General features: G+C 69.1%; 45 protein-coding genes (1 of these 45 only partly in view). 16 read left to right on the plus strand and 29 right to left on the minus strand.

Features of this window, described 5'->3' with window-relative positions; all coding sequences use genetic code 11:
• The 6 genes from WDU93_RS02780 to WDU93_RS02805 all read left to right on the plus strand — a co-directional run.
• A protein-coding gene (locus tag WDU93_RS02780; RefSeq protein WP_337317150.1) for an SRPBCC family protein crosses the window boundary here: on the plus strand, positions 1 to 29 show its 3' portion. The gene continues 415 nt to the left of window position 1, outside the view; the window shows 29 of its 444 coding nt (coding positions 416-444); the start codon falls outside the window, past its left edge; it ends in the stop codon at positions 27 to 29.
• A 62-nt stretch (positions 30 to 91) separates the two neighbouring features.
• A complete protein-coding gene (locus tag WDU93_RS02785; RefSeq protein ID WP_337317152.1) occupies positions 92 to 1,657 on the plus strand; it encodes a molybdopterin-dependent oxidoreductase in 1,566 nt (521 codons plus the stop codon).
• A 45-nt stretch (positions 1,658 to 1,702) separates the two neighbouring features.
• Positions 1,703 to 1,924, plus strand: coding sequence for an RNA-binding S4 domain-containing protein (locus WDU93_RS02790; protein WP_337317153.1), 222 nt, complete (start codon positions 1,703 to 1,705; stop codon positions 1,922 to 1,924).
• 90 nt (positions 1,925 to 2,014) lie between these two features.
• Positions 2,015 to 3,055 carry an iron ABC transporter substrate-binding protein gene (locus tag WDU93_RS02795; protein WP_337317155.1) on the plus strand — a complete coding sequence of 347 codons (1,041 nt, stop codon included), beginning with the start codon at positions 2,015 to 2,017 and terminating at the stop codon, positions 3,053 to 3,055.
• Between the two features lie 68 nt (positions 3,056 to 3,123).
• On the plus strand, positions 3,124 to 4,617 hold the full coding sequence (locus tag WDU93_RS02800) for an ABC transporter permease (RefSeq protein WP_337317157.1): 1,494 nt from the start codon (positions 3,124 to 3,126) through the stop codon (positions 4,615 to 4,617).
• Complete coding sequence (locus tag WDU93_RS02805; RefSeq protein WP_337317158.1) at positions 4,614 to 5,654, plus strand: ABC transporter ATP-binding protein; 1,041 nt, start codon at positions 4,614 to 4,616, stop codon at positions 5,652 to 5,654. Before WDU93_RS02800 ends, WDU93_RS02805 begins: the two co-directional genes overlap by 4 nt.
• On the opposite strand, the gene WDU93_RS02810 is transcribed toward WDU93_RS02805, so the two are convergent.
• On the minus strand, positions 5,605 to 8,208 hold the full coding sequence (locus WDU93_RS02810; protein WP_337317161.1) for an AMP-binding protein: 2,604 nt from the start codon (positions 8,206 to 8,208) through the stop codon (positions 5,605 to 5,607). The genes WDU93_RS02805 and WDU93_RS02810 overlap by 50 nt on opposite strands.
• An 87-nt stretch (positions 8,209 to 8,295) precedes the next feature.
• Between WDU93_RS02810 and WDU93_RS02815 the strand changes: the two genes are divergently transcribed.
• Positions 8,296 to 9,588, plus strand: a complete 1,293-nt coding sequence (locus WDU93_RS02815; protein WP_337317163.1) for a hypothetical protein — start codon at positions 8,296 to 8,298, stop codon at positions 9,586 to 9,588.
• Positions 9,589 to 9,616: 28 nt separating this feature from the next.
• On the opposite strand, the gene WDU93_RS02820 is transcribed toward WDU93_RS02815, so the two are convergent.
• The 3 genes from WDU93_RS02820 to dnaB form a co-directional block, all read right to left on the minus strand.
• Positions 9,617 to 10,189, minus strand: coding sequence for a TetR/AcrR family transcriptional regulator (locus tag WDU93_RS02820; RefSeq protein WP_337317165.1), 573 nt, complete (start codon positions 10,187 to 10,189; stop codon positions 9,617 to 9,619).
• A 17-nt stretch (positions 10,190 to 10,206) separates the two neighbouring features.
• On the minus strand, positions 10,207 to 10,962 hold the full coding sequence (locus WDU93_RS02825) for a CPBP family intramembrane glutamic endopeptidase (RefSeq protein ID WP_337317167.1): 756 nt from the start codon (positions 10,960 to 10,962) through the stop codon (positions 10,207 to 10,209).
• Positions 10,963 to 11,033: 71 nt separating this feature from the next.
• The gene (gene dnaB, locus WDU93_RS02830; RefSeq protein ID WP_337317169.1) at positions 11,034 to 12,422 is read right to left on the minus strand and encodes a replicative DNA helicase; all 1,389 of its coding nucleotides are present in this window, start codon (positions 12,420 to 12,422) and stop codon (positions 11,034 to 11,036) included.
• Between the two features lie 519 nt (positions 12,423 to 12,941).
• Between dnaB and WDU93_RS02835 the strand changes: the two genes are divergently transcribed.
• Positions 12,942 to 14,093, plus strand: a complete 1,152-nt coding sequence (locus tag WDU93_RS02835; protein WP_337317171.1) for a hypothetical protein — start codon at positions 12,942 to 12,944, stop codon at positions 14,091 to 14,093.
• A gap of 409 nt (positions 14,094 to 14,502) precedes the next feature.
• Here WDU93_RS02835 and rplI read toward each other — a convergent pair whose 3' ends face one another.
• The 4 genes from rplI to rpsF are packed head-to-tail and all read right to left on the minus strand — an operon-like array spanning position 14,503 to position 16,146.
• Positions 14,503 to 14,964 carry a 50S ribosomal protein L9 gene (rplI, locus tag WDU93_RS02840; RefSeq protein WP_337317173.1) on the minus strand — a complete coding sequence of 154 codons (462 nt, stop codon included), beginning with the start codon at positions 14,962 to 14,964 and terminating at the stop codon, positions 14,503 to 14,505.
• An 11-nt stretch (positions 14,965 to 14,975) separates the two neighbouring features.
• Complete coding sequence (gene rpsR / locus WDU93_RS02845) at positions 14,976 to 15,230, minus strand: 30S ribosomal protein S18 (protein ID WP_337317175.1); 255 nt, start codon at positions 15,228 to 15,230, stop codon at positions 14,976 to 14,978.
• Between the two features lie 47 nt (positions 15,231 to 15,277).
• Positions 15,278 to 15,775, minus strand: coding sequence for a single-stranded DNA-binding protein (locus WDU93_RS02850; protein ID WP_337317177.1), 498 nt, complete (start codon positions 15,773 to 15,775; stop codon positions 15,278 to 15,280).
• Positions 15,776 to 15,780: 5 nt separating this feature from the next.
• Positions 15,781 to 16,146 (minus strand): 30S ribosomal protein S6, encoded by a 366-nt coding sequence (rpsF, locus tag WDU93_RS02855; protein ID WP_337317179.1) that lies wholly within the window; start codon positions 16,144 to 16,146, stop codon positions 15,781 to 15,783.
• A gap of 173 nt (positions 16,147 to 16,319) precedes the next feature.
• Here rpsF and WDU93_RS02860 point away from each other — a divergent pair, with 173 nt between their 5' ends.
• Positions 16,320 to 17,438, plus strand: coding sequence for a hypothetical protein (locus WDU93_RS02860; RefSeq protein WP_337317182.1), 1,119 nt, complete (start codon positions 16,320 to 16,322; stop codon positions 17,436 to 17,438).
• Between the two features lie 63 nt (positions 17,439 to 17,501).
• On the opposite strand, the gene WDU93_RS02865 is transcribed toward WDU93_RS02860, so the two are convergent.
• On the minus strand, positions 17,502 to 18,863 hold the full coding sequence (locus WDU93_RS02865) for an MFS transporter (protein ID WP_337317184.1): 1,362 nt from the start codon (positions 18,861 to 18,863) through the stop codon (positions 17,502 to 17,504).
• Between the two features lie 101 nt (positions 18,864 to 18,964).
• Between WDU93_RS02865 and WDU93_RS02870 the strand changes: the two genes are divergently transcribed.
• Together WDU93_RS02870 and WDU93_RS02875 are read left to right on the plus strand one after the other, a co-directional pair.
• Positions 18,965 to 19,873 carry a LysR family transcriptional regulator gene (locus tag WDU93_RS02870; protein WP_337317187.1) on the plus strand — a complete coding sequence of 303 codons (909 nt, stop codon included), beginning with the start codon at positions 18,965 to 18,967 and terminating at the stop codon, positions 19,871 to 19,873.
• Positions 19,874 to 20,112: 239 nt separating this feature from the next.
• Positions 20,113 to 21,147 (plus strand): NAD(P)-dependent alcohol dehydrogenase, encoded by a 1,035-nt coding sequence (locus WDU93_RS02875; protein WP_337317190.1) that lies wholly within the window; start codon positions 20,113 to 20,115, stop codon positions 21,145 to 21,147.
• A 104-nt stretch (positions 21,148 to 21,251) separates the two neighbouring features.
• Here WDU93_RS02875 and WDU93_RS02880 read toward each other — a convergent pair whose 3' ends face one another.
• From WDU93_RS02880 to WDU93_RS02900, 5 genes are all read right to left on the minus strand, one after another.
• Positions 21,252 to 21,644 (minus strand): DUF779 domain-containing protein, encoded by a 393-nt coding sequence (locus WDU93_RS02880; protein ID WP_337317193.1) that lies wholly within the window; start codon positions 21,642 to 21,644, stop codon positions 21,252 to 21,254.
• Positions 21,645 to 21,730: 86 nt separating this feature from the next.
• Complete coding sequence (exaC, locus tag WDU93_RS02885; protein ID WP_337317195.1) at positions 21,731 to 23,278, minus strand: acetaldehyde dehydrogenase ExaC; 1,548 nt, start codon at positions 23,276 to 23,278, stop codon at positions 21,731 to 21,733.
• A 306-nt stretch (positions 23,279 to 23,584) separates the two neighbouring features.
• A complete protein-coding gene (locus WDU93_RS02890) occupies positions 23,585 to 24,916 on the minus strand; it encodes a GAF domain-containing protein (RefSeq protein ID WP_420064038.1) in 1,332 nt (443 codons plus the stop codon).
• Between the two features lie 199 nt (positions 24,917 to 25,115).
• On the minus strand, positions 25,116 to 25,793 hold the full coding sequence (locus WDU93_RS02895; protein WP_337317200.1) for a response regulator transcription factor: 678 nt from the start codon (positions 25,791 to 25,793) through the stop codon (positions 25,116 to 25,118).
• On the minus strand, positions 25,790 to 26,935 hold the full coding sequence (locus tag WDU93_RS02900) for a sensor histidine kinase (protein ID WP_337317202.1): 1,146 nt from the start codon (positions 26,933 to 26,935) through the stop codon (positions 25,790 to 25,792). Before WDU93_RS02900 ends, WDU93_RS02895 begins: the two co-directional genes overlap by 4 nt.
• A 193-nt stretch (positions 26,936 to 27,128) precedes the next feature.
• On the opposite strand from WDU93_RS02900, the gene WDU93_RS02905 reads away from it, so the two are divergent.
• Positions 27,129 to 27,563, plus strand: a complete 435-nt coding sequence (locus WDU93_RS02905; RefSeq protein WP_337317205.1) for a DUF6326 family protein — start codon at positions 27,129 to 27,131, stop codon at positions 27,561 to 27,563.
• A gap of 218 nt (positions 27,564 to 27,781) precedes the next feature.
• Here WDU93_RS02905 and WDU93_RS02910 read toward each other — a convergent pair whose 3' ends face one another.
• From WDU93_RS02910 to WDU93_RS02945, 8 genes are all read right to left on the minus strand, one after another.
• Complete coding sequence (locus WDU93_RS02910) at positions 27,782 to 29,488, minus strand: ABC transporter ATP-binding protein (protein ID WP_337317208.1); 1,707 nt, start codon at positions 29,486 to 29,488, stop codon at positions 27,782 to 27,784.
• The gene (locus WDU93_RS02915) at positions 29,485 to 30,477 is read right to left on the minus strand and encodes an ABC transporter permease (protein ID WP_337317211.1); all 993 of its coding nucleotides are present in this window, start codon (positions 30,475 to 30,477) and stop codon (positions 29,485 to 29,487) included. Before WDU93_RS02915 ends, WDU93_RS02910 begins: the two co-directional genes overlap by 4 nt.
• A 1-nt stretch (position 30,478) precedes the next feature.
• A complete protein-coding gene (locus WDU93_RS02920) occupies positions 30,479 to 31,564 on the minus strand; it encodes an ABC transporter permease (RefSeq protein WP_337317215.1) in 1,086 nt (361 codons plus the stop codon).
• 93 nt (positions 31,565 to 31,657) lie between these two features.
• The gene (locus WDU93_RS02925) at positions 31,658 to 33,289 is read right to left on the minus strand and encodes an ABC transporter substrate-binding protein (RefSeq protein WP_337317219.1); all 1,632 of its coding nucleotides are present in this window, start codon (positions 33,287 to 33,289) and stop codon (positions 31,658 to 31,660) included.
• 253 nt (positions 33,290 to 33,542) lie between these two features.
• Entirely contained in the window at positions 33,543 to 35,417 is a 1,875-nt protein-coding gene (locus WDU93_RS02930) for a glycogen debranching N-terminal domain-containing protein (RefSeq protein WP_337317222.1), read from the minus strand.
• Entirely contained in the window at positions 35,414 to 36,253 is an 840-nt protein-coding gene (locus tag WDU93_RS02935; protein WP_337317225.1) for a carbohydrate ABC transporter permease, read from the minus strand. Before WDU93_RS02935 ends, WDU93_RS02930 begins: the two co-directional genes overlap by 4 nt.
• Positions 36,250 to 37,350, minus strand: coding sequence for a carbohydrate ABC transporter permease (locus WDU93_RS02940; protein WP_337317228.1), 1,101 nt, complete (start codon positions 37,348 to 37,350; stop codon positions 36,250 to 36,252). Before WDU93_RS02940 ends, WDU93_RS02935 begins: the two co-directional genes overlap by 4 nt.
• 2 nt (positions 37,351 to 37,352) lie before the next feature.
• Positions 37,353 to 38,609 (minus strand): sugar ABC transporter substrate-binding protein, encoded by a 1,257-nt coding sequence (locus WDU93_RS02945; RefSeq protein ID WP_337317231.1) that lies wholly within the window; start codon positions 38,607 to 38,609, stop codon positions 37,353 to 37,355.
• Between the two features lie 172 nt (positions 38,610 to 38,781).
• On the opposite strand from WDU93_RS02945, the gene WDU93_RS02950 reads away from it, so the two are divergent.
• Positions 38,782 to 39,777, plus strand: a complete 996-nt coding sequence (locus WDU93_RS02950) for a LacI family DNA-binding transcriptional regulator (RefSeq protein ID WP_337317234.1) — start codon at positions 38,782 to 38,784, stop codon at positions 39,775 to 39,777.
• 124 nt (positions 39,778 to 39,901) lie between these two features.
• Here the strand turns inward: WDU93_RS02950 and WDU93_RS02955 are convergent, their stop codons facing one another.
• The 3 genes from WDU93_RS02955 to WDU93_RS02965 form a co-directional block, all read right to left on the minus strand.
• Positions 39,902 to 41,332, minus strand: coding sequence for a CCA tRNA nucleotidyltransferase (locus WDU93_RS02955; RefSeq protein ID WP_337317237.1), 1,431 nt, complete (start codon positions 41,330 to 41,332; stop codon positions 39,902 to 39,904).
• 210 nt (positions 41,333 to 41,542) lie between these two features.
• On the minus strand, positions 41,543 to 42,598 hold the full coding sequence (locus WDU93_RS02960) for an LLM class flavin-dependent oxidoreductase (RefSeq protein WP_337317238.1): 1,056 nt from the start codon (positions 42,596 to 42,598) through the stop codon (positions 41,543 to 41,545).
• A gap of 29 nt (positions 42,599 to 42,627) precedes the next feature.
• The gene (locus WDU93_RS02965; RefSeq protein ID WP_337317240.1) at positions 42,628 to 44,151 is read right to left on the minus strand and encodes a DUF7059 domain-containing protein; all 1,524 of its coding nucleotides are present in this window, start codon (positions 44,149 to 44,151) and stop codon (positions 42,628 to 42,630) included.
• A gap of 86 nt (positions 44,152 to 44,237) precedes the next feature.
• Here WDU93_RS02965 and WDU93_RS02970 point away from each other — a divergent pair, with 86 nt between their 5' ends.
• From WDU93_RS02970 to trxA, 3 genes are all read left to right on the plus strand, one after another.
• On the plus strand, positions 44,238 to 46,331 hold the full coding sequence (locus tag WDU93_RS02970; protein WP_337317243.1) for a DUF6049 family protein: 2,094 nt from the start codon (positions 44,238 to 44,240) through the stop codon (positions 46,329 to 46,331).
• 61 nt (positions 46,332 to 46,392) lie between these two features.
• Positions 46,393 to 47,367 carry a thioredoxin-disulfide reductase gene (trxB, locus tag WDU93_RS02975; protein ID WP_337317245.1) on the plus strand — a complete coding sequence of 325 codons (975 nt, stop codon included), beginning with the start codon at positions 46,393 to 46,395 and terminating at the stop codon, positions 47,365 to 47,367.
• Positions 47,368 to 47,437: 70 nt separating this feature from the next.
• The gene (gene trxA / locus WDU93_RS02980; protein ID WP_337317247.1) at positions 47,438 to 47,761 is read left to right on the plus strand and encodes a thioredoxin; all 324 of its coding nucleotides are present in this window, start codon (positions 47,438 to 47,440) and stop codon (positions 47,759 to 47,761) included.
• 222 nt (positions 47,762 to 47,983) lie between these two features.
• Here the strand turns inward: trxA and WDU93_RS02985 are convergent, their stop codons facing one another.
• From WDU93_RS02985 to WDU93_RS03000, 4 genes are all read right to left on the minus strand, one after another.
• Positions 47,984 to 48,316, minus strand: a complete 333-nt coding sequence (locus tag WDU93_RS02985) for a tryptophan synthase subunit alpha (RefSeq protein ID WP_337317249.1) — start codon at positions 48,314 to 48,316, stop codon at positions 47,984 to 47,986.
• Positions 48,317 to 48,325: 9 nt separating this feature from the next.
• On the minus strand, positions 48,326 to 49,768 hold the full coding sequence (locus tag WDU93_RS02990; protein WP_337317251.1) for a sugar porter family MFS transporter: 1,443 nt from the start codon (positions 49,766 to 49,768) through the stop codon (positions 48,326 to 48,328).
• A 77-nt stretch (positions 49,769 to 49,845) separates the two neighbouring features.
• Positions 49,846 to 50,814, minus strand: coding sequence for a ParB/RepB/Spo0J family partition protein (locus WDU93_RS02995; protein WP_337317253.1), 969 nt, complete (start codon positions 50,812 to 50,814; stop codon positions 49,846 to 49,848).
• On the minus strand, positions 50,814 to 51,710 hold the full coding sequence (locus WDU93_RS03000) for a ParA family protein (RefSeq protein WP_337317255.1): 897 nt from the start codon (positions 51,708 to 51,710) through the stop codon (positions 50,814 to 50,816). The genes WDU93_RS02995 and WDU93_RS03000 overlap by 1 nt, the downstream gene beginning before the upstream one ends.
• Between the last annotated feature and the right edge of the window lie 970 nt (positions 51,711 to 52,680).

The raw sequence follows: 52,680 nt of genomic DNA on the forward strand, positions 1-52,680 counted from the left end.
CCGCGCTGGTCGAAGCCATCACCCGGTGAGGGAGTCTTACAGACCTGTCAGATTCTCTGGATTCTGACGCGGCGCTGATTACGCTGAGCAGATGACCACCCGCGCGGCGCAGCCGCGGCATGCGAGGCCCGCCGGCCGCGCCTCGGCGGCCCTCGCCGGGGTGGCCGCCGTGCTGCTCGGCATCGGGCTCGGCACCCTCACGGCGGCGTTGTTCGTGCCCGCATCCTCTCCCCTGCCCGTCGTCGGGGGCGCGATGATCGATCTGGCGCCGCCGTGGGCGAAGGACACGATGATCGCCCTGTTCGGCACCGGCGACAAGCTGGCGCTCATCATCGGCATCCTCGTCGCGATGCTCGCCCTCGGCGCTCTCGCCGGAGTCTGGGAGTGGCGGCGCGCGTGGTCGGGGGCGGCAGTCGCGCTGGCGCTCGGCGCCGCGGCGGCGATCGTGGCGATCACCCGTGAGGACGCCGGCATGTGGGCGTGGCTGCCCTCGGTGCTGGCCGGCGTGGCGGCGGCGATGGCGATGCGGATGCTCGTGCGCTGGATCCCCGTCGATGCGGCGGCGACCGTGCGGGCCGACGGCACAGCGACCACGCGACGCAGGTTCCTCACCCTCGCCGGAGTGACGGCGGCTGTCGGCATCCTCACCGCGGTAGGCGGGTCGATGGTGCGCGCGGGATCGCAGGCGGTGTCGACGATCCGCGCCGCGCTGAAGCTGCCCGCCGCGGCATCCACCGCGGTCACGATTCCCGACGGCGCCGACCTCGAGATCCCGGGCCTGAGCCCGCTGGTGACCCCTAACGCCGACTTCTACCGGATCGACACGGCCCTCGTGGTGCCGAACCTCGACCCGGCCGAGTGGGAGCTGCGCGTGCACGGCCTGGTCGAGCAAGAAGTGCGGCTGACCTGGAACGACCTGCTCGCCCTGCCGCTGCGCGAGGCCCCCGTCACCCTGTCGTGCGTGTCGAACCAGGTGGGCGGCGGGCTGGTCGGCAATGCCGTGTGGCTCGGGTATCCGATCCGCGAGCTGCTCGCGCGGGCGCGCCCGCTCGCCGAGGCCGACATGGTGCTCTCCCGCTCATCGGACGGCTTCACGGCATCCACCCCGCTCGGCGCCCTCACCGACGATCGCGACGCCCTGCTCGCGATCGGGATGAACGGGGAGCCGCTACCGCTCGCGCACGGATTCCCGGTGCGGATGGTGGTGCCCGGCCTGTACGGTTACGTGTCGGCGACGAAGTGGGTCGTCGAGCTCGAGGTCACCCGTTTCGACCGTGACCGCGCGTACTGGACCGACCGCGGATGGTCGGAGAAGGGGCCGATCAAACTGCAGTCGCGGGTGGACGTGCCGCGGTCGCAGTCGACGTGGGCGGCGGGTCCGGTCACGGTGGCGGGAGTGGCCTGGATGCCGCACACCGGCGTCTCCGGCGTGCAGGTGCAGATCGACGACGACCCCTGGCAGGACGCGGAGCTGGGGTGGGATGCCTCGACCGACACGTGGGTGCAGTGGCGGTGGACGTGGGACGCGACGCCAGGCCCGCACCGGGTGACCTGCCGGGCGATCGACGCCGACGGCAACATGCAGGTCTTCGAGCGCCGACCCGTGGCGCCGGACGGCGCGACCGGCTGGCACACGGTCACCGTCGACATCACCTGAGCGTCTGGGTCCCTGAGCCTGTCGAAGGGCGTCTAGCATTCAGGGGTGACTGATCCGATCGACGACGTCTCCATCGGGGGCGAGATGATCCGCCTGGGCTCCTTCCTCAAGTACGCGGGGCTGCTCGACTCGGGCGGGGACGCCAAGGAGATGATCATCGACGGCCTCGTGACCGTGAACGGCGACGTCGAGCGGCGGCGCGGACGCCAGCTGCACGACGGCGATGTGGTGGAGATCGACGGACGCCGGGTGCGCGTGCGCCCCTGACCGCCGCGGCGCGGCATCCGTTCTTCGGCGATCTGGCCCCCGGTGGTAGGTTAGGTTTGCCTTATTTCCGCCGAGATGGAAGCTTCCCCCATGCCTCGCCGCCTCCACCGCCGTCTGTCCGCCCTCGCACTGTCGGTCGTCGCCACCGTCGCTCTCTCCGCCTGCAGCTCTGCCTCCCCCGGCGGCGCAGGTGACGAAGACGCCGACGCCCTGGTCATCTACAACGCCCAGCACGAGAAGCTCACCGAAGAGTGGGCCGACGCCTTCACCGAAGAGACCGGCATCGCAGTCGTGCTGCGCAACGGCGGCGATAGCGAGCTCGGCAACCAGCTGGTCGCGGAGGGCGATGCCTCCACCGCTGATGTCTTCCTGACCGAGAACTCCCCCGCCATGTCGCTGGTGGAGAACGCCGGACTGCTCGCGCCCGTCGACTCGGCGACCCTGCAGACCGTGCCGGAGGCCTACCGCCCCGCCTCGGGCGACTGGACCGGCATCGCGGCGCGCTCGACCGTGCTGGTGTACAACCCGTCGCTGATCGACGAGGCCGACCTGCCCGCGTCGCTGATGGACCTGCAGGACCCGGAGTGGAAGGGCCGCTGGGGTGCGGCGCCGAGCGGAGCCGACTTCCAGGCGATCATCTCAGCGATGCTGCAGACGCAGGGTTCCGAGGCCACCGCGACCTGGCTGGACGCGATGGACGCGAACGCCGAGATCTACAACAACAACATCGCCACCATGAAGGCCGTGAATGCCGGCGATGTGCCCGTGGGTGTGATCTACCACTACTACTGGTACCGCGATCAGGACGGCACGAAGGAGAACTCGGGCAACACCGAGCTGCACTACTTCGGCAACCAGGATCCCGGCGCGTTCGTCAGCGTCTCCGGCGGTGCCGTGCTGAAGAACGCCGCGCACCCGGAAGAGGCGCAGAAGTTCCTCGCGTTCCTCACCGGAACCGAGGGGCAGAGGATCCTCGGCGAGGGATACAGCTTCGAGTACCCCGTCGCATCCGACGTGCCGGCGAACCCGGCGCTGCCGGCCCTGGACACGCTCGACGCCCCGGCCATCGATCCGAGCACCCTCAACGGCCCCGATGTCATCCAGCTGATGATCGACGCGGGGCTGCTCTGAAAACCACCCCCCTGGCCGGTCGTGCAGCGGCCCGCATCCCGCACCGGCGACGCCCGAGCGTCGGTCTCGTGGTGCTGGTCTGCCTGCTGTGCGCCGGCGCGCTGATCCCGGTCGGCTATGTCGTGGCCTCCGGAGTCGCGATCGGTGTCGACGAACTGCGCGCCCTGCTGTGGCGCCCCCGCGCGGGCGAGCTGCTGAGCAACACGGTGCTGCTGGTCGTGCTCGGCGTGCCGCTGACCATGGCCATCGGCACCGGCTGCGCGTGGCTCGTCGAGCGGGTGCAGCTGCCGTTCCGGCGCACCCTTGCCGTGCTGTGCGCCGCACCCCTGGCCATTCCCGCGTTCGTCAGCAGCTATGCCTGGGGCAGCGTCGCGCCCGGGGTGTCCGGCCTCGCCGGCGCCCTGCTGGTCTCGGTGCTCGCCTACTCCCCCCTCGTGTTCCTGCCCATCCTCGCCGCGCTCCGCGGCCTCGACAAGGCATGGGAAGAGGCGGCCCGCTCGCTCGGCCTCGGGCCCTGGCGCGTGTTCTTCCGCGTGGTGCTGCCCCAGCTGCGTCTGGCCATGCTCGGGGGCGGCCTCGTCGTGGGGCTGCATCTGCTCGCCGAGTACGGTGCGTTCGCGTTCATCCGTTTCGACACGTTCACCACCGCGATCGTCGTCGCCTACCAGTCCACCTTCGCGGGCCCCGCGGCGGCATCGCTGGGCATCGTGCTCACGTCACTGTGCGCGCTGCTGCTGCTCGGCGACACCCTGCTGCAGGGGCATGGGCGCTACGCGCGAGTGGGCAGCGGAGCCCCCCGGCGGGCAGAACCTCTCCGCCTGCGGCCCCTCCCCACGGCGGCGATGCTGCTCCTGCCCGTCGGCTATGTCATCGCGGCGGCCGGCGTGCCGATGACGATCGTGATCCGGTGGCTGTTTCATGGCACCGCGATCGACGTCGAGACGCTGGTGAGCACGGTCCTGACGACCCTGGCGCTGGGCACCGCGGGCGCCCTGGCCACGGTGGTCGTCGCCCTGCCGATCGCCTGGCTGTCTGCCCGCTACCCCGGGCGGCTCTCGCGCACGCTCGCCGGGGCGGCGTACCTCGCGAGCAGCCTGCCGGCCATCATCGTCGCGCTCGCCCTCGTCACCGTCACCGTGCGGGTGGCGCCGGCGATCTATCAATCCGCGGGGCTCGTCGTCGCCGCGTACGCGATCATCTTCCTGCCCCGTGCGATCGTCACCCTGCGGGCGGGGATCGCCCAGACCCCGGTCGGTCTCGAGGAGGCCGCCCGCGCGCTGGGCGTCTCGCCGCTGGTCGCGCGCCTGCGCGTGACCCTTCCGCTGCTGCTGCCGACGCTGGCCGCAGCGACCTCACTCGTCGCCCTTGGCGCGGCCGGCGAACTGACCGCGACCCTGCTGCTGGCTCCCACCGGCACCCGCACCGTCGCCACACAGTTCTGGGCTGCGGCATCCTCCATCGACTACGCCGCTGCAGCCCCCTACGCGCTGTTGCTGGTGGCGCTGTCGGCGCCTGCCGTCGCCATCATGTTCACCCACGCCACCCGAGGAAGAAGCCGATGACGCTGACCGTGAGCCACGTGCGCAAGAGCTTCGGCGCCGATGACGTGCTCGATGACGTCTCGTTCCGCGTCCCACGCGGGTCACGGCTCGCCCTGGTCGGCCCGTCCGGTGGGGGCAAGAGCACCCTGCTGCGCGTGATCGGCGGGTTCGAGACGCCCGATGCGGGCACGGTCGAGCTCGATGACCGGCGCCTGGTCGGCGACGGCGTGAACGTGCCCGCGCACCGCAGGCGCATCGGCTACGTGCCGCAGGACGGCGCACTCTTCCCGCATCTGAGCGTGGCGGGCAACATCGGCTTCGGTCTGCCGCGTGCGGCGCGGCAGCGCACCCGGATCGCGGAGCTCATGGAGCTCTGCTCGTTGGCATCCGACCTCGCCGATCGACTGCCTCATGAGCTCTCCGGCGGGCAGCAGCAGCGCGTGGCCCTCGCTCGCACCCTCGCGACGTCGCCGGATGTCGTGCTGCTCGACGAGCCGTTCAGCGCGCTGGATGCCGAATTGCGCGAAGCCACCCGCACCGCGGTCGCCGAGATCATCGATCGCACCGGCGTGACCGCCGTGCTCGTGACGCATGATCACACCGAGGCGCTGACCTTCGGCGACCTCGTCGGGGTGCTGATCGACGGCTCGCTCGTGCAGTACGGCGCCCCCGAGGCGGTCTACGGCGAGCCGGTCGATCTGCGCGTGGCGCGGCTGCTGGGCGACACGGTCGTGCTGCCGGCGCGGCGTCAGGGCGCACAGGCGCTGACCCCGCTCGGCGTGATCGACGTCGGTCGCGACCTCGCCGGCGAGGCATCCGCTGTCGTGGCGCTCCTGCGTCCGGATCAGCTGCGGGTGCGACCCGAGCCTCAGGGCATGGCGACCGTGGCGCACGTGCGCCACGGCGGCGCAACCACCGCGGTGACCCTCGCGATCGGCGAGGATACCGTGACGGTGATGGTGCCGCGGCGTGATGCCGATGCGCTGGCGGTCGGGGTCCCGGCGCACGTCACGGTCGACGGCGCAGCGGTGCTGTATCCCGCGGCGCTGCCGCGCTGAGCAGGCCGCGCAGGCGCCGCTCGGCGAGCTGATACGCCCGCCAGGCGGCGAAGCCGACCGCGAACGAGAGCACCACGCCCAGCAGCGGGGAGGTGTGCTCCCACATCGGGAACACGGTCCAGTGCGTCAGGTAGACGAACAGCGACGAGCCGGCCAGCAGCACGAGCACCGGCACCACCTGTCGCGGCAGTCGCACGGTCGGCAGCCAGAGCAGCACGAGTCCCCCGACGATCACGATGACCTCGCGCATCGGGGTGCCGAAGAAGCCGATCATCCCGGCGATGAGGACGCCGCTGAGCAGCAATCTCTGCCACCAGCGGTCAGCCCGCGCCGCGGCCCAGCCGAGCGCGACCAGCCACCCGGCCGCGGGGAGTGTGTAGCGCTCGACGAGCCCGGTTTCGACACCGGTGACGGCGTAGCGCAGCGCCAGCAGGGCCACCAGCAGAGTCAGCGCGAAGACGAAGGGGCGCGCGCGCTCCCAGCGGTCCACGACGCGCAGCGCGAACAGGGCGGCGAGCGCCAGCATCCCCCACACGGCGAGCTCGATGAACCAGTACGCCCACTGGCTGTCCCAGCTGCCATCGGCGTCGGGCAGGAACCCGTGCACGAGGAGCACTGTGCTCGGTGGGTACTGGGCGGTGAGCAGCGATACGAAGCCGATCCACAGCACAGCGGGGATCGCGATACGCGCCGCGGCCCGCAGCAGCCGACGAGAGCGGATGCCCGGGGGCGCCTCCGTCAGCTGGAAGCGGGCGATACCGAATCCGAGCAGGATCAGCAGCACGTGCGCGCCCCCGCGCGCGAAGAGCAGGTCGGCGTGGGTGGCGACGACGAGCAGGATGGCCACCGCACGCAAGACGGTCACGGTCTCGACGCGCGGCCAGCGCCGCCAGCCGCGGTCAGGCGCCGGTGCTTCGGTGCCCTCGACCGCGGCGGAGGCGTCGGCGAGGGTGCTCAGTTCAGCGATCGTCAGGCGTGGCCATTCGCGGGGCAGGGTGCCGAGGTGCTGCTCCAGGCGGACCGAGAGCTCGACGAAGCTCAGCGAATCCCCGCCGAGCGAGGTGAACGAGTCGTCGGCGGTCGCGTCGGGGCGGGCGAGGAGCTGGGCGTAGAGGTCGCGCAGCTGCTCCACACTGCGCCCGCCGTCGGTGTCGCTGTGTGCGCGTTCGGCATCCGCCGCGTGGGCACGGAGGGCGACGGAGTCGATCTTTCCGCTCGGGGTGCGCGGGTAGGCGTCGACGGCGAAGCCGGCGACGGCATGCGCAGGGATGCCGGTCGCGGCGACGACGAGGGCGGTGGCGCGGCGGATGTGCCGCGCGGCGCCGACGAAGACCAGTAGCCGGCGGTCGTCATCCGACACGATGCGGGCGTCGATCCCCTCGGCGGCGAGCGTGCGCTCGAGCTGGTCGAGGTCTGCGCGGATGCCGTAGAGCTTGGAGAACCGGTTCAGGCGGCCGACGATCTCGAACAGGCCATCCGGGCGACGGCGGCCGAGATCTCCCGTGCGCAGCTCGGTGAGAGTGGCACCGCGGGCCAGGTCGGCGGGGCTCTCGGCGTAGCCCATCATGACGTTCGGGCCCTGGTAGACGAGCTCGCCGACGGCATCCGGCTCGGTGGCCGCGTCGTCGAGTGGGTCGACGCGCAGTGAGCCGCCCGGGATGGCGCGTCCGATCGCGCCGATAGCGGAGGCGGCGAGCGCGGGAGGAACGTACGCCATCCGCGCAGTCGCCTCGGTCTGGCCGTACATCGTGAAGAAGTCGTAGCCGCGGCGGGTGGCCAGGTCGAGGTGGCGGCGGGCGGTGTCGACATCGAGCCGACCGCCGGCCTGCGTGACGTAGCGCAGGGTGGGCAGCTCGCGGTGCGCGAAGCCGCTCGCGTCGAGCAGTTCGAAGGTGTACGGGACGCCGGCGAACGAGGTGGCGCCGGCATCGGCGAACTCCGCCCAGAAGAGCTCGTCGGTGACGCTGCGCTCGGTGAGGAGCACGCTGGCGCCCGCCAGCAGGTGGCTGTTGAGCACCGAGAGGCCGTAGCAGTACTGCAGCGGCAGCGTGGTCGCGGCGCGGTCGGCGCTCGTGAGGCGCAGATACTCGGCGATCGCCTCGGCGTTGCTCAGGAGGTTCTCGAGCGAGAGTCGCACGAGCTTCGGTGAACCGGTCGAGCCGGACGTGCTGGCGAGCATGGCGAGGTCAGGATGCAGCGTGTGACGCGTACCCGGACGCCGCTCGATGATGGCGCCGTCGTCGGCCTGCCCCTGGGCGATGACATCGGGGTCGAACGTGTCGATGAGGGTGGTGTGGGAGTGCGGGCCGTCGGCGACGAGAAGCACGACGTGGCCCCCGCTGAGCGCGGCGAGATAGGTGACGACGGGGTCGAGGGTGTTGGCCATGACGACCATCACGAGACGGCGGGTGGTGCCGAGCTGCCGCCGGCGGGCCGTGACGAGGTCGTCGAGCTCGCCGTAGGTGACGGTGCGGTCGCCTACGACCAGGGCCGGGTCACTCGCGCGGCCGGCCAGCAGGCGCGCCTGTGTGGCGTATTCACTCGCTGCGGTCACCTAGTTAGCTTAGCCTAAGCTACTTTTCCCACCTGCCCAGGATTCTGCCTCTGGCGCCGCCGCACCCCGCGGGTCTAATGTGCGCTCATGAATCGAGAATGTGGTCTGCGCCGCACGGTCTCCCTGCTCGCCGGCATCCCGGTGGCGGCACTCGCCGCCGCGGTGCTTGTCGCACCGGCAGCCTCGGCTGCCACGCCTGTTCTTCCGCCGCGAACGACGAGTGTCGTGGAGCGGACGGAGGTCGACGCGGACGGCGACGGCGCGACCGATCACATCATCCTCACCGAGTCGACGTATGACGCCGGCGGAACGCTGCTGACCCAGCAGAGCCGTGACGACTTCGATGCCGACGGTGCGTGGGACCTCACGATTCTGACGACCCTGATCTACGACGACGACGGGCGGCTCTCGCTCGCCACCACGACCACCGATGGGGACGGCGACGGCGCCGTCGATGCGACCGAATGGCAGGAGCTCAGCTACGACGCACGCGGCCTCGTGACCAGCGTGATCATCACGAGGGACGACAACGGCGACGGCATCATCGACTCGACGACGTCGTCGACCGATACCAGTGACAAGGCGGGGCGCACGTTCCGCTCGGTCATCGAGGACGATGTCGACGGTGATGGTGTCACGGACTGGCGATTGACCCTCGTGGATACGCTCGACAAGAAGGGGCGATCGATCCATTCGGAGTCGGAGTTCTTCGACGCCGCGACGGGTGTCACCGAAGTCAGTGCGATCGAGACCACCTACGGCAAACGGAACAACGTGCTCAGCGTGACCGAGACCTACACGACCCCCACCGAGACGATGGTGCAGGAGACGCGCCTGTCGTACGATTCGCGGAGCTTGCTCACTGGCTACACGGTCACGTCATCGCCGTCCGGCGAGACGCAGGTGCATTCCGTGACGCGCGATCGGCGCGGGCATGAGACCGGGTACACCACGACGTACGACCATGAGGGCGACGGTGTCATCGACGCGGTCCTGAGCGGGACGTGGACGTATGACTCCCGCGGCCGGCTGGTGGCGGACACGACCTCACTCACGCTGGGCAGCGTGGTCGCGCCGATCCTGGAGACGGTGTACGAACGGGATGCCCGCGGCCGCGACATCCGGCGCGTGCAGACCTTCGATGAAGATGGCGACGGCACCGCCGAGCACGTCGAAGAGGTCGTCAGCACCTATGACACGCACGACCGGCCGTTGTCGACGGTCAGCACGGTCACGGTCGGCGGCGACGTGATCGAGATCCGCTCCACGACGTGGGTGTACGACACCCACGGGCGGGTGCTGTCGGAGATCACCGAGACCGACTACCTCGGCGACGGCACGATCGACGAGCGCTGGGTGTTCACGAGCACGATGTCCTGAGCCGGCCAGGCTCTTGCCGTAGCGCGCCTCAGCCGACCAAGGCAGCGAGGGCGGCATCCACGCGCGTGCGCACGGTGTCTTCGGGCTCGGGCGCGTAGAGCAGTTGCGCCGCAAGGCCCTGAGCAAGTGCGAGCACGGCCCATGCGGCGGTGTCGGGGTCGACCGGGCTTCCGGGTTCGCCCGCCGCTCGGGATCGTGCGATCAACCCCGCGATCAAGCCGCGGATCTGCGCATCGCTCTCGGCGATCGCCGCCCCGACGGACGGGTCGGTGAGCGCGTGCTGCGCAAAGGCGTCACCCTGGCGCTGGGCCGCACGACGCGCGTCGTCGAGCGGGAGGATGCCCAGAAGCAGCTGCACGAGCCACTCGCGCACGGTCGGCACACCGGGAGGTGCGGCGGGAGTCGGTCCGCTCTGCGCGCGCAACCGCGCGAAGGCCGCGGAGAGCATCTCGCCTTTGGAGGGAAAGGCCTTTTGCACCGCGCCGAGCGACCATCCCGACTCCGCGGCCACGGCCCGATACGAGACCCCGGCGATGCCCTCGCGACCGATGAGGCCGAGGACGGCATCAGCGAGCTCAGCCTGTCGAGGCGTCAGTGACATGTCTGCCATCGTACGGTCTATGCCACGGGGCCTTCGAAGCGGTCGACGCCCCGCCAGAGCATGAGCGCGTAGACGAGAAGCAGCACGCAGCAGACGCCGATTCCGCTGAGCGCGAGCGGCGATGTCGAGTTGCCTCCGGCGAAGTTGAGGAAGTCCCATGCGGCGTGCCACACGATGGCGGGCCACAGGCTTCCGGTGCGGACCGCGAGCTCCGCCGCGACCACGCCGAACAGCACAGCGAAGGCGAGCTGCAAGCCCGCGACCGCCAGCGATTCGCCGGCAAGCAGGTTCACGAGGTGCAGGATGCCGAAGAGCAGCGAGGTGCCGACGATTGCGACGCGCGCTCCGTGCGGTCGGAGCACCGCGAGCACGACGCCGCGAAACCACACCTCTTCATTGACACCCACCGCGATCGCGAGCGCGGCATATGCCAGCAGGGTGGGCGCGGAGACATGGATACCGGCCGTCGCAGCGATGATCGGCAGGGTGAGGATCGGCGGCACGAACCACCAGACGGAGCGCAGCTTGCTGGGGGCGCGGAAGCCATAGTCGCGAAGGCTCGGCGGCGAGATGCGCATCACGATGATGCCCACCGCCGCCGAGAGCGCGGCGCCCACCGCGATGAGCAGCGCAGACGAACTCTCCCCTGCGGCGGTGATCTGAGCGACGGCCGAGGCCACCGCGGTGAACAGCACGGGAACCAGGGCGAAGCCCACGGCGGCGAGCCAGGGAAGGCGCGTCACCCACGACGCAGCCGGACGGGAAGGGGTCATCTCATCTCCTCAGAATACGAGTGTATGTGGAGAGAGAATACACTCGTATTCTTGGGAGTCAAGGGCTGAGCTTAGTTGAAGTCCCCGCCCCCACCGAAGTCGCCGGGCGCCATGTCGGCGAACCGTGAGTAGTGGCCCTGGAACGCGACGGTGATCGTCGCGGTGGGGCCGTTACGGTGCTTGGCGACGATGAGGTCGGCCTCGCCCGGGCGCACGTCCTTGTCGTAGACCGAGTCGCGGTGCAGCAGAATCACCATGTCGGCGTCCTGCTCGATCGAGCCCGACTCACGCAGGTCGCTGATCGCGGGCTTCTTGTCTTGCCGCTGCTCAGGGCCGCGGTTCAGCTGGCTCAGCGCGATCACGGGCACCTGCAGCTCCTTCGCGATGAGCTTGAGGCTTCGCGAGAACTCCGACACCTCCTGCTGACGCGACTCGACACGCTTGCCCGAGGTCATCAGCTGCAGATAGTCGATGATGACCATGCGCAGACCCTCGCGCTGCTTGAGCCGCCGGCACTTCGCGCGGATCTCGACGAGGGTCATGTTGGGGCTGTCATCGATGTACAGCGGCGCATCGTTGATGCGGCCGCGCGTCGCCGCCACCGTGGTCCAGTCGCGCGGGTCGAGGTTGCCCTTACGCATGTTCTGCAGCGGGATCGCACCCTCGGCACTGAGCAGACGCATCGCGATCTCGCTCTTGCCCATCTCGAGCGAGAAGAACACTGACGGCAGGTTGTGACCGATGGATGCCGACCGCGCGAAGTCCAGCGCCAGCGTCGACTTACCCATAGCCGGACGCGCCGCGACGACGATCATCTGCCCACCGTGCAGACCGTTGGTCAGCTCGTCGAGCTCACGGAACCCGGTCGGCACACCCGTCATCGACCCATCGCGGCTGTTGGCCGCCTCGATCTCCTCGACAGCGGCATCCACCGCGACGGTCAGCGGCACGTAGTCTTCGGCCGTCTCGGAACCGGTCACCGAGTAAATCTCGGCCTGGGCGTTGTTGACGATGTCGGTCGCGTCGCCCTGACCCTCGTACCCGAGCTGCACGATGCGCGTTCCGGCGTCGACGAGGCGACGCAGAATCGCCCGCTCCGACACGATCCCGGCGTAGTAGCCGGCGTTCGCGGCGGTCGGCACGATCGAGGTCAGCGTGTGCAGATAGTCGGCGCCGCCGGCCCTGCCCAGCTCACCGGTCTTGATGAGCTCGTCGGTGACGGCGATGACGTCGGTCGGCTCACCGTGCGAGTACAGCGAGAGGATCGCCTCGTAGATGAGCTCGTGCTTGGGGATGTAGAAGTCGGCGCCCTTGAGCGTCTCGATCACATCGGCGACAGCATCCTTCGACAGCAGCATGCCGCCCAGGGCGCTCTGCTCGGCGAGGAAGTCGTGCGGCGGGGTACGCTCCGGCCCGCGCCCGCCTCCGAGACGCTCGTCCGAAATGTCGGCAATCGACACAGTGCTCCCTCCGGTCCAGATCTCTGCCGCTGTTCACGTGCGACGACGGGCTTGTCGCACCGGGTTTCCGGGCTTTGGCACACAGGGAACCATGAACAACCGACATCTGGTCTCGACCACGGTAGGAGCACCCTTATCCACATGCAACAGACCCTGTGGATAACTCTGTGGAGAGGATGCGGACAACCTGGGAGTGTCTGTGCAGAACACCTGTGGATGAGTCGGTGGACAGCCACTCCCGGCAACTTTTTTACCCGCATTTACCTGGGGTTTCTCGTTTCCCCACCCTGTGGATGAAAATCGACTTCAAGGCAAGATTTAAGGTTGGGTTCACCTGCCGTGAATGTGAACAACCTGGGGAGAAGTCAAGTCGGTTCCGCGCCGGGCGTGGCGCAGCGCCGATCGATCCGATCACAGCCTGCGATCGCGGTGGACAGCGCGTATGGCCCGGAGTATTCTCGCCCAGAAGAGCGCATCTCACCCGGGTGCGTTTCGTGCAGCCTGGTGGGGAGGTGGACCGTGCAGTTCCGTGCGCACGCGAGCCGCCCCCTGGCGACGTTGCTCCTCGGTGGCCTCGGCATTCTGCTGTGGGCGGCCTACGCGATCTTCTTCAGCGGTGCGACCGCGCACGCCGAAGAGACGCTGGATGCCACCGGCACGACGTCCTCCGCAACGCAGGCCTCGGCTTCCGCCACGAAGGCGCAGGCAGCGCAGAAGCCACAGGCGGCACTGCCGAGCAAGCCCGCTGCCGCGCCCCAGCCGGCCGCCGCACCCAAGCCGGCACCGGCAGTGAAGCCGCAGAAGCCCTCCGTGACCCCGGTGCAGCCCACCCAGCCCAAGGCCGACAAGTCTCCAGCAGACAAGCCCAAGGCCGACAAGCCCACGACTCCCGTCACTCCCACTCCCGCGGAACCCGTCAAGGGCAACGGCCAGCCCACCGGCAACACCGGCAACGAGCCCCAGCACGGCACCCCCCAGAACGACAAGGGCAACAGTGGCAACGCGGGCACGCAGCACGGTGGCCAGCCTGCCACTCCCGGCAACAGCGCCGAGAGCAATGCCGGAGGCGGCGGCAACAGCACCCCGAACCCGACACCAGCCAACCCCGAGCCAGTAAACGGCAACCAGGGCGGCAACTCCAACCAGGGCGGCAACCCGGCACCCGGCGGCGGCTCGCAGGGCCAGGGCGCCGGCCAGGGCGAAGGCCCGAGCGAGGGCACTCCGGCCGGCAGCAACGCGGGCACCTCGACCGACAGCAACCAGGCCACAGCCCAAGGCCAGCGCCCCGCGGCATCCGGATCGTCCAACGCCACCGCCCCACACCCGCACACGCACCCCGCACTCGGCGCCGTCAGCACGCGTGATGCCTGGGTGATCTCTCAGGCCGCGTACGCCGCGCAGACGGCCGCGGCCCCGCGCACCGACGTCGCATCGGCAACGACCGCCGATGCCCCCAGCTCCGCCGCGCTCCCGGCCGACGCCTCGGCCCTCACGGCCGGCGCCGGCCCATCCAGCTCGACGTCATCGAGCGGTAGCGGCGCGCCCGCCCTCATCGGGCACCTCGCCGATTCCGGCATCCCCTCCCCCGGCATCCACGGTTCGATCCTCACGGTCGACGACGATGCCCCTCCCGCCGCGCCCGCGGCACGCGCTGACGTCCACCCCGACTGACCTGCCCTCCGGTCGACCCTGCATCGACCCATACGCGCGGTAGCCATCCACTCAGATGTCCGCCGACTCGCACGACCCTTCCCACGTGGTCGCGCTGCGAGTCGGCGGAGCGGATGCCTCAGAGTCACCAGCGCCAGGGTGCCCCCCAGTGCCCTCACGCTGTGACCGGCATCCGCAGCGGTGCGGCGGGGATCCCACCTCCGCCGCACCGCTCGGGACGGTTCTCGGGCATCGGCCCGCCGTCCATGGCGGATGCCGGAAACTCCCACATCCGGCATCCGCCCCCTCCACTTCATTGGCCGCGCTGGGGATGCGCATGGGAAAGGCCCCCAGGATCCGAAGATCCTGGGGGCCTTAGTCCGTGCAGACGCGATTACTTCGCGGCAACCATACTTCGTCTCGGTCGCGCTTACGCGCGGCCTCGCTCAGCAACCACCTGCAGGGTGATCACAGCGGTGACGTCGTCGTGCAGACGCACGGTCGCCTCGTGCTCACCGGTGGACTTGATCGGCGCGGTGATGTGCACCTTGCGCTTGTCGATCGAACCCAGGTCGGCGGCGGCGACAGCCTCGGCCACGTCGGCCGGCTTGACCGAACCGAACAGACGGCCCTCGGCACCGGCCTTGACGGCCAGGCGCACCTTGGTGCCCTCGAGCTTGGCCTGCAGCGCCTTGGCGTCGTCGAGGTCGTGGATCGCGCGAGCCTGACGAGCAGCACGAATCTGCTCGACCTGCTTCTCGCCACCACGGGTCCACGCGACAGCGAAGCCCTGCGGGATGAGGTAGTTACGGGCGTACCCGTTCTTGACCTCGATGACGTCGCCAGCGCTACCGAGCCCGGCGACCTCGTTCGTGAGAATCAGCTTTGCCATGTCGGTACCCCTCAGCGTCCGGCGCCGGAGTAGGGCAGGAGAGCCATCTCGCGAGCGTTCTTGATCGCACGGGCGATCAGACGCTGCTCCTGCACCGACACACCGGTGATACGACGGGCGCGGATCTTGCCGCGCTCCGAGATGAACTTGCGAAGCGTTGCGACGTCCTTGTAGTCAATGACGCCCACGCGGATCGACTTCGCGGGAGCGGCGTTCTTCGCGCCCTTCCGCGGCTTGCGGCGGTCGCCGCTCGACTTTCCAGCCATGAGTTTTCCTTAGAGAGTGTTCGGATGCCGCAGCATCCGCAATTCGTTTAGAACGGGGTGTCGTCGCCGAAGCTGCCCGGAGTGCTCCAGGCGTCGGAGCTCGAGGAGCCGGGGGTCGACCACGGCTCGTCCGAGACCTGCTGCTGCGGACGCGACTGTCCGCCGCCGCCACCGCCGTTCGATGCGGCCCGCGTGACCTGAGCCGTCGCATAACGCAGCGACGGACCGATCTCGTCAACTTCCAGCTCGATCGCCGTACGGTTGTTGCCTTCGCGGTCCTGGTAGGAACGCTGACGCAGACGGCCCTGCGCGATGACGCGCATGCCCTTCGTCAGCGAGCCCGCCACGTGCTCGGCGAACTCGCGCCACACCGACGCGCGGAGGAACAGCGCTTCGCCGTCCTTCCACTCGTTGGCCTGGCGGTCGAACGTGCGCGGCGTCGAGGCGATGGTGAAGTTCGCCACCGGCAGACCGTTCTGCGTGTACCGCAGCTCGGGGTCGGCGGTGAGGTTTCCCACCACGGTGATGACGGTTTCGCCGGCCATGAGCCTTAGGCCTTCGCGACCTTGGGCTTACGGGCAGCCTTGTCGGCGGCGCGCTTGGCCTCGGCGGCAACCATGGCCTGTGCCTCTTCGGCACGGAGAACCTTGGTGCGGAACACGAGCTCGCTCAGCTTGAGCTGGCGGTCGAGCTCCTGGGTGGCCTCGCTGCTCGCGGTGAAGTTCACGACGACGTAGATGCCTTCGTTCTTCTTGTTGATCTCATAGGCGAAACGGCGCTTGCCCCAGACATCGACGTTGTCAATCGAGCCACCATCGTTGGTGATGACCTTCAGGAACTTGTCGAGGTTGGGGGCAACCTGGCGCTCGTCCAGCTCGGGGGTCAGAATGACCATGAGCTCGTACTGGTGCGTCACTTACCCACCTCCTTCGGACTAGAACGGCTCCCGGGACTTTCCCGGAAGCAGGAGGGTGTGTTGCGTGTCGTCTGATCCTTCGGCGGACATGCCGACGGGCAGACAACCACAACAGTCTACCGGATGCCGCGCCGCGCGCCGACCAGCCCTGTCGCGCCGGGTACCGTGTTCGCATGACCGACCCGGGCACCACGCGCTTCGACGCCAGGCCGTTGACCGATCCCGTCGACCCCCGCGCCGTCACCGCCTTCCTGCGCGAGATGCGTGCCCAGCATCCGCCCACTGCCACCGCCGTGATCTCGTGGGTGTTGTTCGGGGCGGTCGGCCTCATGTTCGCCTTCGTCTTGATCACGGTGTCGGTCGGGATCGCCTCCTCCGGCGCGTTCGGCGGTTCGGTGGGCCCGCTCCTCCTGCCCGTGCTGATCTTCGTGAGTGTCGCGGCCGTCATCGCCGTGATCACCGTCGTTGCCTACCGCCGGCGGCGGGTGGAGCGCTACCGCATCGCCCGCTTCGCCGCCGCGAACAACATGGTCTATGAGGATCGCGTGCTCAACACCCCGCTGCCGGGGATGATCTTCGGCCGCGGCTCCAGCCGCATGTCGACCTCGCTCGTGCGCGGCCACCAGCCCCGGTTCGTCGAGTTCGCGAACTATCAGTACACGGTGAAATCGGGCAAGAGCTCCACCACCTACCGCTGGGGCTACGTCGCAGTGAAGCTCGACGTGCCGCTGCCCCACATCGTGCTCGACGCGGTGGGCAACAACGCCCTCGGCTCCAACCTGCCCTCATCGTTCGACCGCGACCAGCGACTCTCGCTCGAGGGCGACTTCGACCAGTACTTCCACCTGTACTGCCCACAGGGGTATGAGGCCGACGCGCTGTACCTGTTCACGCCCGACATCATGGCCCGGTTCATCGACAACGCCGCCCAGTTGGATGTCGAGATCATCGACGACTGGCTGTTCCTCTATCTGCAGCGCCCGGTCTCGACGACCGACCCGGCCACCTGGGCGTGGTTGTTCGGTGTCGTGGGCGCGCTGATGACGAAGTTCGACCAGTGGGCGCGGTGGCGCGATGAACGCTTGCAGGTGGCGCAGCCCTCGGCCGCGCCCGGCCAGGCGCCCCTGCCGTTCGCGGCGCCCGCCGGACTGCTCACTCCCCCGCCCGGTGTCGCCGAGCCCGGCCGGCGGCTCAAGTCGCGCGGCTCCTGGGTCGCCCTGCTCGTGATCGGACTCATCTTCCTGCTCATGCAGGTGCCCCGGTTGTTCGGGTTCTTCGGCGGGATGCCCTGACCCGAGGCCCCAATGACGAACGCCGCCCCCTCGTGAGGGGCGGCGTTCGTCTGTCGCTGTGGTTCAGCCGTGACGCGCGGCATCCGCCTCGTCGATCGACAGCAGCGAGATGCCCTTGGTCTCACGCAGCGACAGCGCCGCGATCGTCGTGAGCACGCAGGCGATGACGATGTAGATCGCCACCGGCACCCAGGAGCCGAAGTCGCGCAGCCACTGGGTCGCGAGGATCGGCGCGAGCGAACCTGCCACGATCGCCGTGACCTGAGCGCCGAGCGAGACACCCGAGTACCGCATCCGGGTCGGGAACAGCTCGCTCATGATCGCCGGCTGCGGCGCGTACAGGAACGCGTGGAACACGAGGCCCAGCGTGACCGCGACCACGATGAGCACCGGGTTGAGCGTGTCGAACAGCGGGAAGGCGATGAACGCCCACGTCGCCGCGAGCACCGCGCCCAGGATCACGACCGGGCGGCGGCCCCACTTGTCGGCCAGACGGCCGGCCTGCGGGATCACCAGGAAGTGCACCACGTGCGCGATCAGCAGGGCCAGCAGCAGCTGGCTGGTGTCGTACTCGTGCACGACCTTGAGGTAGACGATCGAGAAGCTGACGATCACGTAGTAGAAGATGTTCTCCGCGAATCGCACACCCATGGCCTTGATCACGCCCTTGGGGTAGCGACGCAGCACCTCGATGACACCGTACGAGGTCGCCTTCTCAGAGATCGCTTTCTCCTTGGCCTCGAGGAAGATCGGCGCCTCTTCGACGTTGCGGCGGATGTAGAAGCCGACGATCACGATCACGGCCGACAGCCAGAACGCGATGCGCCAACCCCACTCGAGGAACGCCTCGGGTGCGAGCAGCCACGACGACAGCAGCAGCACGAGGGTGGCGAGGAGGTTGCCGACGGGCACGGCCGCCTGCGGCCAGCTCGACCAGAACGCGCGCGAGCGGTCGGGCGACTGCTCGGCGACGAGCAGCACCGCGCCGCCCCATTCGCCGCCGACCGCGAAGCCCTGCAGGAAGCGCAGGGCGACGAGCATCGCCGGCGCCCAGAAGCCGATCGAGGCGAAGCCGGGCAGGCAGCCCATGAGGAAGGTCGCGACGCCGACGATGATGATCGTCGCCTGCAGCGTGGGCTTGCGGCCGAAGCGGTCACCGATCTGCCCGAAGACGATGCCGCCGAGGGGGCGGGCGATGAAGCCGACGGCGTAGGTCACGAACGCGGCGATGATGCCGTCGAGTGGTGAACCGGTGGGCGGGAAGAAGTACGTGCCGAAGACGAGGCTCGCGGCCGTGGCGTAGAGGAAGAACTCGTACCACTCGACGACGGTGCCCGCCATCGAGGCGGCCACCACCCGCTTGAGGGCGGAGGGGCTGGCGATGAGGGCCTGATCGTTCGTGGCCGTGGTTGGGGGGTTCGGCATCCATGTCTCCTTTGACGTGACCGTTGACCTCGAAATTCTCTGCGACGCCGCAATGCGAATCAATGCCCACTGCCGCAACGAGTATGTGCAGAATTGCACACATGGATGTTCGACGACCGCCGCGTGCGGATGATCTGCTCGTGCTGCTGGCCGTCGCCCGCACCGGGCGCTACACCTCGGCAGCCGCCCACCTGGGGGTCGACCACACGACGATCGCGCGCCGCATCACCGCCCTCGAGGATGCCATGGGCGGGCGTCTCGTGTCGCAGACCACCTCCGGGTGGGAGCTGACCAAGCTCGGCCAGCACGCGGTCGAGTCGGCCGGGCGCATCGAGGCGGCGATGTCGCGGCTGAACGGCGCGACCGCCGAACCCGACCCGATCTCGGGAGTGGTGCGGATGTCGGCCACCGATGGCTACAGCGCCTACATCGCCGCCCCGGCGATCGCCCAGCTGCGCGCATCGCATCCGCGTCTCACCGCCGAGATCGTGACCGTCACCCGCAGCGCCGCCGACCACCGCCCCGGCCTCGACATCGAAGTCGTGGTGGGGCGGCCGCAGACGCAGCGCTCGCAGATGACCCGGCTCGGCACCTATACCCTGGGCATGTACGCCTCGCGCGAGTACCTCGACCGCGCGGGGGCGCCGACGTCGCCGGTGGAGCTGATGCGGCATCCGCTCGTCTACTTCGTCGACTCGATCCTGCAGGTCGAAGCGCTCGACCTGCCCCGCCGCGTCGTGCCCGACATGGACGACGGGGTGACCTCGACCAACGTCTTCGTGCACGTGGAGGCCACCCGCGCGGGAGCGGGGATCGGGCTGCTGCCGTGCTTCATGGCCGACCGGCATCCCGACCTCGTGCGCCTGCTGCCCGAGGCCTTCACCGAACGCCTGCCGTACTGGATGGTGGTGCGCGCCGAGTCCCTGCGCATCCCCGCCGTCGTCGCCGTCGCCGATGCGCTGCGCGCCGCGACCGTGCGCGCCCAGCCCATGCTCGACGGCGCCGCCTGAGATCCACTGGGTCCCTGAGCCTGTGTGCGCCTGCCTGGGTCCCTGAGCCTGTCGAAGGGCCCTGAGGTCCCTGAGCGAGGAGCGCAGCGACGAGACGAAGGGTCGCAAGCCCAACCGGTATTCTCCCGGCCATCCCGACCCCCGCGACCACCGGCAGTGCCAGGCTGGAAGTGCGGCGAGCGCGCCGCAAACGCCACTGACGACCGGGGGCATCGGATGCCTCCATGAGAGGAGCTGCCATGAAGGCCATCCAGTACCGCGAGATCGGAAAGGGCCCCGAACTCGTCGAGATCCCCACGCCCGAGCCTGGGCCGGGTCAGATCCGACTCAAGGTCACCGCCGCTGGCCTGTGCCACTCCGACTGGTTCGTGATGGGGCTGCCGGCCGAGCAGTACACCTACCCGCTGCCGCTCACGCTCGGTCACGAGGGCGCCGGCATCGTCGACAAGCTCGGCGACGGAGTCGAGGGCATCGAGCTCGGCGGCTCGTACGCCATCTACGGCCCGTGGGGATGCGGCCAGTGCCACGCCTGCGCGCAGGGCAAGGAGAACTACTGCACGCGCGCGGCCGAGCTCGGCATCGCCCCTCCCGGCCTGGGTGCGCCGGGGGCGATGGCCGAGTACGTCATCGTCGACGACGCCCGTCACCTCGCTCCCCTCGGTGACCTCGACCCCGTCGAGACGGTGTCGCTGACGGATGCCGGCCTGACCCCGTACCACGCGATCATGTCGTCGGCGGCGAAGCTGCGTGCAGGTGCCACGGCCGTCGTGATCGGCACCGGCGGGCTCGGGCACGTCGGCATCCAGATTCTGCGGGCCGTGTCGCCGGTGACGGTGATCGCCCTCGACATCAGCGAAGAGAAGCTGGCGCTGGCGCGGGAGGTCGGCGCGCACCACGCCCTCATGTCGGATGAGTCAGCGGTCGAGAAGATTCGTGAGCTGACCGGGGGTAAGGGCGCGGATGCCGTGTTCGATTTCACCGGCATCCAGCCCACACTCGACATCGCCCGGCAGGTCGTCGCCGTCGACGGCGACATCCAGATCGTCGGCATCGGCGGCGGGCTGCTTCCCACCGGGTTCTTCTCCACGCCGTTCGGCGCCTCGGTGCGCGCGCCCTACTGGGGCAGCCGCAGCGAACTGATCGAGGTGCTCGACCTGGCGCGGAGCGGGGAGGTCGGGGTGCACGTGGAGCGCTTCACCCTGGACACCGCGGTCGAGGCGTACACGAAGCTGCACGACGGGCAGGTGCGCGGGCGCGCGGTCGTCGTGCCGTAACGTCGAGACCAGCGACCGAGACCCCTGGCTGCCGCCCACACCCCGCGCTGTGGACGTCTGCAGCTGGGGGTCTCGGCGCGAAGGCGGGGTCTCGGCGAAGGGACTCAGGCGGTCAGGCCGAAGTACTCCAGTTCGGCGTCGTTCAGCATCCGAGACCGGATCAGGAACCGCATGCCGGTCGGACCCTCCACGCTGAATCCCGCCCCGCGGCCGGGGACGACGTCGATCGTCAGGTGCGTGTACTTCCAGTACTCGAACTGCGACTCCGACATGTACACGTCGATCGGGTCGAGCCCGGCGACCTCGAGCACGCCCAGGTGCACGTCGCCGGCACTGGTGACGAACATGCCCACCGGGTAGCACATGGGCGATGAACCGTCGCAGCATCCGCCGGACTGGTGGAACATGAGCGGCCCGTGCTGGGCGGTCAACTCACGCAGAAGGGATGCCGCGGCATCCGTCACCTCCACGCGCTGGTAGCTGCCGATGCTGACCATCGAAACCTCCTCGGGAAAGGGGACAAGGGCGGCGGACGGATGCTGGGGCATCTGGGGGCCGTCCGCCGCCCGTTGTCACGTGCGGATCAGAAGAAACCCATCGGGCCTTCGGCGTACGAGACGAGGAGGTTCTTCGTCTGCTGGTAGTGGTCGAGCATCATCCGGTGGTTCTCGCGGCCGATGCCCGACTGCTTGTATCCGCCGAAGGCGGCGTGCGCCGGGTACTGGTGGTAGGTGTTCGTCCAGACCCGGCCGGCCTCGATCGCCCGGCCCGCGCGGTAGGCGGTGTCGCCGCTGCGGCTCCATACGCCGGCGCCCAGCCCGTACAGGGTGTCGTTGGCGATCGAGATCGCGTCGTCGAAGTCGTCGAAGCTCGTCACCGACAGCACCGGGCCGAAGATCTCCTCCTGGAAGATGCGCATGTCGTTGGTGCCCTCGAACACGGTCGGGGCGACGTAGAAGCCGTCGCTGAGGTCGCCGCCGAGGTCGACCCGCTCGCCGCCAGTGAGCAGTCGAGCCCCGCCCTGCTTGCCGATGTCGATGTAGCTGAGGATCTTCTCGAGCTGGTCGTTGGATGCCTGCGCGCCGATCATCGTCGCCGGATCCAGCGGGTTGCCCTGGATGACCTTGCCGACCCGCTCGAGTCCGTCGGAGAGGAAGCCATCGTAGATGGAGCGCTGGATGAGGGCCCGCGACGGGCACGTGCACACCTCGCCCTGGTTCAGCGCGAACATCGTGAAGCCCTCGAGGGCCTTGTCGTAGAACGCGTCGCCGCGGGCCGCGACATCCTCGAAGAACACGTTCGGGCTCTTACCGCCGAGCTCGAGAGTGACCGGGATGAGGTTCTGCGAGGCGTACTGCATGATCAGGCGGCCCGTGGTGGTCTCACCCGTGAACGCGACCTTGCGGATGCGCTTGTGCTGAGCGAGCGGTGCGCCCGCCTCGATACCGAATCCGTTGACGATGTTGACCACGCCCGCCGGCAGCAGGTCGCCGATGATCTCGAAGAGGAAAAGGATGGATGCCGGGGTCTGCTCGGCCGGCTTGAGCACGACGCAGTTGCCTGCGGCGAGCGCGGGGGCGAGCTTCCAGGTGGCCATGAGGATCGGGAAGTTCCACGGGATGATCTGACCGACCACACCCAGCGGCTCGTGGAAGTGGTACGCCACGGTGTTCTCGTCGAGCTGGCTGATGCCGCCCTCCTGGGCGCGCAGCACGCCGGCGAAGTAGCGGAAGTGGTCGATCGCGAGCGGGATGTCGGCGGCGAGGGTCTCGCGGACCGGCTTGCCGTTCTCCCACGTCTCTGCGACGGCGATCTCTTCGAGGTGCGCCTCCATGCGGTCGGCGATCTTGTTGAGGACCACCGCGCGCTCGGCGGGCGTCGTGCGCTTCCACGATTCGAAGGCGCGCCAGGCCACCTCGACGGCGCGGTCGATGTCGGCCGCGGTGCCCCGGGCGACCTCGGTGAAGGGCTTGCCGTTGACGGGGCTGACGTTCTCGAAGTACTGGCCGCTGGCCGGTTCGACGAACTCCCCGCCGATGTAGTTGCCGTAGCGGGCTCGGTAGTTCGCGACCGCACCGGGCTGGCCGGGGGCGGCGTATGCGGTGGACACGCTCTCTTCGACGATGGTCATGATGTCTCCTTCGACATGTGCGACTGTGCGCGGCGCCACTGCCGCGTTCGTGTGCCTCGACGCTAGGCCGCGCCCCGTTGCACCCCCGTGCGCAACGTTGCATCCGGTTGCGGACCCCCTGGGCCCTTCGGCAGGCTCAGGGACCCACCTTCCCGGGTCACACCGTCTTTCGGTTCGCTGAGCCACCTTGGGTCGCTGAGCTTGTCGAAGCGTCCCAGCCCTTCGTCTCGTCGCTGTGCTCCTCGCTCAGGAACCACCCTTCGTCTCGTCGCTGTGCTCCTCGCTCAGGGGCCGCCGCCGGGTGGGTCAGGCGTCGAGGCGTTCCAGCCGCGCGACGAGGCTGGCGCGCTTGGGCGAACGGGCCGGGAGCATCCCCAGCGCGAGGCGCAGGATCTCGGCATCCGCCTGTCCCTCGGGGATGTCTGCGTAGGCGAGCAGCACATCCAGGCTCGCCTCCGACAGCATCGCCTCGCGCAGCGCTGCCCGCACCTCCTCGCGGAACTCGTCCACTCCCGGCGCGACGGAGTCGGGCAGCACGGGCCCCCGGTACGCCGACAGCGCCACCCGATGCGCGCCGCGGTCGAGCAGGGAGAGCACGTCGTGGGCATCCGTCTCGAGCGGAACCGTCAGCCGATACGGCCGCGACTGCGGTGCGAGGTCGGGCGAGAGACGGTCGAGTACCTTGCGCAGCCGCACCATCTCAGGGCGCAGCGTGTCGGCCGGCGACCCTTCACCGTAGATGAGTTCGGCGAGCCGTTCGGCCGACAGGCCCTGCCGGTGCACGGCGAGTGTGAGCAGGATCTCGGCGTGGCGCGCGCTGAGCTCGACGACCGTCTCGCTGTCGTCGCCGTCCACCTCGAGGCGGGCCCGGTCGCGGCCGAGCACCTGAAGCCGGGCGCGCTGCGCCGCCGTTCGCGGGGGCCGCCGTGGCGCCGAACGGCTGGGCGCGGATGCCTCGGCGCGGGCGCGCAGACGAGCGACGAGCAGTTCGGATTCGACGGCGCGGGCCGTGGCATCCACCAGCATCCGCGCCTGCGGTGTCGCCGCCTCGGCACCGCCGGTGACGTCGATGACGCCGAGGATGCGGCGGGTCTCGGGGTCGAACACCGGCGCCGCCGTGCACGACCATGGCTGCACGAGCCGGTTGTAGTGCTCGGCCTGGTGGATCTGCACCGCTTCACCGAGCGCGAGGGCGGTGCCCGGCGCCGAGGTGCCGACGGCCGCCTCCGACCAGTTCGCCCCCTCGACGAAGCCCATCTCGCCGGACAGCATCCGCTGCTGCAGGTCACCCTCGACCCACAACAGGCGACCGGCGTGGTCGCCGACGGCGACGATGACGCCGGAATCCTCGGGCGACCCGGGCAACAGCAGCCCGCGGATGAGGTCCATCGCCCCGGCGAGCGGATGCCCGGTGCGGTACTCCTCCAGCGCCTCCGGCGTGAAAGCCAGCGGCGGCCTGCCCTCGGCGCCGACCCGGCCATGCCACGCGCGCTGCCACGAGGCGCGCACCAGCGGGCGCACCTGCTGCAGGCGGGTGTCGTCGAGGTTGCCGGCGACGAGCTCCTCGTGCGCGCGCTCGATGAGCAGGCGCGACATCTCCGGCGAGACGTCACGCGACGAGGACCACGGCGAGGGCACGAAGCCTCCGATCAGCGCTGACGGGGTGTGCCCAGTGTAAGTCGCCACGCCCTGCTCGGGAATGCCCGCTGCCCCCGCCGCACCCCGCCGCACCCCCCGCGGCGCCCTATCGCAGCAGGAAAGTGCTCCTGCATGGGCCCGCGGAGCAGCACTTTCCTGCTCCGCTAAGGCGAGGCGGGGCGGGCGGGGCGGGGCGGGGCTAGGGGGTCCCGGGGTCGCGGCGGGGGCGCATCCGTCCTGTTTGGTGCGCCCAGATCGCGATCTCCACCCGGTTGCGCGCGCCGAGCTTGGTCATGACGCTCGCGATGTGGGTCTTCACCGTGCTGAGCGTGATGAACAGCTCACTCGCGATCTCGCCGTTGCTCCGCCCCAGCGCGACCTGGGTGAGCACCTGCTCCTCGCGTTCGGTGAGGGGCTCGGTCGGCGGCGGGACGGATGCGGCGGGGCCCGCGCCCGCGAACGCCTCGAGCAGGCGCACCGTGACGTTCGGCGCGATCAGGGCGTCGCCGGTCGCCGCAGCGCGAACCGCCTGAGCGAGCAGCTGCGATCCGGCATCCTTGAGCAGGAAGCCCTTCGCTCCGGCTCGGAGCGCCGAGAAGACGTACTCATCGAGATCGAACGTCGTGATGATGACGACGGCCATCGGGTCGTCGACACCCGGCCCGGCGAGCATCCGCGTCGCCTCAATACCGTCGAGGACGGGCATCCGCACATCGAAGAGGCAGACGTCAGGCCGGATGCTTCGCGCGAGCGCGACCGCCTCGGCGCCGTCTGCCGCGTGGCCGACAACGTCGATATCGGGCTGGGCATCGAGGATCATGGCCAGCCCCGTGCGCACCAGCTCTTGGTCGTCGGCGATGAGCACGCGGATGCTCATGCTGCCCACCCCGCGCGGGGCAGCACCGCGACCACGGCCCAGCCACCGCGCACCGGACCGGCCTCACACGTGCCACCCAAGAGGGCGGCGCGCTCCATCATGCCGATGATGCCGAACCCCGGCGTCGGCGGAGCGGACGGCCCGCCGTCGTCGGTCACCCGCAACCGCACCCCACCCGCATCCGCCTCGACGAGGACGTCGATCCGGGTCGCCTGCCGCGCATGACGGAGCGCGTTGGTGACGGACTCCTGCGCAAGACGGAACACGGCGGCGGCCACGGGTGGTGGCACGTCGCCGCCCGTGGCCACCACCTGCACGGTGACCACCGGGCCAGCGGGCGTCGCTCCGGCGAGCTGATGGATGTCGTCGAGCCGAGGACTCGGCGCGAGCTCGGCCGTCTCTCCCTGTCTGAGCACGCGCACCATCGCCCGCAGCTCGCGCAGGGTCGTGGCGGCCTCCTCCTCGATCACCCGCAGCGCGGCTTGCCCCGCGCGCGGATCATGCTCCGCCACCGCGAGTCCGGCCTGGGCCCGGATCGTGATGGCCGAGACGTGATGGGCGACAGTGTCATGCAGGTCGCGGGCGAGGTGCTCGCGCTCCTGCATCCGGATGCCATCGACCAAGCGCTGCTCGGCGCCGGCGCGGTAACGGACGGCGATGCCTGTCAGCGCGACAGCGAGCAGCAGCGCGATCCCGCCGACGAGGTCGTCGAGGCCGATGCCGCGCACGACGAACACGCCGACGGTCGCGAGCACGAGCACGGTCGCGAGCATCAGGTCACGGCCCGCCGCCCAGCGGAACAGGGCGTAGATGAGCACCAGGACGAACAGGCCCGTGTACAGGCCCGGTCCGGGGAACAGCAGGTCGACCGGCACCGTCACCGCGAACACGATCGCCAGCATGAGCAGCGGCTGGGTGCGACGCCAGAGCACCGTCGGTAGGACGGCGAGAAGCGCGATCACGTCAATCGCTGACGAGGAGCGATCGATCCTCAGCATCCCCTCGGTCACCGCCGCCACCACGAGGACGGCGAGCAGCGCCCAGTCGCGCCAGACTCGGCGCGGCGGAGCGGGCACAGCGCTCGGCGCATTCCACGCGGACCGCAGCAGCCCCTTCACGATCTCAGGATACGAGCGCAGCACGGCCTGCTGTCCTTCGGATCACACATGCCTCGATACTCCGCCGGTTCGCGCTCGTGTGCATCGGGCGGGTGGACGAGCACAAGACCGTACTTTCGGCCGAGTGGATTCGACCCCGCAGACCGATGACGCCCTGGACGGGGGCGGACGAGCATCGGTGTCGGACAGTTCGTCCTCACATCCAAGGGAGCCTGCAATGAGCACTCACCGACCCACAACCGCGCTGGACGACCAGCGGGTACCGGTCAGAACCACACTCGCCGTCGCCTGGGCGAGCTTCGTGCTGCTGTACCTGTATGTCGACTTCATCACCTTCTACAAACCCGGCGTCGTCGACGACATCCTCGACGGCATCGTCTGGCAGTTCGACGTCACCCCGGCCTGGGCGGTGACCGCACTGGCCCTCCTGGCGATCCCCATCCTGATGGTCGTGCTCTCGGCGATCCTGCCCGCGCGGGCAGGCCGCATCGCCAACCTCGCGGCAGTTGCCATCCAGATCCCGTTCGCAGCGTTCAACGCGGTGGGCGAGATCGGCACGGAGTGGATGCCGTTCTACCTGCTGGCCATTGCCCTCGAGTTCTTCGTGCTCGCCGTCATCCTGCGGCACGCCTGGACCTGGCCCCGCACCTGAGGCCCGCGCGCCGCCCCAGAGCCGACCCGCTGAGGCATCCGCTGCGCCGAGCGAGCAGGAAAGTGCTGCTGCACAGGCCCGCGGAGCAGCACTTTTCTGCTCCGCTACGCGGGCGGGAGGCATGGGTAGCGCCGAGTGAGCGGAAAAGCACCGGAAGCGACGGATTCCGGTGCTTTTCTGCTCACTGCGCGGGGCGCGGGGGCGCGGGAGCGTGGATGCTACGCGCGGCGGCGCACGGACTCCCAGTGCTCGCGACGGCGCTGCTGCTCGACCGGGTCGGGCACGGGCAGGGCGGCCAGGAGTTCCTGGGTGTAGCTGTCCTGCGGGTCGCCGAGCACCTGCGCGGTCGTGCCCTGCTCGCGGATCACACCCTGCTGCAGCACGATGATCCGGTCGGCGACCGCGTCGATGACCGCCAGGTCGTGGCTGATGAACAGCGACGCGAAGCCGAGGTCGGCCTGCAGCTGCACGAACAGGTCGAGCACCTTGGCCTGCACCGACACGTCGAGCGCACTGGTCGGCTCATCGGCGATCAGCAGCTTCGGGTCGAGGGCGAGCGCGCGAGCGAGGGATGCCCGCTGACGCTGACCACCGGAAAGCTCGTGCGGATACCGGTCGCCGAAGTTCGTCGGCAGCCGCACCGCATCGAGCAGCTCGTTCACGCGGGTGCGCGCCTGCTGCGCGTTCGAGGCCCGGCCGTGCACGAGCAGCGGCTCGGCGATGCACTCGGCGATCGTGAGCAGCGGGTTGAAGCTCGTCGCCGGATCCTGGAACACGAACCCGATGTCGGGACGCAGCGGCGCCAACTGGCGCTGCTTCACCCCGTTCATCTCCTGCCCGAGCACCTTCAGCGAACCACCCATGACCTGGGTGAGTCCCACCGTGGCCCGGCCGATCGTGGTTTTGCCCGAACCGGACTCGCCGACTAGGCCCACGACCTCGCCGGGGCCGACCCAGAAGTCGACGCCCTTCACCGCGACGACCCCGCCGCGGCCGAACCGGCCCGGGTAGCCGATCTCGGCGCGCTCGGCGACGATGACCGAGCCCGCGGGGGCGGCAGGCCCTGCGACAGGCTCAGCCCCTGCGGCAGGCTCCGCAACCGACGCCACCCGGGCCGACTTGCCCTGGCCCACGTGCGGCACAGCCGCCAGCAGTTCGCGGGTGTACTCCTCGCGGGGGTGGGCGAACAGCTCGCGCACCGGCGCCTCTTCGACGATGTCGCCGCGGTACATCACCACGACGCGGTCGGCGAGGTCGGCCACCACACCCATGTTGTGGGTGATGAGCACGATCGTCGCGCCGAACTCGTCGCGGCAGCGCCGCAGCAGGTCGAGGATCTCGGCCTGCACGGTGACATCGAGTGCGGTGGTCGGTTCGTCGGCGATGATCAGCCCGGCATCCAACACCACGGCCATGGCGATCACGATGCGCTGCTTCTGGCCGCCGGAGAACTGGTGCGGGTAGTCGTCGACGCGGTGCTCGGGGTCGGGGATGCCGACCCGGCGCAGCACATCGATCGCCATCTCGCGCGCCTGCTTCTTGCTCACCTTGCGGTGCGCGCGGATGCCCTCGGCGATCTGCCACCCGACCGGGTACACCGGGTTGAGCGCCGTGGACGGCTCCTGGAACACCATCGCGGCATCCCGCCCGCGCATCGCGCGCAGCTGCTGCGGCGACGCCCGCACCACGTCGGTCTCATCGCCCGTGCGCGAGCGCACGATGACGGCCCCCGACAGCGTCGCCGTCTCGGGCAGCAACCCGAGCAGCGCGTTTGCGGTGACCGTCTTGCCCGAACCCGACTCGCCGACGATGGCGAGCACCTCTCCGGCGCCGGCGGCGAGGCTGATGCCCTTGACCGCCTCGACGGGCTCACCGTCGGTGGCGAAGACGACCTTCAGGTCATCGATCTGCGCGATGTCGCTCACTTCGCACCTCCCGCCCGGCGGCGCGTACGCAACCGGGGATCACTCAGGTCGTTCAGGCTCTCGCCGACGAGCGTGATGCCGAGCACCACCAGCACGATCGCCAATCCGGGGAACACCGAGGTCCACCAGATGCCACTGGTCACATCGGCGACCGAGCGGTTCAGGTCGTAGCCCCATTCCGCGGCGGCCGTGGCCTCGATGCCGAAACCGAGGAAGCCGAGACCCGCCAGGGTCAGCAGCGCCTCGGAGGCGTTCAGCGTGATCACGACCGGCAACGAACGGGTCGAGTTGCGCAGCACGTGACGGAGCAGGATGCGCCGCGTCGGCACACCGATCACCTTCGCCGACTCGACGAACGGTTCCGCCCGCACCCGCACGACCTCGGCGCGGATCACCCGGAAGTACTGCGGCACGAAGACGACAGTGATCGACAGGGCGGTGGCGAGGATGCCACCGAGCAGCGTGGACTGTCCGCGACTGATCACGATCGACATGACGATCGCGAGCAGCAGCGACGGGAAGGCGTAGATCGCGTCACAGATGACGACGAGGACGCGGTCGAGCCAGCCCCCGAAGTACCCGGAGAGCAGGCCGAGCGCAATGCCGAGGAAGATCGAGCAGGCGATCGCCGCGAGGATCACGAGCAGCGCGGTCTGCGCTCCCCAGATCACCCGCGAGAGCACGTCGAAGCCCGACACGGTGGTGCCGAGCAGGTTGGTGGCGTTGGGCGGCTGCTGGGAGCCGAACTTCACCCCGTCGACGGCCTGCTGCGCCCAGCTGTACGGAGCCAGCAGGGGGGCGAAGATGGCGACCAGCACGAAGATGATCGTGATCGCGAGACCAGTGATGAGCATGCCCCGCTGCAGGCCGACGCTCTGTCGCAGGTGCGAGATGACGGGCAGACGGTCGAGCAGGCTCTTCTTGCGCGGCGAGACGGCAGCAAGCGCGCTGGTCTGCGGCGTGGGCAGGTCACGAGAAGGCGTGTTCATGTCAGTACCTCACCCTCGGGTCGATGGCGGCCGCGACGATGTCGACGATGAAGTTGGTCACCGCGACGATCACGGCGATCATCACGACGATGCCCTGCACGGCGACGAAGTCACGCGCCTGCAGGTACTCGGCGAGGACGAACCCCAGGCCCTTCCACTCGAACACCGTCTCGGTGAGCACGGCGCCGGCGAGCATGAGGGCGATCTGCATGCCCATCACGGTGATGATGGGGATCAGCGCCGGACGGTAGGCGTGCTTGGTCACCAGGCGGAACTCGCTCACGCCGCGCGAGCGACCGGAGGTGACGTACTGCTGACCGAGCGTGCCGATGACGTTGGTGCGGATGAGCCGCAGGAACACCCCGGCGGTGAGCAGACCGAGCGCCACGGCAGGCAGCACGGCGTGCCAGAGCACGTCCATCACGGCATCCATGTTGCCGATGCGCAGCGCGTCGACGATGTAGATGCCGGTGGGATTCTCCACCCCGCTCATGACGAGTTCGGTGCGGGTGGTGCCGCGGCCCGAGACCGGGAGCCAACCCAGCCACACCGAGAAGACGAGCTTGAGCAGCAGGCCCACGAAGAAGATCGGAGTGGCGTAGGCGAGGATCGCCATGATGCGCAGCACGGCATCCTGCCACTTGTCGCGACGGTAGGCGGCGATCAGGCCCAGCGGGATGCTGACGATGAACGCCACGATGAGGGCGTAGAACACCAGCTCGAGGGTCGCGGCGCCGTACTGCAGCAGGATCTCGATCACGGGGCGGCGGTCGGTGAGCGTGGTGCCGAAGTCGCCGCGCAGCAGGCCGCCGAGGTACTCGAAGTACTGCACGAACAGCGGGCGGTCGTAGCCGGCCTCGTGGATGCGCTCGGCGAGCTGCTCCGGGGGGAGCCGGCCGCCCAGCGCCGCGGTGATCGGGTCGCCGGTGAGCCGCATGAGGAAGAAGACGAGGGTGACCAGGATGAGCACCGTCGGGATGATCAGCAGCAGGCGGATGAGTATGTAGCGCCAGAGGCCTCCGCCTTTGGAGCTACGGCGCAGCACCGGCGTGGGCGCCAGCGCTTCGTCAATGGTGGGCACGGTCATTGTGGGGGAACCTCACTCGGGGTCGCACACCGAAACCGGGGGCGTCGCGTGGCGCTGTCTGCGCCCGCGGCGCCCCCGGTCCGGTCTCGCCTGTTACTTCGTCAGCGGTGCGTAACGGAACTTGAACGACGCGTCGAGCGTGGTGCCCTCGACGTCGGCGCCGACCACGGCGACCTGCTTGCCCTGCAGCAGCGGCAGGGTGGACAGGTCGTTCGCGACGATGTCCTGGATCTCGCCCAGCATCTCCATCCGGGTGTCGTGGTCACCCTCGGTCTGCTCGGCGACGATCAGCTCGTCGACCTCAGGGTTCGAGTAGTGGTTGCCGAGGAAGTTCTCGGTGGCGAAGAACGGCGACAGGTAGTTGTCGGCGTCGGAGTAGTCCGGGAACCAGCCGAGCTGGTAGGCCGGGTACACGTCGGCGGTGCGGTCCTCGGCGTACTGCACCCACTCGGTCTGCTGCAGGTCGACCGCGAACAGGCCGCCCTCTTCGAGCTGCGCCTTGATGGCGGCGTACTCGTCACCCGAGGACGGGCCGTAGTGGTCGCCGTTGTACTGCAGGCTCAGGCTCACCGGAGTCTCGACGCCGGCGGCCTCGAGGATCTCCTTCGCCTTGTCGAGCGAGGGGCCGCCGTTGCCGTCGCCGTACAGGTCCATCAGCGGCGTGGTGGCGCCGGGGAGTCCCTCGGGCACGTAGGAGTACAGCGCGCTGTAGGTGTCCTTGTAGACGTCGGTCGCGAGCGCCTCGCGGTCGACGAGGGATGCCGCGGCCTGACGCACCGCGAGCGCCTTCGCCTCGTCGGCCTCTGCCGTCGTGGCACCGTAGGGCTGGGTGTCGAAGTTGAACACGATGTAGCGGATCTCGCCGCCGGGGCCGTCGACGATCTTCACCTTGTCGTTGCCCTTGAGGTCGTCGATGTCGGTGGCCGAGAGGCTGCGGAAGGCCACGTCGATGTCGCCGTTGCCGATCGCGAGCTTCAGGTTCGAGGCGTCGGCGTAGTACTGCACGTTCACCGCGGTGTTCTCGGGCGCGCCCAGGTTGCCCTGGTAGTCGGCGAACGGCTTGTAGGCGACCAGCTCGTTGAGCTTGTACGAGGTGATCGTGTACTGACCGGCGAACGGCTCGCCGGCGACGATGTCGTCGTCGCTGGTGACCGCGTCGGCCGAGAAGACGTCCTCGTCGACGATCGGCGCCGCCGGGCTGGAAAGGATCTGCGGCCAGATCTGGTCGTTGCCGTTCTTCAGGGTGAAGACGACCGTGGTGTCGTCGACGGCCTCGACGCTGTCGAGGTTGCCGAGCAGGGACGCGGGGCCGTTGGGGTCGTTGATGGCGACCATGCGGTCGAAGCTGAACTTCACATCGCTGGCGGTCAGGTCGTTGCCGTTGGCGAACGTCAGACCCGACTTGAGCTTCACGGTGTACTCGGTGGGCGAGGTGAACTCGGCGGACTCGGCGATGTCCGGCGTGACCTCGGCCGTGCCGTACACGCTGTTGAGCAGGAACGGATAGACCTGATTCATCACGGCGAACGAGCCGTTGTCGTACGAGCCGGCCGGGTCGAGCGAGGTGATCTTGTCGGTCGTGCCGACGATGATCTCGCCGCCCTCGCTGCCTTCGTCGCCACCGCCGCCGGTGCTGGAGGTGGTGCAGCCGGCGAGCAGGAGCGCGGTGGCTCCGAACGCGCCGAGGGCGAGGCCGAGACGGCCCCTGGTGATGCGCTGTGACATGTGTTCCCCTGTGTGATCGGGAGACCACGACGGGACCGCCGTGGTCTTTTCGTCGATATCTTCCACTGGCTCTGGCGGCGCATCATCCGCCGCGCGGGCGCGTCGGAATGCTGGTACGACACTGTGACCAATGGTGTCGGGCAGGCGCCGACACATGACGTACACCCTACCTCGCAGCCGTCGTCCGGTTAATAGCGCGTCACTGAGTTGTGACCTGTCGGTCGAACTGGGTCACTGAGCCTGTCGAACTGGGTCACTGAGCCTGTCGAAGTGCAGCGCACACGATCGCGGCAGCCGCCGACCACGCCTGCGGACGGCACGACGCGGGGTACGGCGCCGGCGCCGCGACATTGCTGCGCCCGTCGCCCGAGTACAGCTCCGGCATCCGGTATCCGAACTGTTCTGCCGCTTCGATGAGCTGTTCCACGACTGCATCCGCCTGCTCCGGCAACCCCGCGCGCGCCATGCCGTGCACGGCGATCGCCGTGTCGTGCGGCCACACGCTGCCGCCGTGGTAGCTGAGCGGCCAATACCCCGTCGCCTCCGACGACAGGGTGCGGATGCCGAAGCCAGACGACATCGACGAGCCGAGGAGCAGTTCCGCGCAGTGGCGCTCTTCGTCGGCATCGAGGATGCCCGTACCGATCAGGTGCCCGATGTTGCTGGTGAGCGAGTCGACCGCACGGCCGGTGCCGTCGAGCGCGATCGCGGGGTAGGTGCCCTCCGGGGTCGTGACCCAGTACGCGGCACGGAAGCGCTCGCGCAGTGCGGCCGCCCAGTCGCGCATCTCGTCGCCGCCGGGCTCGCCGAACGCGTCGAGCAGCGCGGCGCCCCGGACGGCAGCCTCGTAGGCGTAGCCCTGCACCTCGCACAGGGCGATGGGACCGGCCGCCAGGGTGCCGTCGCGCCATTGGATGGAGTCGCCCGAGTCCTTCCAGCCCTGGTTCGCGAGGCCGTGGCCGGTCTCGTCGATGTAGTCGACGAAGCCGCTGCCGGATGCCGTGCCGTGGCCGACCAGCCAGCCCAGCGCTGCGCGCAGCGCGGGCAGCAGCTCGCGCACCTCCGCCTCGGGCATCCCTCGCTCGTGGGCGTCGGCGAGCAGGCACACCCACAGCGGCGTCGCATCGACCGTGCCGTAGTAGCGCGGCGGCAGCACGATACCCTCCCCCGGCATCTCGAGGGTGTCGCTGCGCAACTCGTGCAGAATCTTGCCCGGCGCCTCGGCGGAGGTCTTGTCGACCCGTTCGCCCTGCAGTCGCGCCAGCACCCGCAGGGTCGAGCCGGCCATCTCCGGCATCGCCGGAAGGGCCAGGCGCGCCGCCCACAGGGCGTCGCGACCGAAGAGCGTCAGGAACCACGGCGCTCCGGCTGCGAAGAACTCGTCGTCCGGATGCCCCGGAAGGCTCAGCCGCAGGGCATCCAGGTCGGGCACCGCGCGCGCCACCCACCGCGCCAGGCGCGGGTCGTCGGTGGAGGGCGCGGCCACGGGGGCGAGGGCTGCTGCCCCCTGTACGACGAGGGTGAGATCACTCAGCTGCACGGTCCATTCGGCGCTGGTCCTCCCCCGTGCCGGCACCGCGAGGTGCCACCGCAGCAGAATGCTGTCGCCGTCCCGGATGATCTCGGCGTCGGGAGCGATCACCTCGAACGAGGCGTCGCCCGCCGTCGCCGTGCGACCGTCGCCCTGCCAGGCGCGGGCGGTCGCCGTTCCGGCTTTCACCTCTTGCAGGGGCGCGAAGTCGGGCCGCAGGCGCACCGTGAGTGTGAACGGCACGTCCACCTCGCGGGATGAGGTCACCGTGAGCCGTTCGCGCAGCCGACCCGAGACCACCTCGCGCTCGCGCGTGAGGCGCACCTTCGGGTCGGGCTGCGCGTCGTCGAGCTGGCGCAGCACCGCGTCGAAGCGCACGTGCGCAGCATCCGCCGGCACGGTCGACAACCACTCCGGCTGCTCTCCGTCGACCTCGACGCGCACCCCGCTGATGTGGCGCAGGTCACCGTGGTACACGCCGTCCACCGGCGCGGCGCCGAGGTCGCCGTCGCGCGCCGACCACACCTGAGTGGGGGCGTGCAACGCGATCACCGCGTCGTGCAGCAGAGGCTGGCGGGGGGCGTCGAGCGAGGTCATTCCTTGACGGCTCCTTCACTGGCATTCATGATGTGGCGTTGGAAGATGAAGAACATCACGGCGACCGGAATCGTCATGATCGCCGCGGCGGCGAGTTTGATCGGGAACTGGTTGCCCTGACTGAGCTCACCGCTGGCCAGTGAGGCGACACCCTTGGTGAGGGTGGTCAGCTCCGGCGACTGCGTCGAGACGATGAAGTGGCTGAGCTCGTTCCACGAGCCCTGGAACGACAGGATGATGATCGTGATGAGCGCGGGGCGTGCCATCGGCAGCACGACGAACCAGAACGTCCCGAAGGTGCCTGCGCCGTCGATCCGAGCCTGCTCTTCGACCGATACCGGGATCGACTCGAAGAAGTTCTTCATGATGAACACCCCGGCGGCATCCACCAGCAGCGGCAGGATCATTCCGACGTAGGAGTCGTAGATGCCCAGCTGCTTGATCACCAGGAACTTCGGGATCAGCAGCACCACCGCCGGCACAGCCATCACGGCGACAAGCCCTGCGAACACAACCCCCCGCCCGCGGAAGTGCAGTCGGGCCAAGGCGTAACCGGCAAGCGAGTCGAAGAACACGCGCCCGGCGGTGACGAAGATCGTCACGATCACCGTGTTCGTGAACCACGTCGGGAACGCCGACCGGGTGAACAGGGTCTCGTAGGCGGCCGTCGTGAACGTCGTCGGGATGAGGGAGATCGGGTCAGCCGTGGCTTCGGCATCCGTCTTGAATGACGTCGCCACCTGCACCAGGAATGGATAGATGTAGATCACGGCCAGCACGATCAGAACCGCATAGAGCACGCCCTGCGTGAGACGACGGGAGGTGAGGGCGCTCATCGCGAACCACCTCCCACGATCTCGTAGGCCCGTGCGCGGCGGCGGGAGACCGGCCGGTCGCGCAGCACCCAGCGCTGGAACAGCGTGAAGATCACGATGATCGCGAACAGGATGAACGCGATAGCGGCACCCTGGCCCCAGTCCTGCCCCTTGAACGCGGCGTCATACGACAGGTAGGCGGGGGTGAGCGTGGTCTTGCCCGGTCCCCCCTGCGTGCCGGTGTAGATCTGGTCGAACACCTGCCAGGTGCCGATCAGGCCCAAGGTGAGGACGGTGAACAGCGTCGGGCGCAGCTGAGGCAGGGTGACCTGCCAGAACCGCTGCCACCCGTTCGCGCCGTCCATCATCGCAGCCTCGTCGACATCGCCGCCGATGTTCTGCAGGCCCGCGAGGAAGAGCAGCATGAACGTGCCACTCGTCGTGAACACCGCCATCAGGATGAACGCGCTCATCGCCACGGACGGGCCGGCGATCCACTCCCACCAGCTGATGCCGAGGAACTCGCCTTCGGCCAGCGCGGGAGGCGGGGTGGTGACCCCGACGGTAGCGAGCAGGTTGTGCACCACACCCGAGGGGTCGTTGAACCAGTTCGGCCCTTCGATGCTCATCCAGCTGAGCACCTCGTTGATCACTCCGGATGCCGAGAACAGGAACAGCCAGAGCACCGTGATCGCCACCGAGCTGGTGACCGACGGGAAGTAGAACGCGGTACGGAAGAAGCCTTTGCCGCGCAGCACCGCACGGTTGACCAGCACCGCGAGGAACAGGGCCAGCGCGGTCTGCAACGGGACGACCAGCAGCACGTACCAGGCGTTGTTGCGCAGCGAGATGCCGAAGTTGCGCTCGGCGAGTCCTCCGCCGGAGGTGATGTCCGCGTAGTTCTTCAGGCCGACGAAGTTCGTCGTCTCGGCGAGGGGGCTCCCGCGGCCGCCCCAATCCGAGAAGCTCACCCACAACGCCATGGCGACGGGGACGAGGAGGAAGACGCCGAGGATCAGCACCACCGGAAGGGTGAAGATCCAGCCGGCGGCGGCCTCGCCGCGGTGGATGCCCCGAGGGGACCCACCGCGACGCGGCACCGTGAGCTGCGTGGTCACCGTCACTCGACGATCGCGCTGAGGTTCTGCTGGACCGAGTCGAGGATGGTCGCCGGGTCCGTCGTCTCCAGCGACTCCAGCTGAGCGTTGAAGTCGGCGACGACGTCGGTGGCACCCTCGAGGTTCGGCATGAACTGCGCGTACTCCGCCCCGGCGAGGAACGCTGCCATGGTCGGGTTCGCCTCGGTCCACGCGTCAGCGGCGGACTGGATCGACGGCATCGGTCCGAACGCCTCCGAGAAGGCGAGCTGCGATTCGGAGCTGGTCAGGTACTCGACGAGCTCGAGAGCGGCCTGCTGGTTGGGGCTGTCGGCGGCCATGCCCCAGCAGTTGGTGAACTGCAGAGTGCCCTTGCCTGCGGGGCCAGCCGGCAGTTCGGCGACCGTGTAGGCGATGTCAGGGAAGTCGTTGGTCATGGCACCGGTGATCCAGTTGCCCTCGATGACCATCGCGGCCATCTGCTTGCCGAAGGCCTCGCCGCCCCACCCGGCGCCGATGTCGGCGGCGTAGGCGAAGGTGCCGTCCTTCAGGTGCGAGGCGACGTAGTCGAGTGCTTCGACGTTCTCATCGCTGTCAGCGACGGCCGCTCCGTCGACGACCAGTCCGCCGCCGGCCTGGGCCATGAAGGTGCCCACGCGCTGGTACTCAGCGCCGAAGGCGAGGCCGACGCGGTCGTCGGTGGTGAGGGTCTCGGCGACGTCGGAGAGTTCGTCCCACGTGGTGGGGATGTCGGCCTCGGTGAGTCCCGCCTCGGCCCACAGGTCGGTGTTGATCACCAGGGCGAGGGTGGAGAAGTCCTTGGGGGCGCAGTAGAACTCATCGTCCACCGTGAAGTTCTCGACCAGGGACGGGTAGAAGTCATCCTTGTTGGCGAGCTCGTCTCCGTAGGGCTGCAGCGAGCCGTTGCCGGCGTACCCGGCGATGGCATCGGTGGACAGGTAGAACAGGTCGGCCGGGGTACCGGCGGCAAAGCCCTGCGAGAGCTGCTGCGCGAGGTCGTTGGCAACCTGCACCTTGGCTTCGACGCCCGAGTCGGCGGACCAAGCGGCGACGGCCTCTTCGACGGCGGCGGTCTCGGCGTCGCCGGACGAACCGATCAGCACCGTCAGTGCGTCATCCGAGCTGGTGAGCGTGCCGGCGGTGTCGTCGGCGGCCGGCTCGTCGAAGCCGGAACCGGACCCGCAGCCGGTGAGCACGAGCGTGCCTACCGCGAGGGTGGCACCGAGGGCGAGGGCGGCGCGAGGGATGTGGCGAGTCATTGTCTCTCTCCTTTGAGATGGATCTCTAATGCAGTCGGGGCCGGAGGGGATCCGGAATTTGATCGTTCAAATTCAAGTGCCAGTGCCTAAGATAAACGCACTGTCGTTGCGCGTCAAGAGTGCATCGGCGGCCGGTTTCGCCGCGTGCGTCCGGCGACGAGAGGGATGTGGGATGTCGAAGTCACCGACGGTCGAAGACGTCGCCCTCCGCGCGGGGGTGTCACGCCAGACCGTGTCGAACGTGCTGAACTCCCCCGAGATCGTCCGCCCCGCCACCCGTGAGCGCGTGCACGCCGCGATCGACGAGCTCGGCTACCGCCCACTCGCCGCGGCACGCAATCTGCGCACTCGCCGTAGTTCGACCATCGGCATCCATCTCGACCCCTACGCCGGCGGCGTCTCGGGTGTGGTGCTTGACCGATTCATCCACGCGCTCACCGAGCATGCGGGAGCGCGCGGCATGCGTGTGCTGGTGTACGCCGCCCGCACGCCAGAAGAAGAGATCGAGCGGCTCGCCGACCTCTCCGACAGCGGCGAGGTGGATGCCGCGATCATCACCGGCACATTCCACGGCGACCCGCGCACGAAGTGGCTGGTCGACCATGGGCTGCCATTCGTGTCGTTCGGGCGCCCCTGGGGTGAGGATGACGTCGCCGACCCCGCACACCTGTGGGTCGATGTCGACGGCGCGGCCGGCACGGCGCAGGCCACCGCGCACGCGCTCGCGCATGCCGGCGATCGCGTCGGCTTTCTCGGCTGGCCGCAAGGCTCGGGCACCGGTGACGACCGCGAACGCGGATGGGCGCGCACCGGTGGCACGCAGCACGGGCCGCGGCTGACCGCAGAGGACGACGCCCAGCAGGCCAAGGCTGTGGCCGCCGGAGTGATCGGCGAGGTGGATGCCCTGGTCTGCGCGAGCGATCTGCTCGCCATCGGCGCGCATCTCGCGGCCACCGAGGCCGGGCGAGCCGAACTGCCGATCTACGGTTTTGACAACACTCCGGCCGCCGAGGCGCTCGGGCTCTCCAGCGTCGAGCAGCTGCCCGAGCAGGTCGCCGCCGGCGCCCTGGAGTTGCTGATGGGACCCACCGGTAGCGTCGTCGCGCCCCGCCCGGCGGATGCCGGCACCGCACACGTGCTTGTCGAGCCCCGCCTCATCGTCCGCTGAGCCACCTGGGTCCTGCAGCTGGGTCCCTGAGCCTGTCGAAGGGCGGTCCCTGAGCCTGTCGAAGGGCCCTGTCGTGCTCGGTTCCTGAGCGAGGAGCGCAGCGACGAGACGAAGGATCGAAGGCCTAGCTCTCCCGCGCCGCCCACCACTCGCGCAGACGCTGCTCGGCGGCATCCGCACCGATCACACCCTCGTCGAGCCGCAGCTCGAGCAGGAAGCGATAGGCCTCGCCGACCGCACGGCCGGGCGCGATGCCCAGGATCTGCTGGATCTCGTTGCCGTCGAGCTCGGGGCGGATGCTGTCGAGCTCTTCCTGCTCGCGCAGCTCGACGATGCGACGCTCGATGTCGTCGTACGCGCTCGCGAGCCGTGCCGCCTTGCGCTTGTTGCGGGTGGTGACGTCGGCGCGCACGAGGATGTGCAGCCGGTCGAGCTGGTCACCGGCATCCCGCACGTACCGGCGCACCGCGCTGTCGGTCCACGCGCCTTCGGCGTAACCGAAGAACCGCAGGTGCAGCTCGATGAGCTTGGCGACGGCATCCGTCGTCTCCCCGTCGAAGCGCAGCGCCTGCATCCGCTTGCGGGCCATGCGCGAGCCGACCACGTCGTGATGGTGGAAGGTGACCCCTCCGCCGGGCTCGAGCTTGCGGGTGCGCGGCTTGCCGATGTCGTGCAGCAGCGCGGCCAGTCGCAGGGCGACGTCAGGCGCGGCACCGGGGTTGCGGGTCTTCTCGAGGTCGATCGCCTGGCGGACGACGGTCAGTGAATGCTCGTAGACGTCCTTGTGGTGGTGGTGCTCGTCGACCTCGAGGCGCAGGGCGCTGACCTCGGGCAGGAACTGCTCGATCAGTCCGGTGTCCACGAGCACCCGCAGGCCGCGGGTGGGGTCGTCGGTCTGCATGAGGCGCACGAGTTCGCCCTGGATGCGCTCCGGGCTGACGATGCTCAGTGTCTCGCGCAGGCGCTCGATGGCCGCGGCGGTCTCGGGATCGATGTCGAAGCCCAGTTGGGCCGAGAAGCGGGCGGCGCGCAGCATCCGCAACGGGTCGTCGCCGAAGCTGACATTCGGATCGATCGGGGTGCGCAGGCGGTGCGCGACGAGGTCTTCGACGCCCCCGGTCGGATCGATGAGTTTCACCTGAGGCACCTGCAGCGCCATCGCGTTCACGGTGAAGTCACGCCGGTTGAGGTCGCCGTCGATCGCATCGCCGAACTCGACGACCGGCTTGCGGGTCAGGCCGTCGTAGCTATCAGCGCGGTAGGTCGTGATCTCGACCTGCTCGCCCTGCACGCGCGCCCCGATCGTGCCGAAGGCACGCCCGATGTCCCACTGGGCGGTCGAGATGGGCGTGACGATCGCGAGGATGTCGTCGGGGCGGGCGTTCGTCGTGAAGTCGAGGTCGTGCGTGGGGCGCCCGAGGAGTGCATCGCGCACGGGGCCGCCGACGACGGCGAGTTCGAATCCGGCATCCTGGAACGCCTCGGCGAGGGTGCGGACGACCGGATGCGCGGCGAGCGCGCCGAGTCGGGCGAGGCCCTCGGCCATATTGAGCATGAGTTCCAGGGTACCGGGCGGGGTGCGGCAGTCCGTGCCGTGGGATGTCAGAGACGCATCGGGCGCTCGGCGGCGTGTCGCGGGGTTGGATGCCGCGACACGCCGTCAGCTCCTCCAGGACGCGACGGGGTGGGCCCTTCGACCCTTCGACAGGCTCAGGGACCCAACGCCCTCGGACCCTTCGACGGGCTCAGGGACCCAGGGACCGGGTCAGAGGGGGTAGCCCTGCACGGGGCCCTCGGTGTTGGGCTTCCACCCGAGCGCCGGGGCGACGTGCTCGGCGAATGCCTCCAGCACGTGCAGGTTGTACTCCGGGCCCAATTGGTTGGGGATCGTCAGCATGAGCGTGTCCGCCGCCATCACGGCCTCGTCGGCCCGCAGCTGCTCGATGAGCACATCGGGCTCGGCCGCGTAGGTCTTGCCGAAGGTGGAGCGCATGCCGTCGATCACGCCGATCTGGTCACCGCCCTCTGCCGAACGCAGCCCGAAGTAGGCGCGGTCCATGTCGCTGACGAGCGGGAAGACGCTGCGGCTCACCGACACCCGCGGCACCCGCGTGTGCCCGGCCTCGAGGTAGGCCTTCTTGAACACGTCGATCTGCTCACGCTGCAGCTCGTGGAACGGCTGACCGGTCGCCTCGGTCACCAGAGTCGAGCTCATCATGTTCAGGCCCATGCGCCCGGTGTCCACCGCGCTCGCGCGCGACCCCGAACCCCACCAGATGTGGTCGCGCAGGGTTGCCGACTGCGGCTCGATCGCCAGGTACTGCCCGGGCCCGACCGTGCGAGGGTCACCGGGAGCCATCCGCTCGCCGTCGATCGCCCGCAGGAACACGTCGAACTTCTCGCGGGCGAGCACACTGCCGCGCTCGGGGTCTTCGGCGTCGGTGAAGCCCCACGCCTCGTAGCCGCGCAGCGCGGTCTCGGGTGAGCCACGGCTCACGCCCAGCGCGATCCGTCCGTCAGAGATGAGGTCGAGGGCGGCGGCCTCCTCCGCGAACTGGAACGGGTTCTCGTAGCGCATGTCGATCACGCCGGTGCCGACCTCGATGCGTTCGGTGCGGGCGGCCATCGCCGACAGCAGCGGCATGGGCGACGCCGCCTGTCGAGCCCAGTGGTGCACGCGCACGTAGGCACCGTTCACGCCGAGCTCGTCGGCGCCTTCGGCGATCTCGATCGTCTGGTTGAGCATGTCGCCCGCGGTGCGGGTCGCCGATCCGGGCACATCGCCGTAGTGCCCGAAGGACAGGAATCCGAAAGCCTTCATGTTCTATCCAAACGCATATAGTTGCGCGGCTATTCCGCCGCGTAGGGAACCAGGAGGCCGTCGCGCACGAGCTCCCGCACACGGGGCTCGAGGTCGGCCCACAAATCGGCCATCGGCACCTCGAACAGCTCCGCCAGCGCCTCGACGATCTGCGTGACCGAGAGTTCACCGTCACTCGCCCCCACCAAGGCGGCGAGCGCGGAATCGGCGGTCACCGTACGAGCGAACCCGCCGCCCTGCCGCAGTTCGATCACGCTGGGGTGCTCACTGCCCGGCAAGTGGTGGCGTGCCTCGGTCACGTCGGGGGCGACCGTGAGGGTGTGCGGGATGCCGGCATCCAAGAGGTCATGTGCGGCGAGCCCCGCGGCGAACGCACGGCCGAGGCCGGAGACGGGTTGCGCGACCCGCTCGAAGCGGCGCAGGTGCCGCGAGGTCGGCACGACGGGGCGGCGCACGAGGATGTACCCGAACCCGATCTCCGACACGTCGCGTCCGGCGAAGTCATCGAGCCAGGCGGTGAGGAGCGGGGTGAAGCCGGCATCGCGCGGCAGCGTGCCGCCGTCGCGGATCCACAGTTCGGCGTAGGTGAGGGGCGTCAGCGCCTCACGTTCGACCACCCAGGCATCCAGGTCGGCATCGATCCAGCCGTCGACCCTGTCAAGGCCGGGAGTGCCGGCCCGCGTCTCCCAGTTGCCGAGCAGCTGCGCCACCCCGCCCGGCGCGAGGTGCGCTCCCACGCCGCGCAGGAACAGCTCCACGAGGGCATCCCCCACCAGACCGCCATCGCGGTACTCGTACTCGGGAACGCCCTGCACACGCGGGGTGATCACGAACGGCGGGTTCGAGACGATGAGGTCGAACGACTCGCCCGCGACCGGTTCGAACATGCTGCCCCGGCGGAAGGTGATGTTCGACACCCCGTTCAGCTGCGCGTTGAGCTCGGCGAACGCCAGGGCGCGTTCCGAGATATCCGTCGCGATGACGGCGCCGGCGTGACGAGAGACGAGCAGGGCCTGGATGCCGCATCCGGTGCCGAGATCGAGCGCCCGCCCCACGGAGGCCGGAATCACCAGTTCCGCCAGAGTGCGCGAGGCACCCCCGACTCCCAACACGTGGTCGGCGGGCAAGGACGTGCCCAACGCCACCTCATCGAGGTCGCTGGCGATCCACCACTCCCCTACGCCGTCACCGTCGACGAACGACTGCGGGCGCACGATGGCATCCGGCACCACCCGCGCACCGTCGAGGTGCGCCAGCCCCAGAGCGCGGATGCCGTCCACTCCCACCCGCGGGAACGCGCGCTCCACGGCGGCCAGCGGCTGCGGCATCCCCAGCACGAACAGGCGACCGAGCGTCGGCAGCGGATCGTCGCGGTCGGCGAGCGCCCGGAGGATCGGCTCCCTCATGCCGCGGGCGAGCGCATCGTCGGCTTCTTCTCCCCACAGGCGACGCAGCGGCTCGGATCTCAGATCGGCCGCGTCCAGGTCGGCGGCGAGGCGCTGCGCCAGGCGAATGTCGGTTCGAGGCTGAGGACGATCGCTCACGGCGGTCACTCTACGCGCCTTCAGGCTTCGCGACCCCCCTCCGCCTAGAATCACAGAGGCCGGCCACTCCCCCTGGACGCGCCGAATCGGAGACCATGATCGCGACCGACACCTGCCCGCGTCCGCGAGCGCAGCGGCTGAAGCGCCGCCTCGCCGCGGCGCTCGTCGTCGGCGGTCTGATCGGCGGCCTGTGTGGGATCGGTGCCGTCCCGGCATCCGCCGCCGTCGACGATGACGACGCCATTCCCCACGCCGACCTGCAGATCGCCGTCGGCACCACGGGGCAGATCGCCCCGGAGGGGCCGCTCGAGGCGTCGGTACGCATCGCGAACACCTCGACCGAGACGCTCGATGCCGGCACCGTCACTGTCGAGCTGGGAAGCACGCCGCTCACCGATAGCGCGGCCGTGGACCGGTGGCTCGATGACGGCGTGACGTCCGGTGATCTCGAACCCGTCGCCAGCGCTCCCAGTGAGACGGTGCGCGCCGGGGAGGCGGTGAATCTTGAGGTCACCGCCGAGTCCGACGATCTCGACACCCTCGATCCCGGCATCTACCCCGTGCGCGCCACGCTCGAGGTGCCGCCGCGAGAATCCGACGGGGTGACCCCCGAGGTCGATCTCGCCACCGGCGTGGTGATCGTCCCTGACGCGGCTCTGCCCCGCGCGGCCGTGCTCGTGCCGCTCACCGCGACCCCGATCGACGGATCGCTGCTCACCGCCGACGAGCTCACCGCCCTCACCGCCGAGGATGGCCCGCTCACCGCGCAGCTCGACGCGCTCAGCGGCACGCAGGCGATCATCGGCGTCGACCCCGCGATCGTCGCCGCGATCCGGATGCTCGGCACCGCCGCCCCCGAGACCGCGACGGCCTGGCTGGAGCGGCTGGAGGGCATGCCGAACGAACGGTTCCTGCTGCAGTTCGGTGATGCGGATGCCGCGGTGCAAGCGCATGCCGGGCAGCGCACCCTGCTCTCCCCCGGCGCCCTGCAGCCACTCCTCGACCCCGCGAACTTCACCGCCGTCACGCCGACCCCCACGCCGACGCCGACCCCGACGCCGGAGGCCGACGACGGCAGCGCCCCGATGTTGCCGGATGACGCCGCCCTCACGGCGCTGCGCGACGCCCGCACGGATGTGCTCTGGCCGCAGGCCGACGTGACCGCCGAGGATCTCGGCACGTTTGCGTCGTACCTCGACGGTGAGGTGACGACGATCCTGCCGGCATCCGCCACGCAGCTCGGCGGTGCGGCACCAGCCGCCGGCGCCGTCCAGAAGCAGCGGGTGCTGCTCACGGCGGATGCCGCCTCGGCCCGCCTGTCGGCCGCGGCGGAGCAGGGCGACGAGACCTCCCGCAACCGGGAGATCGCCGCGACCGTCGCGCACCTCGCCCTCACGGGCGGCGAGGGACCGGTGCTGCTGGGGCTCGATCGCTCCGAGACGCGGACGGGCGACTCGCTGCGCACGGCGCTCAGTGCCATCTCCAGCCCCGCGATCGCCCTCGACGACCTGGATGCGACGGCATCCGTCACCCTCAGCGCCAAGGCGGACGGGGCCCGCGCCGCTACCCTCACCACCCTGCTCGACGACGAACAGCGCCTCGCGTCGTTCTCGACGATCCTCGACGAGCCCCGCGTGCTGCTCACCCCCGAGCGCATCCAGGTGCTGCGGCTGATCGGGGTCGGTGTGCCGGCCGAAGAGTTCACCGCGGGCGTTCTCGAACACCGCAGCGCCACGGTCGACACCCTGAACGCCGTCGGCATCCAGGAGCCCAGCGCCATCCAGCTGTTCACCGCGGCCGCGCCGCTGCCCGTGTGGATTCGCAATGACCTGCCCTGGCCGGTGAACGTCGCCCTCGCCACCCAGCCCAGCGACGCCCGCCTCGACGTGCAGCCCACCACGCAGGTGGAGGCCCTCGCGGACAGCAACACCCGCGCGACCGTGCCGGTGGAGGCGCGCGTGGCCAGCGGCGACCTGCGCGTCGACTTCCGTCTGTACTCGCCGACCGGGGTGCCGATCGGGCAGGTGCAGTCGGCGGATGTCACGGTGCGCGCCGACTGGGAGGGCATCGGCCTCGGCATCCTCGGCGGCGTCATCGTGCTGCTGCTCGGACTCGGAATCTTCCGCACGGTGCGTCGGCGCCGGCGAGAGGCTGCAGCACCCACGGAACCCACAGATCAGGCGGAATAGCCCGCGACTACCATGGGTTGAACGAGGTGCGGGTGAACCGATCCCGCGACAAGGAGAGCACATGCGTCAGGTCATCATCATCGGCTCCGGCCCCGCCGGATTCACCGCCGCCATCTACGCGGCGCGGGCGAACCTGAAGCCCCTCCTCATCGCCAGCTCGGTCGAGGTCGGCGGCGAGCTGATGAACACCACCGAGGTGGAGAACTTCCCCGGATTCCCCGAGGGTATCCAGGGCCCCGAGCTGATGGCCAAGATGCAGGAGCAGGCCGAGAAGTTCGGCACCGAGATCCTGTACGACGACGTCACCGCGCTGCACCTGGAGGGTCCCGTCAAGCGGGTCGTGCTCGGCAGCGGCGCAGAGCACGAGGCGCAGACGGTCATCTACGCGACCGGCTCGGCCTACCGCAAGCTCGACATCGCCGGCGAGGAGCGCCTCAGCGGCTACGGCGTCTCGTGGTGCGCCACCTGCGACGGCTTCTTCTTCCGCGAGAAGGCCATCGCGGTCGTCGGCGGCGGCGACTCGGCGATGGAAGAGGCGACCTTCCTCACGCGCTTCGCGTCGAAGGTCTACGTCATCCACCGCAAGGACAGCCTGCGCGCCTCGAAGATCATGCAGGAGCGTGCCTTCGCGAACGAGAAGATCGAGTTCATCTGGAACAGCGAAGTCACCGAGGTGCTCGGCGGCGACAGTGTCACCGGTGTGCAGCTGCGCAACACGGTCGACGGCACGCTCAGCGACCTGCCCCTGGACGGTCTGTTCATCGCGATCGGCAACGACCCGCGCACCCACCTCGTGCACGAGCAGCTCGAGCTCACCGACGCCGGCACCATCTGGGTCGACGGGCGGTCGTCCCGCACCTCGAAGCCGGGCGTCTTCGCCGCCGGCGACGTGATCGACCCCACCTACCGGCAGGCGATCACCGCCGCCGGATCCGGCACGGTCGCGGCGCTCGACGCAGAGCACTTCCTCGCCGACCTAGAGGATGCCAGTGTGGAAATGCCGGCCGCAGAAGCAGCCGAGATCATCGTCGGCTGAGACCTAGAGGGAACACTTCACCGGCCGCCGCTGTTGTATCGGGCGACGACCTCGAACAAGGAGAGAACAGATGACTGCCAAGGCAACGAGCCAGGCCACCTGGGAGCAGGATGTCCTGCAGGCCGAGGGACCGGTGCTGGTCGATTTCTGGGCGGCGTGGTGCGGTCCGTGCCGCATGGTCGCGCCCGTGCTGGATGAGATCCAGTCGGAGAACCCCGACAAGATCACGATCCTCAAGCTCAACGTCGACGAGAATCCTGAGCTGGCCATGAAGTACCAGATCACGTCGATTCCGGCGATGAAGGTCTTCCAGGGCGGAGAGGTCAAGACGACCATCATCGGCGCCAAGCCGAAGTTCGCCCTCGAGCAGGACCTCGCCGCCTTCATCGGCTGATCCCGCGACTTTCTGCAAAGCCCGTCACCTCCGCGGTGGCGGGCTTTGTTCGTATCCGCCTCCCGGTCCCTGAGCGAGCCGAAGGGCGTCCCCTGCCCCGGTTCCTGAGCGAGCGCAGCGAGACGAAGGGCGCGTGCCCCCGGGTCCCTGAGCGAGCGTCAGCGAGACGAAGGGCGCGTGCCCGCCGGTCCCTGAGCGAGCGTCAGCGAGACGAAGGGCGCCTCAGGAGGCGTCGGCGACCCGCGGATCCCAGCGGCGGTGGCGCTGCTCACCCAACAGCCCCCAGACGGCGGGCGTGAGCTCGGGGTACTCCAAGGCGATCTGGCGCAGCACACGGTAGTTGCGCGCAGCGCTGGGGCGCACTCCGTCGTTCGCGGCGATGTTGTCGGCGCGCAATAGGTACACGACCAGTTCGTCGATGCTCGGCAGGTCTTCCATGAAGTCCCACGGGTCTTCGCCGCCGCGCAGGCGCTCCTGAATCAGCACCGCCAGCTCGTCCGACGCCTCGGCGCGCAACACTTCCAGGCTCGCGCGACGGGGGACGGAATCGTTCATACCTCCAGCCTACGTGCGTGCGGGACGGCCGCGGCGCTGCACGATCACTTCCTCGGTCATCTCCTCGAGCTCTCGACCCTTCGTCTCCGGCACGAAGCGCAGCACGAAGAAGAACGACAACAGCGCGAAGAACGCGTAGAAGCTGTATGCGAAGGTGAGTCCGATCTCGGCGAACGCCGGGAAGGTCGTGGAGATGAAGAAGTTCGCCGCCCACTGTGCGGCCGCGGCGACCGCCAGCGCGCCGGCACGGATGCTGTTCGGGAACATCTCCCCCAGCAGCACCCAGACCAGCGGACCCCACGTCGCCCCGAAGAACACCACGAACGCGTTCGCGCAGATCAGCGCGATGGTCGCCCACGGATCCGGCAGGGTGACGGCCCCTGCGGCATCCAAGGTGCCGTACGAGAACGCGAGAGCCATCAGTCCCAACGTCACCGCCATGCCGATCGAGCCCACCAGCAGCATGATGCGGCGGCCGACCTTGTCGACGAGTAGGATCGCGACGATCGTCACGACGATGTTGGTCACCGAGGTGATCACCGTGATGGTGAGGGCGTCGGACTCGTCGAAGCCGACCGACTGCCAGAGTGTCGTCGAATAGTAGAAGATCACGTTGATGCCGACGAACTGCTGGAACACCGACAGCAGAATGCCCACCCACACGATGGGCTTCAGGCCGAAACGGTGACCGCGCAGATCGGAGAGCGACTCGCTGCGCTCGGTGTGGATGGTGCCGGTGATCTCTTTGATCTTCGCGTCGACGTTGACTTCGCCGGTGACCGTGGTGAGCACCTCGGTGGCGGCTTTGATGTCGCCCTTGGCGACGAGATAGCGCGGCGATTCCGGCAGTCGCAGCGCGAGGATGCCGTAGACGACGGCGGGGATCGCCTCGGCGATGAACATCCAGCGCCATGCATCCAGACCCCACAGGGGCTGGGCCGCGCCTCCGGCGATGTTCGCGAGGAGGGCATCCGAGAGCAGCGCCACGAAGATGCCGGTCACGATCGCGAGCTGCTGCAGCGAACCGAGCCGGCCTCTGATCTTCGCCGGCGACACCTCGGCGATGTAGGCCGGGGCGATGACGGATGCTGCGCCGACCCCCAGGCCGCCGACAACGCGCCAGACGATGAGGTCGATGACGCCGAAGGCGAGGCCGGAACCCACCGCCGAGATGAGGAACAGCGCGGCGGAGATGACCATCACCGGCACGCGCCCGTACTTGTTGGCCAGTGGGCCGGCGAACCAGGCACCCACCGCGCAGCCGATCAGGGCTGAAGAGACGGCGAAGCCCTTCAACCCGACATTGAGATCGAAGCCGGAGACGTCGCCTGCGAGGGCATCGACCGCGCCGTTGATGACGGCGGTATCGAACCCGAACAGGAAACCTCCCATCGCGGCTGCGATACTGATCGCGATCACGCGGCCTTTGATAGCCGCTGGCATCTGTGACATGGCGCCCCCCTCGTCGCTGAGTACGCGCGAGTCTAGGCCATGGGCGCTGGTTCTGTCAGGGTTTTCTCAGGCGCGGCTCAACTGTTGCCGTAGCCCGACTCCCCCAGCTCCTCCAGGATGCGGTTGAGGTCCTGGATGGACGCAAAATCGATCACGACCTGGCCCTTCCGTGCCCCAAGACCGATCCGCACACGGGTGTTCAGCCGGTCTCCGAGCTTGAGCGCCACCTCGTCGAGGTAGGCGCGGCGGGCTCCGGGGGTGGGCTTGGGGCTCTTGCCGGCGGCGGGCTGAGCCTTGGCTGCTTCTTCGGTGGCGCGCACGGAGAGGTCTTCGTTTATGACCTTGTCTGCCAGGCGCTGCATGGCCTCGGGGTCGTCGACGCTGAGGATGGCGCGGGCGTGGCCGGCCGTCAGGACGCCGGCGGCGACGCGTTGCTGCACGGGCACGGGGAGCTTCAGCAGGCGGATCGTGTTGCTGATCTGCGGGCGGGAGCGGCCGATGCGGGTGGCGAGCTCCTCCTGCGTGATACCGAAGTCCTCGAGCAGCTGCTGGTAGGCGGATGCCTCTTCGAGCGGGTTCAGCTCGGAGCGGTGCAGGTTCTCGAGCAGGGCGTCACGCAGCAGGTCTTCGTCGGCGGTGTCACGCACGATCGCGGGGATCGCGTCGAGTCCGGCCGCGCGGGCGGCACGCGTACGGCGCTCACCCATGATGAGCTCGTAGGCACCGTCACCGTTACGACGGACGACGACGGGCTGCAGCACGCCGAACTCCCGCACCGAGTGCACGAGCTCCGCGAGGTCTTCCTCGTTGAAGTGCGTGCGCGGCTGGCGCGGGTTGGGCACGATGGCCTGCGGGTCGACCTGGATGAGGTGGATGCCGGGGACGGATGCCAGGTTCTCGGCATCCGTCTCTGCCGATGCCGGGGCCGGGGCATCCGCTTGGGGGCGCGGAGCGCCGGGGAAGAACACGTCGACCGGGCGCTCGGCCTGGTCTGCCGTCGGGATCAGTGCCCCGATCCCCCGACCGAGTCCTGTTCGCTTGGCCATCAGTTCTCCTTCTTCTGGTTCTCTTGCGCCGCCTCGTCGCGGGTGGCGCGACGGGCGATCTCGACAGCTGCTTCGCGGTAGGCGACCGCACCGGCAGACGTGCCGTCGTAGGTGATGACGGTCTGGCCGAAGCTCGGGGCCTCGGAAACGCGGACCGATCGGGGGATGACGGTGTCGAGCACCTGCTGCGGGAAGTGCGTACGCACCTCGTCAGCGACCTGCTGCGCCAGGCGCGTGCGGCCGTCGTACATGGTGAGGAGGATGGTCGACAGGTGCAGCTCGGGGTTGAGGTGCTTCTGGATCATCTGGATGCTGCCGAGGAGCTGGCTCAAGCCCTCGAGTGCGTAGTACTCGCACTGGATCGGGATGAATACCTCGGATGCCGCCGTGAAGGCGTTGATCGTGAGGAGACCGAGCGACGGAGGGCAGTCAATGATGACGACATCGGTCGGGTGGGTGCTGAGGTAGGTCTCCAGGGAGCGGCGGAGCCGGAATTCGCGGGCGACCTGTGAGACGAGCTCGATTTCGGCGCCGGCGAGGTGAATGGTGCTGGGTGCGGCGGCCAGATTCGGGGATTCGGGGCTCTGCTGCACGATCTCCTCGAAGGGGAGGTCGTTGATGAGCACATCGTAGATGCTCGGAGTGTCGGCGGTGTGGGTAACGCCGAGAGCGGTGGACGCGTTGCCCTGCGGGTCGAGGTCGATCACAAGGACCTTCGCGCCGAGTTGAGCGAGCGCCGCGGCGATGTTGACCGCGCTGGTCGTCTTGCCGACACCGCCCTTCTGGTTCGAGACCGTGAGCACGCGGGTGTCGCCGGTGAAGGAGACGTTGACGTTCTCCAGAGCGCGGCGGCGCACGGAGAGATCAGCGAGTTCGCGTGCGAGGGGGGTGTCCATCCCGAGATCGTCGCGCATAGATGCCTGTTCGGACTGTTTCACGTGAAACATCCACTCCTTCCGGGCCGCGTTCCACTCTAATCGGGTGTACCGACATCCGACGACTCGGACCAGCTTTCCCCTGGCTCCCTGCGTCTGTCGAAGGCCTCACCATTGCTCCCCAGTCCCCGAACGAGCACAGCGGCCACCCATCGCCCGGTCCCTGAGCGAGCGCAGCGAGACGAAGGGGCCCTCCGTACATGGGTCCCTGAGCGAGCGCAGCAAGACGAAGGGGGCAGGCACGGTCCCTGAGCGAGCGCAGCGAGACGAAGGGTCACCCACACATGGGTCCCTGAGCGTGTCGAAGGGCCCCGCCCCGCTCCCCGATCCCTGGACGCACAGCGAGACGACCGGCCAACGATCGCACGGTCCCTGAGCGAGCGCAGCGAGACGAAGGATCAATACCCACACGGTCCCTGAGCGAGCGCAGCGAGACGAAGGGCCAGCCATATTTGGGACCCTGAGCCTGCCGAAGGGCCACCCGTCTCCCCTGGCGTCTCAGCGCGCACAGCGAGACGACCGGCCAACGATCGCACGGTCCCTGAGCGAACCCAGCGAGACGAAGGGCCCCGGCACATGGGCCCCTGAGCCTGTCGAAGGGTCCCGCCCCGCCCATGCCGCGTCCGATCGCCCTCTCCCCTGAGCGCCGAGTCTGCAAACCCGGGCCACGTGCCGAGCACTATCGTCTGCCAGGAGCCGAAAGACCCATCAATCACGTACAGCCGCGCGAGGCCATAGCAATGCACGTTTCACGTGAAACATCATCCGTCGCCGGCAACGGCTATCGGCACGCAACTCGGTCGTCGAACGGATCTACCCACACGCTCACGTGGGCGTCGCTCACAAACACAGGTCAACCCGGCTCCGCAGTTCCAATGCGCCCGGAAGTAGAGGCGCCTCGCATCCCATCCTTCACCAGACGCCGGCTAGG

This window comes from Microbacterium istanbulense (genome assembly GCF_037204145.1).
Taxonomy (GTDB): domain Bacteria; phylum Actinomycetota; class Actinomycetes; order Actinomycetales; family Microbacteriaceae; genus Microbacterium; species Microbacterium istanbulense.

What these genes read in the sequence shown, in the direction of transcription:
- exaC (WP_337317195.1), bottom strand. Translation starts at nt 23,278, where the DNA reads ATGACCATCGTCGAAGAGAGCGTGTCCACCGCATACGCCGCCCCCGGC.
- WDU93_RS02995 (WP_337317253.1), bottom strand. Translation starts at nt 50,814, where the DNA reads ATGGCCAAGCGAACAGGACTCGGTCGGGGGATCGGGGCACTGATCCCG.
- WDU93_RS02945 (WP_337317231.1), bottom strand. Translation starts at nt 38,609, where the DNA reads ATGACTCGCCACATCCCTCGCGCCGCCCTCGCCCTCGGTGCCACCCTC.
- trxB (WP_337317245.1), top strand. Translation starts at nt 46,393, where the DNA reads ATGCGTCAGGTCATCATCATCGGCTCCGGCCCCGCCGGATTCACCGCC.
- WDU93_RS02865 (WP_337317184.1), bottom strand. Translation starts at nt 18,863, where the DNA reads ATGCCGAACCCCCCAACCACGGCCACGAACGATCAGGCCCTCATCGCC.
- WDU93_RS02925 (WP_337317219.1), bottom strand. Translation starts at nt 33,289, where the DNA reads ATGTCACAGCGCATCACCAGGGGCCGTCTCGGCCTCGCCCTCGGCGCG.
- WDU93_RS02895 (WP_337317200.1), bottom strand. Translation starts at nt 25,793, where the DNA reads ATGAGCATCCGCGTGCTCATCGCCGACGACCAAGAGCTGGTGCGCACG.
- WDU93_RS02805 (WP_337317158.1), top strand. Translation starts at nt 4,614, where the DNA reads ATGACGCTGACCGTGAGCCACGTGCGCAAGAGCTTCGGCGCCGATGAC.
- WDU93_RS02930 (WP_337317222.1), bottom strand. Translation starts at nt 35,417, where the DNA reads ATGACCTCGCTCGACGCCCCCCGCCAGCCTCTGCTGCACGACGCGGTG.
- WDU93_RS02920 (WP_337317215.1), bottom strand. Translation starts at nt 31,564, where the DNA reads ATGACCGTGCCCACCATTGACGAAGCGCTGGCGCCCACGCCGGTGCTG.
- WDU93_RS02785 (WP_337317152.1), top strand. Translation starts at nt 92, where the DNA reads ATGACCACCCGCGCGGCGCAGCCGCGGCATGCGAGGCCCGCCGGCCGC.
- WDU93_RS02960 (WP_337317238.1), bottom strand. Translation starts at nt 42,598, where the DNA reads ATGAAGGCTTTCGGATTCCTGTCCTTCGGGCACTACGGCGATGTGCCC.
- WDU93_RS02850 (WP_337317177.1), bottom strand. Translation starts at nt 15,775, where the DNA reads ATGGCCGGCGAAACCGTCATCACCGTGGTGGGAAACCTCACCGCCGAC.
- WDU93_RS02955 (WP_337317237.1), bottom strand. Translation starts at nt 41,332, where the DNA reads ATGCTCAATATGGCCGAGGGCCTCGCCCGACTCGGCGCGCTCGCCGCG.
- WDU93_RS02875 (WP_337317190.1), top strand. Translation starts at nt 20,113, where the DNA reads ATGAAGGCCATCCAGTACCGCGAGATCGGAAAGGGCCCCGAACTCGTC.
- WDU93_RS02825 (WP_337317167.1), bottom strand. Translation starts at nt 10,962, where the DNA reads ATGACCCCTTCCCGTCCGGCTGCGTCGTGGGTGACGCGCCTTCCCTGG.
- WDU93_RS02915 (WP_337317211.1), bottom strand. Translation starts at nt 30,477, where the DNA reads ATGAACACGCCTTCTCGTGACCTGCCCACGCCGCAGACCAGCGCGCTT.
- WDU93_RS02985 (WP_337317249.1), bottom strand. Translation starts at nt 48,316, where the DNA reads ATGAACGATTCCGTCCCCCGTCGCGCGAGCCTGGAAGTGTTGCGCGCC.
- trxA (WP_337317247.1), top strand. Translation starts at nt 47,438, where the DNA reads ATGACTGCCAAGGCAACGAGCCAGGCCACCTGGGAGCAGGATGTCCTG.
- WDU93_RS02860 (WP_337317182.1), top strand. Translation starts at nt 16,320, where the DNA reads ATGACCGACCCGGGCACCACGCGCTTCGACGCCAGGCCGTTGACCGAT.
- rpsR (WP_337317175.1), bottom strand. Translation starts at nt 15,230, where the DNA reads ATGGCTGGAAAGTCGAGCGGCGACCGCCGCAAGCCGCGGAAGGGCGCG.
- WDU93_RS03000 (WP_337317255.1), bottom strand. Translation starts at nt 51,710, where the DNA reads ATGGACACCCCCCTCGCACGCGAACTCGCTGATCTCTCCGTGCGCCGC.
- WDU93_RS02950 (WP_337317234.1), top strand. Translation starts at nt 38,782, where the DNA reads ATGTCGAAGTCACCGACGGTCGAAGACGTCGCCCTCCGCGCGGGGGTG.
- rplI (WP_337317173.1), bottom strand. Translation starts at nt 14,964, where the DNA reads ATGGCAAAGCTGATTCTCACGAACGAGGTCGCCGGGCTCGGTAGCGCT.
- WDU93_RS02815 (WP_337317163.1), top strand. Translation starts at nt 8,296, where the DNA reads ATGAATCGAGAATGTGGTCTGCGCCGCACGGTCTCCCTGCTCGCCGGC.
- WDU93_RS02990 (WP_337317251.1), bottom strand. Translation starts at nt 49,768, where the DNA reads ATGTCACAGATGCCAGCGGCTATCAAAGGCCGCGTGATCGCGATCAGT.
- WDU93_RS02970 (WP_337317243.1), top strand. Translation starts at nt 44,238, where the DNA reads ATGATCGCGACCGACACCTGCCCGCGTCCGCGAGCGCAGCGGCTGAAG.
- WDU93_RS02820 (WP_337317165.1), bottom strand. Translation starts at nt 10,189, where the DNA reads ATGTCACTGACGCCTCGACAGGCTGAGCTCGCTGATGCCGTCCTCGGC.
- WDU93_RS02935 (WP_337317225.1), bottom strand. Translation starts at nt 36,253, where the DNA reads ATGAGCGCCCTCACCTCCCGTCGTCTCACGCAGGGCGTGCTCTATGCG.
- WDU93_RS02870 (WP_337317187.1), top strand. Translation starts at nt 18,965, where the DNA reads ATGGATGTTCGACGACCGCCGCGTGCGGATGATCTGCTCGTGCTGCTG.
- WDU93_RS02795 (WP_337317155.1), top strand. Translation starts at nt 2,015, where the DNA reads ATGCCTCGCCGCCTCCACCGCCGTCTGTCCGCCCTCGCACTGTCGGTC.
- WDU93_RS02880 (WP_337317193.1), bottom strand. Translation starts at nt 21,644, where the DNA reads ATGGTCAGCATCGGCAGCTACCAGCGCGTGGAGGTGACGGATGCCGCG.
- WDU93_RS02905 (WP_337317205.1), top strand. Translation starts at nt 27,129, where the DNA reads ATGAGCACTCACCGACCCACAACCGCGCTGGACGACCAGCGGGTACCG.